45 protein-coding genes, 1 tRNA gene, 2 rRNA genes and 12 pseudogenes (2 of these 60 only partly in view) are annotated in these 56,261 nt (G+C 66.5%); 31 read left to right on the forward strand and 29 right to left on the reverse strand.

Going from position 1 to position 56,261, the window contains the following annotated elements:
• The 4 genes from ACWPKK_RS22235 to ACWPKK_RS22250 all read left to right on the forward strand — a co-directional run.
• Window positions 1–2,104: ribosomal RNA gene (locus ACWPKK_RS22235) — 23S ribosomal RNA — on the forward strand (it extends 643 nt beyond the left edge of the window).
• A 144-nt stretch (window positions 2,105–2,248) separates the two neighbouring features.
• A 5S ribosomal RNA gene (rrf, locus tag ACWPKK_RS22240) occupies window positions 2,249–2,364 on the forward strand.
• 79 nt (window positions 2,365–2,443) lie between these two features.
• Window positions 2,444–2,520, forward strand: a tRNA-Met gene (locus ACWPKK_RS22245).
• 352 nt (window positions 2,521–2,872) lie between these two features.
• On the forward strand, window positions 2,873–3,064 hold the full coding sequence (locus ACWPKK_RS22250; RefSeq protein WP_452008562.1) for a hypothetical protein: 192 nt from the start codon (window positions 2,873–2,875) through the stop codon (window positions 3,062–3,064).
• 54 nt (window positions 3,065–3,118) lie between these two features.
• On the opposite strand, the pseudogene ACWPKK_RS22255 reads toward ACWPKK_RS22250, so the two are convergent.
• From ACWPKK_RS22255 to ACWPKK_RS22290, 8 genes and pseudogenes are all read right to left on the reverse strand, one after another.
• Window positions 3,119–4,201: pseudogene (locus ACWPKK_RS22255) on the reverse strand (recombinase family protein); the annotation flags it as partial.
• A 30-nt stretch (window positions 4,202–4,231) separates the two neighbouring features.
• On the reverse strand, window positions 4,232–4,474 hold the full coding sequence (locus ACWPKK_RS22260) for a hypothetical protein (protein WP_452008565.1): 243 nt from the start codon (window positions 4,472–4,474) through the stop codon (window positions 4,232–4,234).
• A gap of 242 nt (window positions 4,475–4,716) precedes the next feature.
• On the reverse strand, window positions 4,717–5,175 hold the full coding sequence (locus tag ACWPKK_RS22265; RefSeq protein WP_452008568.1) for a hypothetical protein: 459 nt from the start codon (window positions 5,173–5,175) through the stop codon (window positions 4,717–4,719).
• A 181-nt stretch (window positions 5,176–5,356) separates the two neighbouring features.
• Window positions 5,357–5,851 (reverse strand): hypothetical protein, encoded by a 495-nt coding sequence (locus ACWPKK_RS22270; RefSeq protein WP_452008571.1) that lies wholly within the window; start codon window positions 5,849–5,851, stop codon window positions 5,357–5,359.
• A 216-nt stretch (window positions 5,852–6,067) separates the two neighbouring features.
• Entirely contained in the window at window positions 6,068–6,520 is a 453-nt protein-coding gene (locus tag ACWPKK_RS22275) for a hypothetical protein (protein WP_452008574.1), read from the reverse strand.
• Between the two features lie 293 nt (window positions 6,521–6,813).
• Complete coding sequence (locus tag ACWPKK_RS22280; RefSeq protein WP_452008577.1) at window positions 6,814–7,305, reverse strand: helix-turn-helix transcriptional regulator; 492 nt, start codon at window positions 7,303–7,305, stop codon at window positions 6,814–6,816.
• 305 nt (window positions 7,306–7,610) lie between these two features.
• On the reverse strand, window positions 7,611–7,898 hold the full coding sequence (locus ACWPKK_RS22285; RefSeq protein ID WP_452008580.1) for a hypothetical protein: 288 nt from the start codon (window positions 7,896–7,898) through the stop codon (window positions 7,611–7,613).
• A 405-nt stretch (window positions 7,899–8,303) separates the two neighbouring features.
• Complete coding sequence (locus ACWPKK_RS22290; RefSeq protein ID WP_452008583.1) at window positions 8,304–9,017, reverse strand: IS6 family transposase; 714 nt, start codon at window positions 9,015–9,017, stop codon at window positions 8,304–8,306.
• A 46-nt stretch (window positions 9,018–9,063) separates the two neighbouring features.
• Between ACWPKK_RS22290 and ACWPKK_RS22295 the strand changes: the two are divergent.
• From ACWPKK_RS22295 to ACWPKK_RS22310, 4 genes and pseudogenes are all read left to right on the forward strand, one after another.
• Window positions 9,064–9,678: pseudogene (locus tag ACWPKK_RS22295) on the forward strand (IS6 family transposase); the annotation flags it as partial.
• 80 nt (window positions 9,679–9,758) lie between these two features.
• A pseudogene (locus ACWPKK_RS22300) lies at window positions 9,759–9,986 on the forward strand ((2Fe-2S)-binding protein); the annotation flags it as partial.
• Window positions 9,983–12,262, forward strand: a complete 2,280-nt coding sequence (locus tag ACWPKK_RS22305) for a molybdopterin cofactor-binding domain-containing protein (RefSeq protein ID WP_452008586.1) — start codon at window positions 9,983–9,985, stop codon at window positions 12,260–12,262. The pseudogene ACWPKK_RS22300 and the gene ACWPKK_RS22305, both read left to right, overlap by 4 nt.
• Before the next feature lie 27 nt (window positions 12,263–12,289).
• Window positions 12,290–13,405: an FAD binding domain-containing protein gene (locus ACWPKK_RS22310; RefSeq protein WP_452008589.1), complete on the forward strand. Its 1,116-nt coding sequence runs from the start codon at window positions 12,290–12,292 to the stop codon at window positions 13,403–13,405.
• 195 nt (window positions 13,406–13,600) lie between these two features.
• Here the strand turns inward: ACWPKK_RS22310 and ACWPKK_RS22315 are convergent.
• Window positions 13,601–14,314 (reverse strand): annotated as a pseudogene (locus tag ACWPKK_RS22315) (IS6 family transposase).
• Between the two features lie 166 nt (window positions 14,315–14,480).
• On the reverse strand, window positions 14,481–15,152 hold the full coding sequence (locus ACWPKK_RS22320) for a hypothetical protein (RefSeq protein ID WP_452009620.1): 672 nt from the start codon (window positions 15,150–15,152) through the stop codon (window positions 14,481–14,483).
• Window positions 15,153–15,313: 161 nt separating this feature from the next.
• Between ACWPKK_RS22320 and ACWPKK_RS22325 the strand changes: the two are divergent.
• From ACWPKK_RS22325 to ACWPKK_RS22335, 3 genes and pseudogenes are all read left to right on the forward strand, one after another.
• Window positions 15,314–15,487, forward strand: a pseudogene (locus tag ACWPKK_RS22325) (IS5/IS1182 family transposase); the annotation flags it as partial.
• Window positions 15,488–15,753: 266 nt separating this feature from the next.
• A complete protein-coding gene (locus ACWPKK_RS22330; protein WP_452008592.1) occupies window positions 15,754–16,923 on the forward strand; it encodes a transporter substrate-binding domain-containing protein in 1,170 nt (389 codons plus the stop codon).
• A gap of 22 nt (window positions 16,924–16,945) precedes the next feature.
• A complete protein-coding gene (locus ACWPKK_RS22335) occupies window positions 16,946–17,551 on the forward strand; it encodes an ANTAR domain-containing response regulator (protein WP_452008595.1) in 606 nt (201 codons plus the stop codon).
• A 40-nt stretch (window positions 17,552–17,591) separates the two neighbouring features.
• Here the strand turns inward: ACWPKK_RS22335 and ACWPKK_RS22340 are convergent, their stop codons facing one another.
• On the reverse strand, window positions 17,592–18,086 hold the full coding sequence (locus ACWPKK_RS22340) for a hypothetical protein (protein ID WP_452008598.1): 495 nt from the start codon (window positions 18,084–18,086) through the stop codon (window positions 17,592–17,594).
• Between the two features lie 3 nt (window positions 18,087–18,089).
• Between ACWPKK_RS22340 and ACWPKK_RS22345 the strand changes: the two genes are divergently transcribed.
• The 11 genes and pseudogenes from ACWPKK_RS22345 (at window position 18,090) to ACWPKK_RS22395 (ending at window position 28,277) form a co-directional block, all read left to right on the forward strand.
• The gene (locus ACWPKK_RS22345; protein WP_452008601.1) at window positions 18,090–19,337 is read left to right on the forward strand and encodes a transporter substrate-binding protein; all 1,248 of its coding nucleotides are present in this window, start codon (window positions 18,090–18,092) and stop codon (window positions 19,335–19,337) included.
• 57 nt (window positions 19,338–19,394) lie between these two features.
• Window positions 19,395–20,264 carry an urea ABC transporter permease subunit UrtB gene (urtB, locus tag ACWPKK_RS22350; protein WP_452008604.1) on the forward strand — a complete coding sequence of 290 codons (870 nt, stop codon included), beginning with the start codon at window positions 19,395–19,397 and terminating at the stop codon, window positions 20,262–20,264.
• Window positions 20,265–20,382: 118 nt separating this feature from the next.
• On the forward strand, window positions 20,383–21,510 hold the full coding sequence (gene urtC / locus ACWPKK_RS22355) for an urea ABC transporter permease subunit UrtC (RefSeq protein WP_452008607.1): 1,128 nt from the start codon (window positions 20,383–20,385) through the stop codon (window positions 21,508–21,510).
• Window positions 21,511–21,524: 14 nt separating this feature from the next.
• The gene (urtD, locus tag ACWPKK_RS22360) at window positions 21,525–22,274 is read left to right on the forward strand and encodes an urea ABC transporter ATP-binding protein UrtD (protein WP_452008610.1); all 750 of its coding nucleotides are present in this window, start codon (window positions 21,525–21,527) and stop codon (window positions 22,272–22,274) included.
• Entirely contained in the window at window positions 22,267–22,962 is a 696-nt protein-coding gene (gene urtE / locus ACWPKK_RS22365; RefSeq protein ID WP_452008613.1) for an urea ABC transporter ATP-binding subunit UrtE, read from the forward strand. The genes urtD and urtE overlap by 8 nt, the downstream gene beginning before the upstream one ends.
• A gap of 131 nt (window positions 22,963–23,093) precedes the next feature.
• Window positions 23,094–24,134 carry an aliphatic amidase gene (locus tag ACWPKK_RS22370; RefSeq protein WP_452008616.1) on the forward strand — a complete coding sequence of 347 codons (1,041 nt, stop codon included), beginning with the start codon at window positions 23,094–23,096 and terminating at the stop codon, window positions 24,132–24,134.
• Window positions 24,135–24,262: 128 nt separating this feature from the next.
• On the forward strand, window positions 24,263–25,063 hold the full coding sequence (locus tag ACWPKK_RS22375; protein WP_452008619.1) for an AAA family ATPase: 801 nt from the start codon (window positions 24,263–24,265) through the stop codon (window positions 25,061–25,063).
• Between the two features lie 42 nt (window positions 25,064–25,105).
• Window positions 25,106–26,857: a hypothetical protein gene (locus tag ACWPKK_RS22380; RefSeq protein WP_452008622.1), complete on the forward strand. Its 1,752-nt coding sequence runs from the start codon at window positions 25,106–25,108 to the stop codon at window positions 26,855–26,857.
• 44 nt (window positions 26,858–26,901) lie between these two features.
• Window positions 26,902–27,116: pseudogene (locus tag ACWPKK_RS22385) on the forward strand (ISL3-like element ISAzs13 family transposase); the annotation flags it as partial.
• Between the two features lie 180 nt (window positions 27,117–27,296).
• Window positions 27,297–28,049, forward strand: coding sequence for an SDR family NAD(P)-dependent oxidoreductase (locus ACWPKK_RS22390; protein WP_452008625.1), 753 nt, complete (start codon window positions 27,297–27,299; stop codon window positions 28,047–28,049).
• 93 nt (window positions 28,050–28,142) lie between these two features.
• Window positions 28,143–28,277: a hypothetical protein gene (locus ACWPKK_RS22395; protein ID WP_452008628.1), complete on the forward strand. Its 135-nt coding sequence runs from the start codon at window positions 28,143–28,145 to the stop codon at window positions 28,275–28,277.
• A gap of 16 nt (window positions 28,278–28,293) precedes the next feature.
• Here the strand turns inward: ACWPKK_RS22395 and ACWPKK_RS22400 are convergent.
• Window positions 28,294–29,142: pseudogene (locus ACWPKK_RS22400) on the reverse strand (IS6 family transposase).
• Between the two features lie 95 nt (window positions 29,143–29,237).
• Between ACWPKK_RS22400 and ACWPKK_RS22405 the strand changes: the two are divergent.
• Window positions 29,238–29,591 (forward strand): annotated as a pseudogene (locus tag ACWPKK_RS22405) (DDE-type integrase/transposase/recombinase); the annotation flags it as partial.
• 343 nt (window positions 29,592–29,934) lie between these two features.
• Window positions 29,935–32,010, forward strand: a complete 2,076-nt coding sequence (locus ACWPKK_RS22410) for a recombinase family protein (RefSeq protein WP_452004842.1) — start codon at window positions 29,935–29,937, stop codon at window positions 32,008–32,010.
• A 245-nt stretch (window positions 32,011–32,255) separates the two neighbouring features.
• On the opposite strand, the gene ACWPKK_RS22415 is transcribed toward ACWPKK_RS22410, so the two are convergent.
• The 5 genes from ACWPKK_RS22415 to ACWPKK_RS22435 are packed head-to-tail and all read right to left on the reverse strand — an operon-like array spanning window position 32,256 to window position 38,575.
• A complete protein-coding gene (locus ACWPKK_RS22415) occupies window positions 32,256–33,221 on the reverse strand; it encodes a phosphatidate cytidylyltransferase (RefSeq protein ID WP_452008631.1) in 966 nt (321 codons plus the stop codon).
• An 8-nt stretch (window positions 33,222–33,229) separates the two neighbouring features.
• Entirely contained in the window at window positions 33,230–33,904 is a 675-nt protein-coding gene (locus ACWPKK_RS22420; protein ID WP_452008633.1) for a lysophospholipid acyltransferase family protein, read from the reverse strand.
• Window positions 33,901–34,593: a CDP-alcohol phosphatidyltransferase family protein gene (locus ACWPKK_RS22425; RefSeq protein ID WP_452008636.1), complete on the reverse strand. Its 693-nt coding sequence runs from the start codon at window positions 34,591–34,593 to the stop codon at window positions 33,901–33,903. Before ACWPKK_RS22425 ends, ACWPKK_RS22420 begins: the two co-directional genes overlap by 4 nt.
• Window positions 34,593–38,006 carry an acyl-[ACP]--phospholipid O-acyltransferase gene (locus tag ACWPKK_RS22430; RefSeq protein ID WP_452008639.1) on the reverse strand — a complete coding sequence of 1,138 codons (3,414 nt, stop codon included), beginning with the start codon at window positions 38,004–38,006 and terminating at the stop codon, window positions 34,593–34,595. The genes ACWPKK_RS22425 and ACWPKK_RS22430 overlap by 1 nt, the downstream gene beginning before the upstream one ends.
• Complete coding sequence (locus ACWPKK_RS22435) at window positions 38,003–38,575, reverse strand: TetR/AcrR family transcriptional regulator (RefSeq protein WP_452008641.1); 573 nt, start codon at window positions 38,573–38,575, stop codon at window positions 38,003–38,005. The genes ACWPKK_RS22430 and ACWPKK_RS22435 overlap by 4 nt, the downstream gene beginning before the upstream one ends.
• Window positions 38,576–38,792: 217 nt before the next feature.
• Here ACWPKK_RS22435 and ACWPKK_RS22440 point away from each other — a divergent pair, with 217 nt between their 5' ends.
• From ACWPKK_RS22440 to ACWPKK_RS22460, 5 genes and pseudogenes are all read left to right on the forward strand, one after another.
• On the forward strand, window positions 38,793–39,206 hold the full coding sequence (locus ACWPKK_RS22440; RefSeq protein ID WP_452008644.1) for a DUF350 domain-containing protein: 414 nt from the start codon (window positions 38,793–38,795) through the stop codon (window positions 39,204–39,206).
• Window positions 39,207–39,224: 18 nt separating this feature from the next.
• Window positions 39,225–39,824 (forward strand): DUF1190 domain-containing protein, encoded by a 600-nt coding sequence (locus tag ACWPKK_RS22445; protein WP_452008647.1) that lies wholly within the window; start codon window positions 39,225–39,227, stop codon window positions 39,822–39,824.
• Window positions 39,825–39,828: 4 nt separating this feature from the next.
• The gene (locus ACWPKK_RS22450; RefSeq protein WP_452008649.1) at window positions 39,829–41,037 is read left to right on the forward strand and encodes a glutathionylspermidine synthase family protein; all 1,209 of its coding nucleotides are present in this window, start codon (window positions 39,829–39,831) and stop codon (window positions 41,035–41,037) included.
• A 158-nt stretch (window positions 41,038–41,195) separates the two neighbouring features.
• Window positions 41,196–41,675, forward strand: coding sequence for a hypothetical protein (locus ACWPKK_RS22455; protein ID WP_452008652.1), 480 nt, complete (start codon window positions 41,196–41,198; stop codon window positions 41,673–41,675).
• Between the two features lie 28 nt (window positions 41,676–41,703).
• Window positions 41,704–42,521: pseudogene (locus tag ACWPKK_RS22460) on the forward strand (IS6 family transposase).
• Between the two features lie 240 nt (window positions 42,522–42,761).
• Here the strand turns inward: ACWPKK_RS22460 and ACWPKK_RS22465 are convergent.
• The 7 genes from ACWPKK_RS22465 to ACWPKK_RS22495 all read right to left on the reverse strand — a co-directional run bounded on the left by ACWPKK_RS22465 (window position 42,762) and on the right by ACWPKK_RS22495 (window position 50,411).
• Window positions 42,762–43,736 (reverse strand): PfkB family carbohydrate kinase, encoded by a 975-nt coding sequence (locus tag ACWPKK_RS22465; RefSeq protein WP_452008655.1) that lies wholly within the window; start codon window positions 43,734–43,736, stop codon window positions 42,762–42,764.
• 14 nt (window positions 43,737–43,750) lie between these two features.
• Window positions 43,751–45,226, reverse strand: a complete 1,476-nt coding sequence (locus ACWPKK_RS22470; protein ID WP_452008658.1) for a mannitol dehydrogenase family protein — start codon at window positions 45,224–45,226, stop codon at window positions 43,751–43,753.
• Between the two features lie 185 nt (window positions 45,227–45,411).
• Window positions 45,412–46,185 carry an L-iditol 2-dehydrogenase gene (locus ACWPKK_RS22475; RefSeq protein ID WP_452008661.1) on the reverse strand — a complete coding sequence of 258 codons (774 nt, stop codon included), beginning with the start codon at window positions 46,183–46,185 and terminating at the stop codon, window positions 45,412–45,414.
• A gap of 26 nt (window positions 46,186–46,211) precedes the next feature.
• Complete coding sequence (locus tag ACWPKK_RS22480; protein WP_452008664.1) at window positions 46,212–47,240, reverse strand: ABC transporter ATP-binding protein; 1,029 nt, start codon at window positions 47,238–47,240, stop codon at window positions 46,212–46,214.
• A 13-nt stretch (window positions 47,241–47,253) separates the two neighbouring features.
• A complete protein-coding gene (locus tag ACWPKK_RS22485) occupies window positions 47,254–48,084 on the reverse strand; it encodes a carbohydrate ABC transporter permease (RefSeq protein ID WP_452008667.1) in 831 nt (276 codons plus the stop codon).
• A gap of 2 nt (window positions 48,085–48,086) precedes the next feature.
• Window positions 48,087–48,959 (reverse strand): carbohydrate ABC transporter permease, encoded by an 873-nt coding sequence (locus tag ACWPKK_RS22490; RefSeq protein ID WP_452008669.1) that lies wholly within the window; start codon window positions 48,957–48,959, stop codon window positions 48,087–48,089.
• Between the two features lie 141 nt (window positions 48,960–49,100).
• Entirely contained in the window at window positions 49,101–50,411 is a 1,311-nt protein-coding gene (locus ACWPKK_RS22495) for an ABC transporter substrate-binding protein (RefSeq protein WP_452008671.1), read from the reverse strand.
• 295 nt (window positions 50,412–50,706) lie between these two features.
• Between ACWPKK_RS22495 and ACWPKK_RS22500 the strand changes: the two genes are divergently transcribed.
• Both ACWPKK_RS22500 and ACWPKK_RS22505 read left to right on the forward strand, forming a co-directional pair.
• Window positions 50,707–51,900, forward strand: a complete 1,194-nt coding sequence (locus ACWPKK_RS22500; protein WP_452008674.1) for a transposase — start codon at window positions 50,707–50,709, stop codon at window positions 51,898–51,900.
• Window positions 51,901–52,410: 510 nt separating this feature from the next.
• On the forward strand, window positions 52,411–53,616 hold the full coding sequence (locus tag ACWPKK_RS22505) for an ROK family transcriptional regulator (RefSeq protein ID WP_452008676.1): 1,206 nt from the start codon (window positions 52,411–52,413) through the stop codon (window positions 53,614–53,616).
• Window positions 53,617–53,660: 44 nt separating this feature from the next.
• Here ACWPKK_RS22505 and ACWPKK_RS22510 read toward each other — a convergent pair whose 3' ends face one another.
• The 5 genes and pseudogenes from ACWPKK_RS22510 to ACWPKK_RS22530 form a co-directional block, all read right to left on the reverse strand.
• Window positions 53,661–53,945, reverse strand: coding sequence for a PfkB family carbohydrate kinase (locus tag ACWPKK_RS22510; RefSeq protein WP_452008678.1), 285 nt, complete (start codon window positions 53,943–53,945; stop codon window positions 53,661–53,663).
• A gap of 109 nt (window positions 53,946–54,054) precedes the next feature.
• A pseudogene (locus ACWPKK_RS22515) lies at window positions 54,055–54,357 on the reverse strand (PfkB family carbohydrate kinase); the annotation flags it as partial.
• The gene (locus ACWPKK_RS22520) at window positions 54,354–55,139 is read right to left on the reverse strand and encodes a substrate-binding domain-containing protein (protein ID WP_452009623.1); all 786 of its coding nucleotides are present in this window, start codon (window positions 55,137–55,139) and stop codon (window positions 54,354–54,356) included. The gene ACWPKK_RS22520 and the pseudogene ACWPKK_RS22515, both read right to left, overlap by 4 nt.
• Before the next feature lie 52 nt (window positions 55,140–55,191).
• Window positions 55,192–55,443 (reverse strand): annotated as a pseudogene (locus tag ACWPKK_RS22525) (DDE-type integrase/transposase/recombinase); the annotation flags it as partial.
• 57 nt (window positions 55,444–55,500) lie between these two features.
• Window positions 55,501–56,261, reverse strand: a pseudogene (locus ACWPKK_RS22530) (ISL3 family transposase) (it continues 886 nt past the right edge of the window).

Raw genomic sequence — 56,261 nt, forward strand, 5'->3', positions numbered from 1 at the left:
TGCATGCTTTAGACCCGAAACCTGATGATCTAGCCATGGGCAGGTTGAAGGTGCGGTAACACGCACTGGAGGACCGAACTCACGCCTGTTGAAAAAGTCGGAGATGACCTGTGGCTAGGGGTGAAAGGCCAATCAAATCAGGAAATAGCTGGTTCTCCGCGAAAGCTATTTAGGTAGCGCGTCGGATATCACCTGCGGGGGTAGAGCACTGGATGGGCTAGGGGGGCGCGAGCCTTACCAAACCTAACCAAACTCCGAATACCGCAGAGTGCAGTCCGGCAGACAGACGGTGGGTGCTAAGGTCCATCGTCGAGAGGGAAACAGCCCAGACCGCCAGCTAAGGTCCCCAAATCACGGCTAAGTGGGAAAGGATGTGGGAAGGCCATGACAACCAGGAGGTTGGCTTAGAAGCAGCCATCCTTTAAAGAAAGCGTAATAGCTCACTGGTCTAGTTAAGCCGGCCTGCGCCGAAAATGTATCGGGGCTCAAGCCGTGTACCGAAGCTGCGGATGTGATCTCATGATCACGTGGTAGCGGAGCGTTCCGTAAGCCTGCGAAGGGTGTCCGTGAGGCCGCCTGGAGGTATCGGAAGTGAGAATGCTGACATGAGTAGCGACAAACAGTGTGAGAAACACTGTCGCCGAAAGTCCAAGGGTTCCTGCGCAAGGTTAATCCACGCAGGGTGAGCCGGCCCCTAAGGCGAGGCCGAAAGGCGTAGTCGATGGGAACCACGTTAATAATCGTGGGCCTGGCGGAGGTGACGGATGGGAAAGCGTGTATGTCCTTATCGGATTGGACATGCTGTGGACCCGTTCCAGGAAATAGCCCCGCCGTATAGACCGTACCCCAAACCGACACAGGTGGACTGGTAGAGTATACCCAGGCGCTTGAGAGAATGGTGTTGAAGGAACTCGGCAAATTGCCCTCGTAACTTCGGAAGAAGAGGGCCCCGTTGTGGCGCAAGCCATGGCGGGGGGCACAGACCAGGGGGTAGCGACTGTTTACTAAAAACACAGGGCTCTGCGAAGCCACACAAGGCGACGTATAGGGTCTGACGCCTGCCCGGTGCCGGAAGGTTAAGAGGAGAGGTGCAAGCCTTGAATTGAAGCCCCGGTAAACGGCGGCCGTAACTATAACGGTCCTAAGGTAGCGAAATTCCTTGTCGGGTAAGTTCCGACCTGCACGAATGGCGTAACGACTTCCCCGCTGTCTCCAACACCAACTCAGCGAAATTGAACTCTCCGTGAAGATGCGGAGTTCCCGCGGTCAGACGGAAAGACCCCGTGCACCTTTACTACAGCTTTGCAGTGGTGCTAGGGACTTCATGTGTAGGATAGGTGGGAGGCTTGGAAGCCTGGGCGCCAGCCCGGGTGGAGCCAACCTTGAAATACCACCCTTGAAGTCTCTGGCATCTAACCGTGGCCCGTGATCCGGGTCCGGGACCCTGCATGGCGGGTAGTTTGACTGGGGCGGTCGCCTCCCAAAGTGTAACGGAGGCGCGCGATGGTGGGCTCAGAGCGGTCGGAAATCGCTCGTCGAGTGCAATGGCATAAGCCCGCCTGACTGCAAGACTGACAAGTCGAGCAGAGACGAAAGTCGGCCATAGTGATCCGGTGGCTCCACGTGGACGGGCCATCGCTCAACGGATAAAAGGTACGCCGGGGATAACAGGCTGATGACTCCCAAGAGTCCATATCGACGGAGTCGTTTGGCACCTCGATGTCGGCTCATCACATCCTGGGGCTGGAGCAGGTCCCAAGGGTTCGGCTGTTCGCCGATTAAAGTGGTACGTGAGCTGGGTTTAGAACGTCGTGAGACAGTTCGGTCCCTATCTGCCGTGGGTGTCGGAGTTTTGCGAGGATCTGTCCCTAGTACGAGAGGACCGGGATGGACATACCTCTGGTGCACCGGTTGTCACGCCAGTGGCATGGCCGGGTAGCTAAGTATGGACGGGATAACCGCTGAAAGCATCTAAGCGGGAAACCCACCTCTAAACCAGAGCTCCCTTGAGAGCCGTGACAGACCATCACGTCGATAGGAGGCATGTGGACGGGCAGCAATGCCTGAAGCTAAGCCTTACTAATCGCTCGATCGGCTTGATCTCGACCCCACATTACCGCGCCATGCGCAGCAGCAAGCCTGCTTGTTAGGCCCTGCTTGACGCAACACCGCCAGTTCGATACATCCTCACCCTCACTTGCACTGAACAGCGATACGCTTCGGAAGCGTCGGTCTTGAGCCTTGGTGACCTGGTGGTCATGGCGAGGTGTCAAACACCCGATCCCATCCCGAACTCGGCCGTGAAAAGCCTCCGCGCCAATGGTACTGCGTCTTAAGACGTGGGAGAGTAGGTCGCCGCCAGGTCACTCAGGCTCAAGAGACGCCAAACCAAAGCAAACACGCTGGCATCGTCACGAAATCCATCACCCCATACCGAGACATCCGCGGGGTGGAGCAGCCCGGTAGCTCGTCAGGCTCATAACCTGAAGGCCGCAGGTTCAAATCCTGCCCCCGCAACCACCATTACCGAACGCACCTGTTCGCGAAGGCCGGCCGCTCCCGCAGCGCCGGCCTTCGGTGCGTTTGCGCCTAGGCCGAGACTGAGCAGCGCCACCAGATCACCCTCCAGCGTGATCTCGACCCCTCGGGCATTGGCTGTGCCGAAGCGCACCGCCACCCGTTCGATCAGCGGGCGCAGCCGGTCGCGTGCTTCGATCCGGTGCTCCGGGTTATCCAGCGTTGCCGCCAAATCGGCGATCCGCTCCCGGTACAGGGCAGCCAAGTTGTTGGGCAGTTCCACAAGCGGTGGGGGAGGGGAGGCCAGTGCCGCTTCCAGTGATTCGGCCTTCCCCTCCAACTCCACCATCAACCGGTGCAGGCGCTCGGTCAGCCGACCCTGGCGGGCGGTGGCATCCAGCCCATCCAGGTCCTGGCGCACCTTCCTCAATTCGGCTTCCATCCGCCTCTGTTCAGCGGTCTGATCCTGCCCATCCGTCCGAACCGCCTCGCGAAAGGCGGCGATGAAGGCCGCCACCATGTCCTCCTGCATCAGCCGATCGCGTAGGGCGTTCAGCACCGTGTCCTCCAGCACACTCCGTCGGACGCTGCCCTGATTGGCGCAGGAGGTGGGCGAGAGCTTGGCGGTGGTGCAGGCGAGATAATCACGGCCGGCGTTGCTGAGCGACGTGCCGCAGCCGGCGCAGACCGCGAGGCCGGTGAGCAGATGCTGGCGGCGGTGCTCCCACGGACGCACATCGCGGATCGCGCTGGATGCTGCGCCATTCCGGATAGTCAGCAGCCGCTGCCGCACTCGGTCCCATAGGTCCTGCGGTACGATGGCCAGTTCCGGCCAGGGGACGCGTACCCAATCGGACTCGTCGTTGAGGCTGGCGACGCGCTTGGCATCGTCGGCCGGGTTGCGGCTGAAGCTTTGACGATTGAACACCAGCACGCCGGTGTAGAGCGCGTTGCGCAGAATGCCGCTCGCCCGCTCACAATGGCCGCGGATGGTGGTGTCGCGCCAGATGCCGCCGCGCGGGCCGGGGACGCGACGCTCGTTCAGGTCGCGGGCGATCTGCTTGGGGCTGCGGCCACCGGCGAAAGCGATGAAGATGTCGCGGACCACCGCCGCCTGCTCTTCGACGATCTCCCAGTGCCGGTCGACCAAGGTTCCGTCGTCCGCATAAACCTTGACGACCCGGTAGCCGTAGGCGAGTCCGGCGATGATCTCGCCCCTGCGGACCTTATCGAGGATCGAGCGCCGGGTTTTGAATGAAACGGCCTCGAGGTAGAGGGCGTTGGAGATGCCGCTGACCGCGACGTGGATGTTGCTGACCTCACCCTCGGCCAAGGTGACGAGACGGACGCCCCGGTGCTTGAGCCGTTTGAAGAGGGCATAGCTCTCTTCCGGGTCACGGGTGAGGCGGTCGAGTGCCTCGGCGAAAACGATGTCCACCTCCCCAGCATCGACGACGCGCAGCATGGCCTGATAGCCATCCCGCGCTTTGGTGGCCCCGCTGATCATCGCGTCGGTGAATTCACCGGCTACCTCCCATCCCTTGGAGGCAGCGAAGTCGCGGCAGAGCGCCAATTGGGCGTAGATGGAGGAGGGGTCCTGCTTTTGGTCCGAGTAACGGGCGTAGATCACCACCCGGTCACCGATGGTGCCGTTGCACCGGCCGGAATTCGGCTTGCGTCTCATGAAGGCGTGTCCTTTCAGGGGCGAGGGAGGTCAGGAGGGTGTCGCGGCGAGGACGCCGATCATGATCGTCAGACAGACCAAGGCGATCAGCAGCAGCAGCCGGAGGTGGGTGACGCCGCGGGAGGAGCGGCGGAAGCGACGGGCTTCGGTCCGGGCGATCAACATCACCAGGTCCAGCAAGGTCTCCTCGACCTGCTGAAGGCGGTTGTCGGGTTCCGATCGCTTGGTGGAGGCGGGAGCGGCGGGGTCGGTCTTGCTGAGGGACACGGGCATGGAACGCTCCTGCGATGGCGGATCGGAAACCAATCCGATCCGGCTGCAGGACAGCGTGCCGCACCCGCCCTCCTCATGGTCTCCGCGTTCGCCTCGGAGGAACGTCCGAACGCAATAAAGATGTTGACGCCGCTGAAAAGGCCGGTCGTTGGCGTGTTCGTTCCCCCTCACCAGCCGGGATCGTGCGACAACAGCATCATGATGCCGGCCCAGCCGGACTGTCTGGTGCCGGACGCAGCCGTTCATGAGGTCCGGTCGAGCCAGTCCAACTGGCCGGCGACTGCTTCGTCGTTCAGTCCAGCGGCGGCAAGCAGGCCGGCCAATCGCATGCGTCCGTGAGCACTATGGGTCAGCTCAAGGATCCGCCTGGCCTGCCGCTCAGCGGCCAGCTGCGACAGGCTGATGTCCACCTCCCCGAACCCGGCGGCCGCGAGTGCTGTGCGAATGTCCTGGAATACAGCAGCGACACGGGGCGGATAGGTCAGAGGATCGGGGGCGGTGGTGCTGTAAGTGACGACGACCTTACCGAAGCGGATGATCCTCCATGGCAGAATGCAGGGAAAGGGCGCGTCATCGATCCGAACCCACAAGCGGCCATCCTCGACATGCGGGCTGATAGCGACGATGAAACCCTGCGGGACCACGGCCTGGACGACGCGGAGAGCCGCTTCCCGATCCGCGGCGGTGTAACAGCGGGCCATTCTGGCGCCTCCCTATTTGACTCTACGCCCCCGGCGCGGCCAGCGAGGTGGAAGCAGGGTCAAATTCGCGGCGGGGGCGAGAAATTGTCGCCGCCGTCGCAGGAAGGAGCTTGGGTCCTGGCAGCCCGCAGGATCGGGATGTGGCATGGTTGGGTGGTCCATCGTTTGGCTACCCCTTGTTCTATTCGTGTAGGCTGAGCGTGGCGGTCGATACCGTGACGGCTCGGCCCTCCTCGTCACGGCGGATCGCCTGCTGGACGTCGACCTTCATCGTCAGGCTGACGCTGCGGGCCACGGTCATCGCCCACTCGAGGAACTCCGCGGCATCCGCCAAGTGGCGGCGCATCTGCGTGTAACAGTCGCATTGGCTCCCCAGCGGCTGCCATGGCCGCGGCGCGTCTCGCCGGGCCGCGACGATCAGGAGGTGGGCGCTATCGAGCGCCTCGGCGATCACTCCGAGGGCGCAACGGTTATCGTCATCACCGACCTGATCACGCCAAACCGCCAGGTCGGCGGTCACGACGGGGACAAGGTCGCAAGTCTCAGTGACCAGTTTTGCCCGGCGTGTGGGGTTCGTTTTTAAGAGCTGCGCCTCCAAAGCATTAATGGTGCCAGGGAGGGGATCGGCGATCACCGCGGTTTTGCTCGGCGGGGTCGTGAGATCGGTCGATGTCATGAGAAACCTCTGGAGCTGGAATGGAATGGTATGGAAGGGGATAATGGGCCGGTGTTGGATGCCGGTGCCGACCAGCCGCAAGGTTCCGCCGACTGTGCGTCATGGCGGAGCAACATCGCGGTCCCGCACTTAGCCGTTGCAAGAACCGCCGAACTGGTCGCGTCGCGTGCGACGACCACCACATGGTTGGCTTCTATTGAGGGGTGCAGCCGCCGGTCATTGGGTTCGATCGAGCCAGTCAAGTTGTGCGGAGATAGCCTCTTCGTCCAACCCGGCTGCGCCAAGCAGCTTGGCCAGCGCCATCAGTCCGTGGGCGCTCTGGCTCAAAGCAAGGATTTGGGCAGCCTGCCGTTCCGCAGCGGCCTGAGACAGGCTGATGTCCGCCTCCCCGATCCCGGCGGCGGTGAGTGTCACGCGGATGCTCTGGATCACCGCGGCGACACGGGGCGGGTAAGTCAGAGTGTCGGGTCCGACGCTGTAGCTGAGGAAGGTTCCCCAGCGGATTATCCGCCGAGGCAAGAAGGCGGGGAAGGGCGCGTCATCGATCCTAATCCACAATTTGCCGCCCTCGACATGAGGGCCAATGCCGACAGTAAAGCCTTTCGGCACCTTGGCCAGTACGATGCGGAGGGCCATCTCCCTGTCGGCGGCGGTGTGGCTCCTGGCCATGGACCGGGCGCTCCCTCTTCTGTTGGTTTTGCATCGCCCCCGGTTCGGCCAGCGGGGAGGCAGCAGCGTCAGATACGTGTCCAGGTCGAGATAGTGTGGCCGTCGCCGCATAATTGTGATGTGGCAGCGGCGGCACAGTGTGTAGCTTTCGGGATCGCCGGGCGGCCCGACAAGGAGCCAGTTGTCCAGACCGCTACGGTCCTGATCGTGCCAGATGCCGCACCGAGCGCATCGACAAGAATCGGCGATCGATGGCACATGTTTCATCACGGATGGCTTCGTCCGGCGCGTCCTCATGGGCATTTTCCCCGCTCTTCGACGGCACAATCCATGCAAGTTGAAGAACCGAACTCTGGAAGCAAACGTGCGACCGCCATCGCCCTGTTGCTGACGCCGAGAGTCCGATAGACCGCGGTAAGATGTATCTTGACGGTTCCTTCGCTCATCCCAAGGGTGGCGGCGATGATCTTGTTGCTGTGGCCGCGTGCAAGTTCTGCGGCAACCTCCCGCTGTCTTGCCGTCAGAGTGAGAGCAGGGGCCGGTATGCTGTGAAATACCTTGTTTTTATCTGGATTGATTGCCGCTGCTGCTGGCCAACAGCTGCAGCCGGCAAGAGCCAGCTGGATCATGCTGGCGCACAGTTCCGTCGTTTCCGCCCCGGTCAGCAGCCCGTGGGCACCGGCGGCTCGCAACTCCGCCAGTCTGCTGGGTCCGCACACCCCGGCAGCAAGGAGAACTCTGGCCTGTCTTCGCTCGACCAGCGCCGCCACCGGCTCGATGGTCAAGCCAGGCGTGCCGGTATGCACCACAAGGAGATCCGTTCGCGGTCCGGACATCGCTGCGTCGATGCTACCGTGAGCTTCGATGGAGCCAATGGAATGGACTCGGCCGAGAAGGCTGACCAGGCCCCGCAGGGCAAACCGGTCGCCAGCGACAATGACCGCAGTCGTTCGCGTCGGCGATGCGCAATCCTGGGGAGCAAGTGGCGTTGTGTTGGCTGGGGTGGGGGGACTGAGATCTGTGTCGGGCATCGCTACCTCATTTCGAACGGGAATTGACTCAATGGCAGGTGTGGGAAGAGTGGAGCAGGTCAGTCGGCGCCGTGCGGCGCGTCATCCGTGCCGTCGATCCGGGCGATCAGGTCGTGGGCTTGGTGGATCAGCCAGACCGGCGCGTAGCCGGGGTCATCGTCGGCGCGGTCGATAAGGGCCGCCGCTTGTGCCCGCGCGATGTCGACGTCTCCGGCCGCATGGTGGTGGAGTGCCGCACGCAACAGCAGGTCGGGGCGGCCGGTCGCGGCGCAGTCGCGCTCAGCACGTTCGGCGATCCGACGCAGTCGGGCAATGCGGGCCGCGGCGGGTTCTACGGGCGGTTGCATGAATTTCATGGAATGGGTCCGGTATGATCGACGGGATGGCGTCCGGATGGACCGCGGCGCCGCATAGGGCGGCCGCGGTCCGGCCGGATGCCATCCACGCTCCTCGGTAGTGGTCATCATCTCCGGTTCAGGAGGTCGGATGGACATTGGCGCTGTTTCCCACCAGTCCGCCCGCGTACACGCGGGTGGGTGGTCGTGGGGGCCGGCTCCCGCCGGTCGTGCGGCGGTTCAGCCGCCGATGGCGGCGACCATCCCGCGCAGGCGCTTCACCGGTTTCGGAAAGCCGTCGGTTCACACCAGTGGATCGGTTGCCACACCTTACGATCGGCACCGTCAACTCGTTGGCACCTGCGAAGGTGGCGGGCGCGGTTTGGTTTGACCAGGAATATGCGACGGGTGGGGTGATTACGCGGCCAAGGGTGCGCCGGCCACCTCGGCCCAGGCGGCGAAGGCCTGAGCGCGGGCGGCGCGGTACTCGGAGGCGGTGAGGTGATCGCGGTGGAGGTGGACGAGGTTGTTGATCGGGTCGTGAATGGAGAGGAACCGCTGGACCTGCCGGGGTGATTTGAAGCGTTTCATCTGCCGCTCACGTCGTCGTGTCGGCTGATGGGAGTTCTCGGCCCGATTGTTGAGGCCCTTGTGCTGGCGGTGCTCGCAGCCCAGCTTCAGGTCCCTCTTGGCCCCGGCGTATGATTTCAGCTTGTCGGTGATCAGCACCCGCGGCGCCCGAGCTTGCTTCTTGAGCAGCTTGCGCAGCAGACGCTTGGCGGCCTTCTTGTCGCGCCGGCTCTGCACGAGCACGTCGAGGACGAAACCGTCCTGATCGACGGCGCGCCACAGGTAGTGCTTCTTGCCGGCAATGCTGATGACGACTTCATCCAAATGCCACTTGTCGCCACGGGCGAGGCGGCGCTGGCGGATGCGGGAGGCGATCTCCCGGCCGAACTTCAGGCCCCACTGGCGCACGGTTTCGTGGCTGACGGTGATGCCGCGCAGCGCCAGCATCTCCTCCACCATGCGCAAGCTCAGCGGAAAGCGGAAGTACAGGTACACCGCGTAGCTGATCACCTCACCAGGGAACCGATAGCCGGCGTACATCGGGTCGGGGCGCGTCGTCATCCCAGCCCTATACCGTCACCGCGCCCGCCCCGCCAAGCCAACTTGACGATGCCTGGAGGAGATGCTGGCGCTGCGCGGCATCACCGTCAGCCACGAAACCGTGCGCCAGTGGGGCCTGAAGTTCGGCCGGGAGATCGCCTCCCGCATCCGCCAGCGCCGCCTCGCCCGTGGCGACAAGTGGCATTTGGATGAAGTCGTCATCAGCATTGCCGGCAAGAAGCACTACCTGTGGCGCGCCGTCGATCAGGACGGTTTCGTCCTCGACGTGCTCGTGCAGAGCCGGCGCGACAAGAAGGCCGCCAAGCGTCTGCTGCGCAAGCTGCTCAAGAAGCAAGCTCGGGCGCCGCGGGTGCTGATCACCGACAAGCTGAAATCATACGCCGGGGCCAAGAGGGACCTGAAGCTGGGCTGCGAGCACCGCCAGCACAAGGGCCTCAACAATCGGGCCGAGAACTCCCATCAGCCGACACGACGACGTGAGCGGCAGATGAAACGCTTCAAATCACCCCGGCAGGTCCAGCGGTTCCTCTCCATTCACGACCCGATCAACAACCTCGTCCACCTCCACCGCGATCACCTCACCGCCTCCGAGTACCGCGCCGCCCGCGCTCAGGCCTTCGCCGCCTGGGCCGAGGTGGCCGGCGCACCCTTGGCCGCGTAATCACCCCACCCGTCGCATATTCCTGGTCAAACCAAACCGCGCCCGCCACCTTCGCAGGTGCCAACGAGTTGACGGTGCCGGCGTTCGAGAAGGAACAGGCGGCCCAGTGCGGCTACTGCATCGCCGGAATGCTGATGCGCGCCCAGGCCCTGCTGGACCGCAATCCCGATCCGGACGAGGCGCAGATCCGCGCCCACATGCAGACCAACCTCTGCCGCTGCGGCACCCACATGCGCATCCTGCGCGCCATCCGCCGCGCCGTCGCCATGCGCAAGGGCGTCCAGTCGGCGCAGGAGGTGCGGCCATGAGTCCCGTCCTACCGCCCCTCTCCCGCCGCGGCTTCCTGACCGGCGGCGCCCTGGTGGTGTCCTTCGCCGTCGCGCCCAAGGCCTTCGCCCAACTCGCCGGCGGCGGCGAGGGTGGCACCGGCCCGGCCATCGTGGCGCCCGACCTGAAGGGCAGCCTGAAATCCACCCCCTGGCTCGACGCCTGGATCCGCATCGACGCCGATGGCCGGATCACCGTCTTCACCGGCAAGGTGGAGTTGGGCCAGGGCATCCGCACCGCGCTGATCCAGGTCGCGGCGGAGGAACTGGACGTCCCGCCCGCCGCCGTCACCCTGGTCACCGCCGACACCGAACGCACGCCGGACGAGGGGCTGACCGCCGGCAGCCATTCGATGCAGGACAGCGGCACCGCGATCCAGAACGCCGCCGCCACTGTGCGTATGCTGCTGGCGGCCGAGGCGGCGCGGGGTTGGGGACTGCCGGCCGACCGGGTGGCCACCGGCGGCGACGGCAGGCTGCGCGCGCCGGACGGCCGGACCCTGCCCTATGGCGAAGTCGCGGCACGGCTGTCGCTGCATGTGCAGGCGGTGCCGGATGCACCGCTGCGCCAGCCGTCGGACTACCGCTCGCTGGGCCGGGCGCTGCCGCGGGTGGACATCCCGGCGAAGCTGACCGGCAGTGCCGCCTATCTGCACGACATGCGCCTGCCCGGCATGTTGCATGCCCGCGTCGTCCGCGGTCCCAGCGTCGGCACCAGCCTGCTATCGCCCGATCTGGACGCCGTCGTCCGCATGCCGGGCGTGGTGAAGATCGTCCGGCAGGGCGGCTTCCTGGCGGTGGTGGCGGAGCGGCAATGGACGGCGATCCAGGCTTTGCGCCACCTGCAGCGGGCGGCCTATGCCCGAACACAGTCGCCGCTGCCGACCCCATTGCCGACGGACGGCACCGGCGACGCAGTGGCGGCGACGCTGAAGGCGCTGCCGGCCCGCGACATCCCGATCATGGACACCAGCGACCCGGTGGGACCAGCCGCCCGCAGTGTGAAGGCGCGCTACACCCGCCCCTGGATCAGCCATGGCTCCATCGGTCCGTCCTGCGCCATCGCGCAGTATGTGGACGGCACGATGACGGTCTGGACCCACAGCCAGGGCACCTTCGACGTGCATCGCGTCGTCGCCGAACTGCTCGGCCTGCCGCCGGAGAAGGTCCATGCCATCCATGCGGAGGGTGCCGGCTGCTACGGCCAGAATGGCGCCGACGACGTGGCGGCGGATGCGGCGGTCATCGCCAAGACCCTGCCCGGCCGGCCGATCCGCCTGCAATGGATGCGCGAGCAGGAGTTCGGCTGGGAACCGCTCGGCCCCGGCATGATGACGGAGCTGGAGGCGTCGCTGGGCGTCGACAACCGCATCGTATCGTGGCGCCATGCGGTCTGGAGCAACCCGCACAACAACCGGCCGGTCGGAGTTGGCGGCGTGCTGGCCGGCGGGGAGGCCGACCCGCCCTTTCCCGCCCCGGAAGGCAAGCCGATCCCGATGCCGGAGGGCGACGGCAGCCGCAACTCCAACCCGCTCTACAGCTTCGCCAACACCCATGTCGTCTATCATTTCCTGAAGGACATGCCGGCGCGCGTCTCCGCCCTGCGGTCGCTGGGCGCGCATCTGAACGTCTTTTCCATCGAATGCATGCTGGACGAGCTGGCAGGCGGGGCCGGGATCGACCCGCTGGCGCTCCGCCTTGACCATATGAAGGACGAGCGGGCACGCGACGTGATGCAGGCGGCGGCCGACCGCTTCGGCTGGCGGGAAAGACCGAAGGGAGATGGCCGGCGCGGCTGTGGCATGGCCTTCGCCCGCTACAAGAATCTGGGCGCCTATTGCGCGGTGGCGATGGAGGTGGAGGTCGACCGCGAGACCGGCCGGACGCTGGTCCGCCGCGCCGTCGCCGCGGTCGATTGCGGCCAGCCCGCCAACCCCGACGGCGTGCGCAACCAGATCGAGGGCGGGCTGGGGCAGTCGCTGAGCTGGACCGGGCATGAGGCGGTGCGCTTCGCCGCCGACCGCCGCGCCAGCTTCGACTGGAGCAGCTACCCGATCCTGCGCTTCGACAGCGTGCCGGGCTCGGTCGAGGTGGTGGTGATGGACCGCCCCGGCGCTCCCTTCCTCGGCACTGCTGAAGCGGCGCAGGGGCCGTCCGCCGCCGCCCTGGCCAACGCCATCGCCGACGCCACCGGAGTGCGCCTGCGCGACATGCCGCTCAGCCCCGAACGGCTCAAGGCCGCGCTCGGTCCCGTTTGACCGGGCGCTATATTAAGGGAAAAAGCCATGAAGACTTTGCGTGTGAGGATCGTCGGCGGTTCCGTCGGCGGTCTGTTCGCCGCCGCCCTGCTGCGGCAGGAGGGGCACGACGTCCGCCTCTATGAACGCTCCAGCGGCGGGCTCGCTGGTCGCGGTGCCGGGCTGGTGGCGCAGCGCGAGCTGTTCGCCCTGCTGCGCGCCGTGGGGTGCGAGCATGTGGCCCATGTCGGCGTCGTCGCCCGCGAGCGCATCTTCCTCGACCGCGCCGGCGAAATCCGCCACCGGCAGGCGATGCCGCAGATGCAGATCTCCTGGGACCATCTGTACGCCACGATGCGCAGCAAGGTGCCGGACGAGTCCTACGCGCTCGGCCGCACCGTCCTAGGGGTGGAGCAGGATGACACGTCCGCCGGCCTGCGCTTCGACGACGGCAGCCGGGAGGAGGCCGATCTGGTTATCGGCGCCGACGGGCTGGGTTCCATCGTCCGTTGCGCCGTGGCGGGCAAGCGGTCCGCCAACACTTATGCCGGCTATGTCGCTTGGCGCGGGCTGGTGCCGGAACGCACCCTGCCGGCGGAATCCGCCATCCTGCTGGACCGCTTCGCCTTCTACGACATGCCGCGGTCCCATACGCTGGGCTATCTGGTGACCGGCCCGGCTGCGGAAACGGAGGTCGGAGCCCGACGCTACAACTGGGTCTGGTACAGACGGGTGGAGGCGGCCGATCTGCCGGCGGTGCTGACGGATGCGGATGGACGCCGCCATTCCTTCTCGCTGGCGCCGGGCCAAGTGCCGCAGGCGGCGGCCGATCGGCTGCGGCGGGACGCGGCCGACCTGCTGCCGCCCCCCTTATCGGCGGCGGTCGCGGCGGAGCCCCGGCCCTTCCTGCAGGCCATCTTCGATTACGAGGCGCCGGCCATGGCGAAGGGCCGGGTGGCGCTGCTGGGGGACGCCGCCTTCGTCGTGCGCCCGCACACCGCCATGGGCGTGGCCAAGGCGGCAGGCGACGCCATGGCGCTTGCCCGACAGCTGTCCGCCCACGGCGAGGTGGAGGCCGCCCTGCAGGCCTATCACGAGGAACGCCACCCCGCCGGCACCGCCATCGCCGCCTACGGGCGCCGCCTGGGCGCCATGCTGGAGTGAGCATCATACCAACGAATAGCGGCCGCAAGACCATGGCTGGGGTCGGGCGAAACGAGCGTCCGATTCAGCGGCGCCCCACCGGATTCAAATTCCTTGCATACCGTTCCATGCAGGGAGTCACCCGATGCTTCAGCCCGCCAGCCGGTCCCGTTGCAAAGTCTGGCCGGGGGTGATTGCACCCCGGGTTCGGCACCTTTAGGCAGCAACTCCGAACAGAGCGGCGACAAAGGCGGCTTGGGCCGGCATGTCATTGGCGGGAATGGCGGCGACCTGCCCTTTGCACACCATCACCATGATCTCGTAGCCCGCGATCGTCCAACGCGCGCTGTAGAAATTTTGGAACCCGAGCCCGGACCGGACCAGCCGTTTGATCCGTCGGTGACCCTGTTCAACAATATTATTGAGGTACTTGAATTGGCGCAGCTTGGTGAAGCGCCACAGCTCGCCTCCCTTCTTCATTATCTTGGACGCACTCGGGTAGGCAGCGTTCTTGTCCACCGTGAGGGTGCGCGGGTTCACGGTGTGCGCCTGCTACAGCGCCTTGCGGAAGAAGCGCCGGGCGGCCGCGGCATCGCGCTTGACGCTGAGCAGGAAGTCAATGGTGTGCCCGCGCGCATCGACGGCGCGGTACAGAGACATCCAGCGCCCCTTCACCTTGATGTAGGTCTCGTCTACCCGCCAGGAGCCGGTGGTCCGCCGCAGGTGTAGGCGCAGGCGCTTGTCCAGTTCAGGCGCGTAAGCCTGGATCCAGCGGTAGAGCGTGGTGTGCTCGACCGTCACGCCGCGGTCGGCCAGCATGCGTTCGAGGTCACGGTAGCTGATCGGAAATTGCAGGTACCAGCGCACCGCCCACAGGATCACCTCCGCTGTGAACTGCCGGCCCTTGAACAGGCTCTTCCCGCTGCGCATCACTGTCTCACCCCGGCCGCTGAAAGGGGCCGGGGTTTTACCCGATCTCCGCCCGCCGGCAAAGTTTGCAACAGAACCGATCCAAGGCCACCTCCTCTTTGGCAGCCTTGAATCAGATTTCAGAAGCCAGGGGAATCCCCTTTCGTTCCTCGAATGTCAACGGGCCCTAGTTCGCCGCAAAGCAGTAGAGCAGCCCAGCACCGCCAGTGCCTTTCAGCGCATCCTGGCTGCAGCCGCCGCGGGAGGCATGCGACGAGTTCCAAGACTTCGCCGGCGGCTCCTCATTCAGACCGATGCGGTCATGATGACCAACCATGGCAGCACCCTCGGCGCCGCTCCTGGTCCAGTTGCCGCAGGTCATGTCCTGCCCGGTGGGAAAGGCGGTGCCGTCCGGCTGCGACCCGGTCAGGATGTCGTGCGTGTTGGGCTGGTCGCCGCGGCCGTTGATCGTTTCACCCTTCTCGTTCAATGCAGTCTGCTTGTTCAGGCTGTTGGTTCCGTGCAACTCCTCAATCGTGCGGGCGATCACCTCCCCCTTGGCGTTCTGCCAGGGACCCCTTCCGATGCGGTCACGCGCGTTGACCGCCGGCTGGCTATCGGCGGCTTGGGTGCTGAGATAGGCGCGCCATATGCGGTTGCCGGCGCCGGCAGCCTGGGCGAGCCGCTGACAATGTTGGTCGGCGCCAACCAATCCGCCGAGATCGGCCCCCTTGCCGGCGCCGACGCTGGTGATGAAGAAGGTCATGGTAGAAGAGTGGGCCTGCTGCGCCGACGCGGCAGCGGGAACCGCCAACAGAAAAGTGGCCGCCGCCACGATCCGGAAGCTCGCACTGATCATGGGTTTCCTCCGTTGCTGTTGATTGTGTCGCCAGGATGCACTGTGCTGGCCGAGCCAATAGGAGGAAGACGCTTCGGCAGGGCGTTTCATTCCCATGACGTCGGTGTGAAAATCGCGTGGTCTGTGATCGAGGCGAACTGCATGTAAGGGATCGGCCTCTGATGGAGTCCTGGGTGGCTGACGACGCGGCACTGTGTAGGCGCGGTAACCTGACGATCTGGGTGAAGCCCGAGGAGATCACCGCCTGGACACCGTTCGCGCCTGGACTTCGGCCGACCATGGCGGCGCAGGCAGAAGGCCTGATGTGTTCCCTCATGCGCCTGCTCGGCCTTGAGTTCGGAACCCGCAGGCCCCCATAAAACAGGAGTCGCCAAACCATCCGTCCTTGTCATAGTATACATCCCATATCTGTCCTACGTCACGCTAGGGGCGCCGCTGGATTTCAGCAGGTGCTCGACGTGATGGAACGGGCCGGAGCAATGGCGCTCCAATCAGGGTCGGCCGCCCTGATTGGGGCTTTTTTGTTTGAGTTTCCACCGGAATGCCACCGGATAGCCAAGGCTAGGATTAGGGCGTTAGCGCGACGAAGAGGTGGATGCAGATGGATTGTACCCCCAAGACCGCTGAACCGTGGCGGGTCGGCGTATTGTTCTCGCAGACCGGGGTGACGGCCGGGATCGAACGCACCCAGCTCCAGGGCACCCTGATGGCAATCGAGGAGATCAATGCCGGTGGTGGGGTCAACGGTCGGGAGATCCTGCCGATCGTCTGCGATCCGCGGTCCGATCCGGCGCTGTTCGCCGCTCTTGCCGAGCGGCTGATGACCGAGGAGCGGGTCAGCGTCATTTTCGGCTGCTACATGTCGAGCACGCGCAAAGCGATCCTGCCGGTGGTGGAGCGGCGCAACGGGCTGCTGCTTTATTCGACCCTTTACGAGGGATTCGAGTGCTCACGCAACGTCGTCTATACCGGCGCCGCACCCAACCAGAACGGCCGGCAACTGGCCGATTATTTGACGCGGGAGTACGGCAGCCGCGTCTACATGGTGGGGTCGGACTACATCTATCCCTATGAATCCAGCCGGATCATGAGGGAACTGGTGCTCCAGCGTTCAGGCAAGATCCTCGCGGAGAAGTACCTGCCGCTGAATGCGACGCAGAAGGCGTTCGCCCCGGTCATCCGCGACATCCGGCGCAAAGAGCCAGACTTCATCTTCTCCACGGTGGTCGGCGCCGCCACCGCCCACCTCTACCACGCCTATGCCGAGGCAGGGTTCGATCCGGCACGGATGCCGATTGCCAGCCTGACCACCAGCGAGGCGGAAATCAGCGACATCGGCGTCGCCGCCTCGCGCGGGCACGTCACCGCCGCTCCCTATTTCGATTCCATCGATAGCGAGGCGAACCGCCGCTTCGTCGCGCGCTACCGCGATCGGTTCGGGGTGCATGAGCGGACCAATGCATCGTGCGAGGCCGCCTATTTCCAGGTCCACCTGTTCGCCCAGGCTTTGCGCATCGCCAACTGCATGGACACCGACCGGCTGCGCGACGCCATCTTCGGGCAGGAGTTCGATGCGCCCCAGGGGCGTGTGCGGATCGATCCCGACAACAACCACACCTACCTTTGGCCGCGCGTCGGCCGGGTCAATGCGGCCGGCCAGTTCGAGATCGTCGCGGAATCGCCGGTGGCGATGAAGCCCGATCCTTATCTGGTGGATCACAACGTTGCCGACGACGCGGACATCCGCTGGCGGCGGCAGGCCACGGTCTGACTGCAAACGGGGCAAGCGCTGCATGTCGATCAATCTGCTCCGCGACATCCGTTCCTTTCGCGTTGTGGTCATCCATCCGCAGGATGCTGAGGCGGAGGAACTGTTGCGCCAGCTCCAGCGGATCGGCTGCCAGGCCCGGGCCGAATGGCCGCCGCCCAAGGACCGTCCCAGCGGCGTCGATCTGATCTTTCTCGACATGACCCAGTTGTTGTCGGGACAGGGACGGCTGTCCTGGTCCACCGCCGACGAAGGACCGCCGATCGTCGCCGTGCTCGACTACGAGAGTCCGACCGTGCTGAAGGCCTTGGTCGATTACGGGGTGCGCGGCTTCGTCAGCAAGCCGATCCGCGCCTTCGGCCTGCTGACCACTATGTTCATGGTCCACCGTGCCGCGGAGGGGGAGCGTGGCATGCGCAAGCGCCTTCAGAAAGTCGAGCAGCGGCTGGACGGCATCAAGAAGGTGAGCAAGGCCAAGGCGATCCTGATCGAGCAGCGGCGGATCACCGAGGAGGAAGCCTACCGGTTCATCCGCGAGCGCGCCATGGCCCGGCGGACGACGATCGAGGCGGTCGCCGCCGCCATCATCGACGCCAGCGAAATGCTCATGGCAGAAAATTCGACTCGCTGATCATTTTTGATATTGACGGTAAGGCGACGGGATGTGCATCTTACTGAGCAAGTGAAGCAAATCGCTCGAGTCCGCCAATGATGTCGGATTGACGAGCAGGCGATGGTGCCCCGGAAGGTGTGAAAGCCTTGTTGGGGTTTTTTGTTTTTGAACCTAACGTACCGACGCGCACTCCGGCACCACAGATGCGAAGGAGGCCGATGGGCAGGTTTGTGCAGGGATAAATCTGATCGTTCAATCTATACGGATCGGTGCGACGCATTTCTTGTCGCGCAATACTGTTGCTTTGCTTGGCGCCTGATCCATTCGGGGCCAGGAAAAACAATACTGCATAATCAGCGCCGCCATTCGTTGAATATTTTAAAATTTGATCATTCAATTTGAGAACGCACCAGGCACACCCCGCCGATGACGCCGGGAGATGCGCCGAGGCAATGAAGCCCCAGCAGGCCGCCAGCCTGGGTGGGGCTTTTTTTGTGCGCTCTCCTGTCTGTGCCGAAGAACCAGCAAAAACAGGCAAACGAGGAGGAAACACGTCATGACCTTCACACGGCGTAATTTTCTGAAATCGACGGCCGTCGCCGGGGTGGCCGGATCGGTCGGTTTCCCGCACATCTGGATAAAGGACAGCGGTGTCGCCTGGGCGGCAAACGGCGAGATCAAGGTCGGCGTTCTCTTCTCGCTGACCGGCACCACCGCGGTCGTCGAGAAGTCGATGCACAACGCCACCCTGATGGCCATCGACGAGATCAACGCCGCCGGCGGCATCAACGGGATGAAGCTCACCGCTGTCGTCGAGGACCCGGCCTCCGACCCCGCCACTTTCGCCGACAAGGCCAACAAGTTGGTGCTGAACGACAAGTGCGTCAGCGTCTTCGGCTCTTACACCTCCGCCTCGCGCAAGGCGGTGCTGCCGGTCTTCGAGAAGCGCAAGAACCTTTACTGGTACCCGACGCTCTACGAAGGCCGCGAGTGCTCCAAGAACGTCATGTACACCGGGGCGGTGCCCAACCAGCAGCAGAAGGAGTTCATCCCCTGGCTGGTCAAGACCTTCGGCAAGAAGTTCTACCTGATCGGCTCCAACTACATCTACCCGAAAGAAGAGAACAACGTCTGCAAGATCCTGCTGAAGGAGCTGGGCGGCGAGGTGGTCGGCGAGGAATATGTGCCGCTCGGCCATTCGGAATTCGGCTCGGTGCTGAACAAGTTCCGCGAGACTAAGCCGGACGTGATCTTCTCCACCGTAGTCGGCGACAGCGTGATCGCGCTGCACAAGCAGTACAAGGCGGCGGGTTTCAATCCAGACAAAATGCCGATGGCCAGCCTGACCACGTCGGAGGTGGAGATCGCGGCGATGGGCGGCGAGTACGCCGCCGGCCACTTCACCTCCGCCCCGTACTTCATGGGCCACCAGTCCAAGGAGAACGCGGCCTTCGTCGAGAACTACCAGAAGCGCTTCGGCAAGGATTCGGTGACGCACTTCGTGTCGGAGGCGGCGTATTTCCAGATGCACCTGTTCCGCAAGGCGGCGGAGACGATCGGCAAGGGCGACATCACCCCCATCGCCATCCGCGACGCAACGGCGGGCCTCGAGATCTTGGCGCCGCAGGGCAAGGTGAAGGTCGATGGCGACAACCTGCACTGCTACCTGTGGCCGAAGATCGGCCAGGCCCAGGCCGATGGCCAGTTCAAGGTCATCCAGCAATCGGCGGATTGGGTGAAGCCGGAGCCCTATTGGGCCTATCCCGGCCAGAGCTGCACCAAGGATGGCCTGAAGGGTGCGTGAGCAATAGGAACGGGCAGGGGAGGGCGTCGCCCGACACCGTCCCCGTCGGAGGGGCTTATGGATATTTTCTTCGGTCAACTCTTCACCGGGCTCAGCATCGCCTCGATCCTGCTGCTGGTGGCACTCGGCCTTGCGATCATCTACGGTGCGATGGGGGTCATCAACCTCGCCCATGGCGAGTTCGTCATGCTGGGTGCCTACGGAACCTGGTTCCTCCAGTCCCAGTTCGGCCTTCCGCTGATCCCCTGCCTGCTGCTGGTGTTCTTCATGGTGGCGGCGGCCGGCTGGGTGGTCGAGAGCACGGTGGTCCGCTTCCTCTACCACCGGCCGCTCGACACCATCCTGGCGACATGGGGCATCGGCATCATGCTGCAACAGGCGGTGCGTCTGTCCGCCGGGGCTGAGCTGCGCTACGTCCAGACGCCGGAGTTCCTGTCCGGCAGCATCGACATCGCCGGAGTCGGCATCCCCAGCTACCGCCTGTTCATCCTGGCGCTGACCGCCGCCCTGCTGGCGCTGACCTGGTTCCTCATCCAACGGACGGAGTTCGGCATGAAGCTGCGCGCCGTCACCCAGAACCGCGAGATGGCCAGCTGCTACGGCATCAACAGCGCCAGGGTCTACAGCCTGACCTTCGCCTTCGGTTCCGGCCTTGCCGGGCTGGCCGGCGCGCTTGTGGCGCCAATCAAGAGCGTCGCGCCGGACATGGGCACCAACTTCGTGGTCGATGCCTTCATGGTGGTGGTGGTCGGTGGCGTCGGCAGCCTGATCGGCACGGTGGTCAGTTCCGGCCTGCTCGGCAGCGGCACCGCGGGCATCGCCTTCCTGCTGAACGACACGCTGGCCAAGGCGCTGGTCTTCCTGGCGGTTGTGGTCCTGGTGCGCTTCCGTCCGCAGGGCCTGTTCGTCGATCAGCGGCGCCGGTGAGGAGGGAGTGGCGATGACCAGTGTCCAGTTCCCCGATGACCAGCCTGCCAACCTTGGCCAACCAGATCTCCGCAACGGGGCAAGTCCCCCGGCCAGTCCCGTCGCCCGGAGTCCGCTTATGTCGAAATCGACCCTGTCGCGCAGCAAGCCCTACGCCCAGTTCGCAGCCTATCTCGTGTTCTGCGCCGTCATCCTGGCGGTTCCCAGCTTCGTCACCGACGCCTTCCTGCTGAACAAGTTCGCCCGCTATCTGGCGCTAGGCCTCGCGGCTGCCGCGCTGGCGCTCAGCTGGGGCTATGCCGGCATCCTCAATCTGGGGCAAGGGGTCAGCTTCGGCATCGGCGCCTATGCCATCGCCATGCATCTGAAGCTGAAGACCAGCCCAGTCCACACCGGGTCGGCCGGCCTGCCGGACTTCATGGTGTGGAACAACCTCGATCACCTGCCCTGGTTCTGGCAACCCTTCCATTCCAGCCTGTTCGCGGTGCTGGCCGGTGTCCTGGTTCCGGTGGTGGTGGCGCTGCTGCTCGGCTCCTTCATGTTCCGAGCCCGCATCGCCGGGGTCTATGTCGCCATCATCACGCTCGCCATGCTGGCGGTGGTCAATCTGCTGTTCATCGACCAGCAGGCCTACACCGGCGGCTTCAACGGCATCACCGATTTGGCGTGGCTGGAGGTCGGCAGCATCACCTTCGATCCCTACAGTCCCGCTTTCTATTATCTGTCCGCCGGGGCGTTGTCGCTGTGCCTGCTGCTCGGCCTCGCCTTCACCCGCAGCAAGGCCGGGCTGATCTTCCAGGCCATCCGCAATGACGCCGACCGCGTGCGCTTCTTCGGCTACGACGTCGCCGCTTATCAGTCGCTCGCCTTCGCGGTGTCGGCCGGCATGGCCGGGCTGGCCGGCATGCTCTACGCCATGGTGCTTGAATTCGCTTCGCCCACCTTCATGGGGGTGTCGCTCAGCCTGTCGATGGTGATCTGGGCGGCGGTCGGCGGGCGCGGCTCGCTCTTGGGGGCCGCCATCGGCGCCATCCTGGTCAACTTCATGCAGGGCAGCCTGTCCGAGAGCTTCCTCGACACTTGGCAGCTCATCCTCGGCGGCATGTTCATTCTGGTCGTGGTCTTCCTGCCCAACGGCTTGTCGAGCCTGATCGGCATCCTGTCAGACCGCCTGACCCGCCCGTCCCGTCCCAAGGCGGACGCCGCCCTTACCGATGCGCCGCATGCCCGCCACACGCTGAGCTGAAGGAGACGACCGACATGGCCTATCTCGAACTCCACGGCCTGGAAGTCAGCTTCGACGGCTTCAAGGCGGTCAACGGCCTGGATCTGACGGTCGAGCGCGGCGAGCTACGCTGCCTGCTGGGTGCCAACGGGGCCGGCAAGTCCACCACCCTGGACCTGATTTGCGGCCGCACTCAGCCGACCGGCGGGCGCATCCTGCTCAACGGCCAGGACATCACCCATGCGCCGGAATATCGGCGCGCCCGTCACGGGGTGGGCCGCAAGTTCCAGGTGCCCAGCGTGTTCAAGGAGTTGACGGTGCGCGAAAATCTGGAGGTGGCGCATTCCCGGCACCCCGGCCCGGCCCGGACCGTCCGCCTGTTCCCCGGCCTCCGCCCAAACCGGCGCATCGCCGAGGTGCTTGAGATCGTCGAATTGACGGACGAACTGGACACCAGGGCCGCCTTCCTGTCGCACGGTCAGACGCAATGGCTGGAGATCGCCATGCTGCTGGTCCAGGACAGCGCCCTGATCCTGATGGACGAGCCGACCGCCGGCATGACCATCCAGGAGACCGGCAAGACTTCGCGCATCTTCCAGCGGCTGCGCGGCAGGCACACGCTGATCGTGGTCGAGCACGACATGGGCTTCGTCCGCGAGATCGCCGAGACCATCACCGTGCTGCACCAGGGCAAGCGCCTTTCCGAAGGATCGATCCACCATGTGGAGAACGATCCCAAGGTGCGCGAGGCCTATCTCGGAAGCGGGGGCATCTCCCATGCTTGACATGACCGACGTTTATTCCTTCTACGGCAGCAGCCCGGTATTGCAGAACGTCAGCTTCGCGGTGCCCAAGGGCAGTCTGCTCAGCGTGCTGGGCCGCAACGGAGTGGGGAAGACCACGTTGATGCGGACCATCATGGGGCTGACCGACCGGGTCACCGGCTGGATCGGGTTGGGCGGCAGCGACATCCGGAGCGAGCCGACCTACCGCCGCGCCGGCCTCGGCATCGGCTACGTCCCGCAGGGGCGCGGCATCATAGGCAAATTCACCATTCGCGAGAACATTCTGATGGGCACCTTCGCCCGTCCGGATGGCAAGCGCGAGGTCCCGCCCCTGGTATTCGAGATGTTCCCCTATCTGCGGGACAACCTGAACCGGAAGGGCGGCGACCTGTCCGGCGGGCAACAGCAGCAGCTGGCGATCGCGCGGGCGTTGGCCGCAAATCCGCAGGTCCTGCTGCTGGATGAACCGACCGAGGGCATCCAGCCCAACATCGTAGAACAGATCCAGGGCGTGATCATGACCCTGAACCGCCAGTACGGCATCACCGTCGTGCTGGTCGAACAGAATGTGACGTTCGCCCGGCAGGCCTCCGACATCTTCCTGATGCTCGACAAGGGGCGGGTAGCCGCCCACGGGCCGACGGAGAGCCTGACCGACGAGCTGGTGCACCGGCACATGGCCGTCTAGGCCACAGTTCCGGTCCCATTCCTCTCAACCCCGAAACACGGGTTCGCCGTCCCGCCACGCAGCGGGACGGAACGCCCTCTCCTTGTCCATCCACAGACCAAGTCATCCACTGACCAGGAAGGAAACACACCATGTTGCACGGCGATATTTCCAGCAGCAAGGACACCGTCGGCGTCGCGGTCGTGAACTACAAGATGCCGCGCCTGCACACCAAGGCCGAGGTCCTCGACAATGCCCGCAAGATCGCGGAGATGGTCCAGGGCATGAAGGTCGGCCTGCCGGGCATGGATTTGGTGATCTTCCCGGAATACTCGACCCACGGGATCATGTACGATTCCAAGGAGATGTACGAGACCGCCTCGTCGATCCCCGGCGACGAGACGGAGATTTTTGCGGACGCCTGCCGTAAGGCGAAGGTCTGGGGCGTCTTCTCCCTGACCGGCGAGCGGCATGAGGAGCATCCGCACAAGGCGCCCTACAACACGTTGATCCTGATGAACGACAAGGGCGAGATCGTTCAGAAATACCGCAAGATCATGCCGTGGGTCCCGATCGAAGGCTGGTATCCCGGCAACTGCACCTTCGTCACCGACGGGCCGAAGGGGCTGAAGATCAGCCTGATCATCTGCGACGACGGCAACTATCCGGAGATCTGGCGCGACTGCGCCATGAAGGGCGCCGAACTGATCATCCGCTGCCAGGGTTACATGTATCCGGCCAAGGAGCAGCAGGTCATCATGTCCAAGGCAATGGCCTGGGCCAACAACACCTACGTCGCGGTGGCGAACGCCGCGGGCTTCGACGGGGTCTATTCCTACTTCGGCCATTCCGCCATCATCGGTTTCGACGGCCGGACGCTGGGCGAGTGCGGTACCGAGGAGAACGGCATCCAGTATGCCCAGCTCTCCACCTCGCTGATCCGCGACGCGCGCAAGAACATGCAGTCGCAAAACCACCTCTTCAAGCTGGTCCACCGTGGCTATACCGGCAAGATCAACTCCGGCGAGGATTCGAAGGGCGAGGCGGCCTGCGCCTACAGCTTCTACCATGACTGGATCAACGATCCGGAAGGAACCCGCGCACGTGTCGAGGCGATGACCCGCGGCACCGTCGGCACGGAGGAATGCCCGATCGACGGCATCCCCAACCCGGAAACTGCACTGCATCGCTGAACGACCGGGGTCCGTCCGTCTGATTTCCCGGAGGATCCGGTGGACGGCGCGGCGGGCGAAGGGGGACGCCCGCCGCCTCTCTCCGAAGCGAGACCATTCACCGCGACAACTCATAAGGAGACGCGCCGATGGCGCTGGACGCACACCGGATTTCGGAGGAGCCCTATTACCGGCCGGTCGCCGGGGAGGTGGCGCTGTTCGAGGCCGCCTATGCGGCGCGCATGCCGATGATGCTGAAGGGCCCCACCGGCTGCGGCAAGACCCGCTTCATCGAGCACATGGCATGGCGGCTCCGCCGGCCGCTGGTGACGGTGGCCTGCCACGAAGACATGACCGCGTCGGATCTGGTCGGGCGCTTCCTGCTCGATCCCGGCGGCACCGTCTGGCACGACGGGCCGCTGACCCAGGCGGTGCGGCACGGCGCCATCTGCTATCTCGACGAGATCGTCGAAGCCCGCCAGGACACCACCGTCGTCATCCACCCGCTGACCGACGCCCGCCGCATCCTGCCGCTGGAGAAGCGCAACGAACTGGTCCAGGCACATCCGGACTTCCAACTGGTGATCTCCTACAACCCCGGCTACCAGAGCGTCCTTAAGGACTTGAAGGAATCGACCAAGCAGCGCTTCGCCGCCATTGAGTTCGGCTACCCCGGCGCCGCGGTGGAGGCGGAGATCGTCGCCCATGAGTCCGGCGTCGATGCCGACACCGCGGCATTGCTGGTCCGCATCGCCGCAAGTTCGCGCAACCTCAAGGGCCACGGGCTGCAGGAGGGGGTTTCCACCCGCATGCTGATCCATGCAGGCCGGCTGGTGGCGCAGGGGATCACCCTGGAGACCGCCTGCCGGATCGCGCTGGTCCTGCCGATCACCGACGACGCCGATGTGCGGGATGCCTTCTCCGCCGCCGTGTCGGCGGCAATCGCCTAATCCATCCCTCTTTTGGGGAGAGCGAACTAGACCGGAGGCCAAATGCCCGACGACCAGTCGCGCCAATTTCCCGCCGAAGCTGCCTTCTACTCCGTCGAGCGCCGGTTGGTCGCCTATCTGGTCGCCCTGTGGCGGTTGCGGGTGCCGATCCGCCATGCCAAGCCGGATGCCGCCGGCAACCCGCCGCGGCGGGTCAGCCTCTCGGACGGGCTGATCTGGATGCCCGGGACCTTCCGCGGCGTCGATGGTCGCCGTTCCGGCGCGCTGTTCCGCGCGGCCTTGGTCCACGCGGGGGCGCATCTGCGCTTCACCGGCCCGCGTTTTCCAGCCGCCGGGCTGAAGCCGCTGCAACTGGCGCTGGTCTCGCTGATCGAGGATTCCCGGGTCGAGCATCTGGCGATGCGCGAGCATCCTGGCCTGCTGCGGATCTGGCGGCCATTTCACGTCGCCGAACCGAATGGCGCCGGCACCGCACCCGCCCTGATGGCGCGGCTGGCCCGTGCGCTGATCGACCCTGACCATTGCGACGACGACGCTTGGGTGGCCAAGGGCAGGCGCCTGTTCTTCGAGGCGGAGTCCGAGTGGCACAGCCCGGCGCTCAGCCGCCGGATCGGCGGGCTGCTGGGCAACGACCTCGGCCAGATGCGGGTGCAGTTCAATTCCAAGGATTATATCGTCGAGCCGGCCTACCGCGACGACAATCTCGGCCTGTGGGACCATGGTGAGGCGCCGCCAATCCCGCCCAGCGACGCCGAAACCGTGTTCGAGGCCTTCCGCACCGAGCAGGAGGAACGCGACCAAGGCCGCCCCGACGATCAGGTGGGGGAGGGAGCCACTCCGGCCAGGCTGTCCGCCACTGACGTCCCCGCCCGCGCGGTGGGGGAGGAGGAGATTACCGCCCCGCCGCTGCGCTACCCGGAATGGGACTACCGCGTCGGCATCGACCGTCCCGATTGGGTGGTGCTGAACGAACGCCGGACCGAGCCCGGCGACCCCGCCGTTATCGCCCGCATCGTCGAGCGTCATCAGGCGACCGCTGACCGGCTGACCGCGCTGGTCCGCTCGGCCAAGGTCAGCCGACCGGTGCGGCTGCGCCGGCAGCCGGAGGGCGACCGCATGGATCTGGACGCCTGCATCGACGCGATGGTCAGCCACCGCCGCGGCGAGGCTCCCGATCCGCGGGTGCATGAGGTGCTGGTCCGCCGCAACCGCGACCTGTCGGTCCTGCTGCTGCTCGACGTCTCCGCCTCGACCGACGATCCTATCGCCGGGGGCGGACGCAGCGTTCTGTCCGTCGAGCGGGAGGCCGCGACCCTGTTCGCCCAGGCACTGGACGAGTTGGGCGATCCCTTCGCCATCCATGCCTTCCGGTCCAACGGGCGGCAGGATGTCAGCTATTACCGGATCAAGGCATTCCGCCAGCCTTACGATGCCCCTGCCAAGGGGCGGATGGCCGGATTGAAGGCCGGCCTGTCCACCCGGCTCGGCACCGCGTTGCGCCATGCCGGACGTCTGCTGGAACAGCAAACGACCCATCGCCGCCTGCTGTTGGTGGTGACCGACGGAGAGCCATCGGACATCGACGTCGCCGACCGGCGCTACCTGCTGGACGACGCCCGCCGCGCCGTGCTGGGGCTGGCGTCGCGGGGGATCGACTGCTTCGTGATCGGGCTTGATCCTCAGGGCCGCGATTACCTGACCCGGATGTTCGGGGCACGCAACGTCATGGTGATCGACCGCGCCGAAAAGCTGCCGGAGGTGCTGCCGACCTTCTATCTGCGGCTGTCGACATGAGAAGCGGTGTCCAGTACTCTTCTGCTGATGCCTCTGCGGGAAACCGTCTGGTGCGGGTGTGGCTGCGATCCGCGCAACCGCCGGCATGGCGTCGGCCAGCCAAGGGGAGCCGGCTTGATCCGTTCCTCGGTCACCTGCGACAGCGTTGGGATGACGGCCGCCACAGCGCCGCTCAGCTCTGGCGGGAGATCGAGGCCCTAACTTCCCCGGTCAGCGGACACTGGCTCGGATCCGGGTACGGCCTCCGCGACAGGCCGTATGAAGCGCAACGTCAGCGGTCTGCCGCCACGCCCTGAGCAACCAGGGCTTTTTCAACCGGCAGGGGCGCCCACGCCCACTTGGTTGACCACGGTCAAGACTCACGGACCTGATTTCTCCGATGCTTCCGACGTCGGGATCCACACGGCTCCCGGTCTCAATCTCGAACAGGAAGACCCTCATGGCGAAGCTTCTGGACGGCAAGGTCGCCGTCGTTACCGGCGGTAGCAGCGGCATCGGCGCATCCATTGTCGAACGCTATCTGGCCGAGGGCGCCAAGGTCGCCGTCTTCGCCCGCAGCGCCGGGGCGCTTCAGGATCTCGCCGCACGGAATCCGGACCAGGTGCTGGCCGTGCCTGGCGACGTCACCGTGCGCGCCGACCTCGAGCGTCTGGTCAAGGAGACGATTGAGCGCTTCGGCGAGGTGGACGTGGTGGTGCCAAACGCCGGCATCGCCAAGGTGGTCTCCTTCGCCGACAGCGACGAACAGGCCATCGACGAGCAATTCTCGGTCAATTTCGTCGGGGCGCTGCAGACCGCGCGACTGTTCCTGCCGCACGTGCGCCGGGGCGGCTCGATCGTCTTCGTCACCACATTCCTGGTGCAGGTTGGCTTCCCCGGTCTTGCGATTTACAGCGCCAGCAAGGCGGCGCTGACCTCGGCGACCAAGACACTGGCGGCTGAGCTGGCACCGCAGGGCATCCGGGTGAATGCCGTCGCCCCCGGCCCGATCGCCACACCGATCTGGAGCAAGGTTGGCCTGCCCGAGGACGCGCTGGGCCAGGTCGCCGCCACCGTCACGGCCCGGTTGTTCCCCGGCGCGTTCGGCGCCCCGGAGAGCATCGCCGACGCGGCGCTGTTCCTCGCCTCCGATCAGGCAAAGAACATCTACGGCCAGGAGCTAGTGGTCGACGGCGGCTATACGGTCGGATGAGAAGCGCTTCAGCCAGGGCCGTCGCCGGTCGGCGGCGCTGGGCACAGCGCCAGCTTGTAGCACGGAGGTGGCGCAGTTTGAAGAGGCCCGGCTTTGGCACACAAATCGACGCGTGGGCGGAGTTCACCGGCGGCCAGTGGTGATCAGGCGACGTTGCGGGTGGTCGGCATGCCCAAGCTGGACATGATGTTCATGACCTGGTTCCGTCAGGTGTCGCGCCAAGCCTGAGCTGACGGCCCGATGGTCAGCAGGAGGACGCCATGAAATTCGCGGCGGCGATCATGTCGCGCAGGGCGGCGACCTGCTGGACATGGATTGCCCGTCGCTGGGCCTCTGGGATGTGTTGGTTGTGCCGGGTTGCCGGGCACAGGAAGTTGCGGACCTCGTCGTGGGCTCGGCAGAACCGGTGTGCACTGGTGGAGAACTTGAATCCGCGCGTCGGCCGGGTACGGCCTTTCACCCCGCGTTAAGCTTGTTCCATATGGTTGTTATTTCATCCGTTGAACTTCGACGTGCGGTGCTCGACGTCGTCCTCGAAGACCTCGGGGAAGGCCGGCGGGTAGCTGGCGGACTTGTCGGTGGTGATGGTCTCCGGCATGATGCCGGTCACCTCAATGGCCGAGCGGAAGAACGCTTCGGCGGCAGCCTGGTCGCGGTTGGCGCTGAGATGGACATCGACCAAGTGAGCATCGCTGTCGATGGGGCGGTACAGCCACTGCCATCGCCCGCCGACCTTCAGGGACGTCTCATCAACGAGCCAACTACGGCCGATCTTGCCCCCGCGTCGCTGGCGCAGGGCACCGGTGAGCAACGGGCCCAGTTTGGTTTCCCCGTCACGCACCGCCTCGTGCGAGAAGACCAAGCCACGCAGGAGCAGGATTTCGGTCAGATCGCGCAGGCTCAGCTTGAACCGGAGGCGCCACAGCACGATCAGGAAGACGACGTCGGAAGACACCTGCAGGCGGTTCAGCACCGAGCCGGTGCGCTCGTTGAAACCACGCCCACCCTCCTGGCAGCGGAAGCGGCGGTAGCCGTGGGCCGTCCGGTCCGAACTCTCCGGCGTCGCGGTCGAAGAGCAGCGTAGGCAATGCATCGGTCGCCTCCGGAATGAATGTGATCCTCTACGTCAGACCTGCGCCGTCAAACAAGCTGGCGCGAAGGCTCAGAACCTGTTCATAGACGTCATGCTTCCGCAAGGCGCCGAGGCAGGCCCATGCGGTCAACCCACGCACCATTACCGTCGACAAGAAAGCCGCCTACCCCAGCGCGACTAAAGCGATGAAGAAAGACAATGAGCTGTGGCGCTTTGCCAAGATGCGGCAAGTCAAATATTTCAATAATATCGTTGAACAGGATCACCGCCAGGTCAAGCGGTTGGTCCGGCCGGGGCTTGGGTTCAAGAGCTTCCACACCGCGCGCCGGACGACCGCGGGCTACGAGAGCCTGGCGATGGGTCGCAAAGGGCAGATCGCCGCCATGCCCGCCAACGACATCTCGGCCCAGGCCGCTTTCGTCGCCAACCTGTTCGGGGTTGCCGCCTAAAGTTGCTGAGCCGGGGCGCGATCACCCTCGGCCAGCCTTTGCAACGAAACCGCTGGTCGTGCCAGACAACATCACGCTGGTACCGCTGCCGCCCTACAGTCCCGAGCTGAACCCGGTCGAAAACACACCGGCAGGGAACCTCTGAAACGACGGTTCTGTTGACACCACGGCTGGGGCATGAGGCTCTTCATGCTCTGGCCGTCTGGATGGCGCGACATCATGAGCAGTTCAAGGCAGGAAGCGATCCAGTGGCTGGAACTGCCGCCCGACCGGCGGCGGCGACTGATCGTGCTGGTGGCCAGCCTGATCCGAAGCCGCCTGGTTGCGGCCCAGGAGGCCAGTGATGAACCAAGATTCGCCTCTAACCGAGCCGCCGTTCCCCGACAAGGTCCGATCCCGCCATCGTGATCGGCAGGCGGTGGTCTATGTCCGCCAGTCAACCATGCGGCAGGTCGAGCGGAACCAGGAATCGACCCGCCTGCAATATGCGCTCGCGGAGCGGGCTTGCCGGCTCGGATGGCGCCGCGAGCAGGTGATGGTCATCGACGATGATCTCGGGCGCTCCGCCGTCTCCACCTTGGACAGACCCGGCTTCCAGCGCCTTGTTGCCGAAGTTGGCCTCAACCATGTCGGCCTCGTGCTCGGCATTGAGGTGTCCCGACTGGCGCGCTCGTGCCGCGACTGGCACCAACTGCTGGAAATGTGCGCGCTCTTCGACACCCTGATCGGCGACGCCGATGGGATCTACGACCCGTCCATTTACAACGATCGTCTGCTGCTGGGGCTGAAGGGCACGATGAGCGAGGCGGAGTTGCACATCCTGAAGGCCCGCATGCTCGAGGGTCGGCGTGCCAAAGCCGCGCGTGGCGCCTTGGTCGTGGGCTTGCCGCGTGGTTTCGTCATCCGACCGTCCGGCGAGGTTGCCCTCGATCCGGATGAGCAGGTCCAGGCCGCCGTCCGGCTGGTTTTCGCTGTGTTCGAGCGTCGGCGCTCGGTGAACGGGGTGCTGCGCTATCTGGTCGAGCATGATCTCAGGCTCCCCGACCGCATCCGAACGGGACCGCGCAAGGGTGAGGTGCGCTGGAGCCGTCCCAACCGGGCCACCATCGGCGACATGCTCCATCATCCCGCCTATGCCGGCGCCTACGTGTATGGCCGGCGGCGACAAGATGCCCGACTGCGGCAACCGGGCAAACCCCACAGCGGCCGGCGCCTCGTGCACGATCCCGCCGCGTGGACGGTACTGCGCCGGGACTGCTGGCCGGCCTATATTGACTGGAACACCTTCGAGCGGAATCAGGAGCAGATGGCTGCGAACCGCTCCCGACAGAATGGCGTTCCCCGCGGTGGACCGGCTCTCCTCGCGGGGCTGGTGCGGTGCGGCCGATGCGGGCGGCGCATGTCCATGAGCTACCGCGACGGGGGAACCGAGGCGCGCTATCTGTGCTGCCAACTCCAGACGACGTTCGGTGGACCGCGCTGCCAATCGGTCAGCGCCCGACCGGTGGACGCGCTGGTCGCCGCTCTGATGCTCGAGGCGCTTGCCCCCTCGGCGATCGAATTGAGCCTCCAGGCCGCCGAGGACCTCGAACTCGAACGCGAGCAACGGCACCGGCAATGGCGGCTTCGGCTCGAGCGCGCCGATTATGAGATGACATCGGCGCGACGGCGCTACGAGGCCGTGGACCCGGAAAACCGTCTGGTTGCCCGCACCCTGGAACGGGACTGGGAGGCGGCCATCGCCGCCAGAGATGCCGCGCAAGCCGAGCATGACCGAGCCTTGGCGCGGGAACCTTTGCGCCTGAGCGAAGCCGAAAAGCAGGCGGTGCATCAGTTGGCCGCGGACGTCCCGGCGCTGTGGAGAGAGGCCACGACCACAGCAGCGGATCGGCAGGCGATCGCACGGGCCATGCTGGACCGGGTGGTCATCCGCGTCGAGGAGGACACCGAATGGGTCCGGGTCGAATGCCACTGGGCCGGCGGCGTCCAGACTCACCATGAGGTCACGCGCCCAATCCGCCGTTTCAAGCAGTTGAAGAATTATGAGCGGCTGATCGCCCGCTTGAGCGAACTGCGCGGTGAAGGGCGAACGGCGGAGGTGATCGCCGAGGTTCTGAACACGGAGGGCTGGCGGCCAGCGAAACGGGCGATGTTCAACGCGCCCATGGTCCGCCGTCTGCTTCAGCGGCACGGGATCGCAGCCCTACGACCAATCTGGTCACAGGACGTGCCGCGAGGCGCGGAGGACGAGTTGACCCTTCAAGAGGTTGCCGAACACCTGGGAGTGCATCGCCAAACGGTCTACGGCTGGCTCCGACGCGGACGCATCAAGGGCCATCTGGCACAGGTCGGCGGCCAACGGATTTGGCTTGTCCGCTTGCGGGATCTCCCAACTCAGGACGCCTCCGTTACCGGCTGAGCCCTTCAGCAGGAACCCAACAGAGAGAGGTCCCATGGCAAAACTATCGAGCGCGTCTGGCTGTGCCTGCGCGAGCGTTTTCTGTCCCACCGGCTCCTGGACGACTACGAGGCCGTCGTTCAGGCCTGCTGTAACGCCTGGAACGCCCTCACCGCCAGACCAGAGCGCCTCCGCTCCCTCATAAGCTATCTGTGGTTCCCATGTGTCAATACCTAGGCGCGGCGGTATGTAGTTCCGTCCTCTGCTCAGGTGAACCAGTAGCGCGTGAGGTGGAAGAACAGCGGCGCCGAGAACACGATGGAATCGAGGCGATCGAGGACGCCGCCATGACCTTCGATCATCGTGCCCCAGTCCTTGACCCCGAGATCGCGCTTCATCGCCGACAGAACGAAGCCGCCGAAGAAGCCGGCGATCACGATGAGCAGCGACATGCCCGCCGCCTGGAGCGGCGAGAAGGGCGTGATGACATGCAGCCCGGTGCCGACGGCGACGGCGCTCAGCCCTCCGCCGACCAGCCCCTCCACCGTCTTAGACGGGCTGATGCCGGGCGACAGCCGGGTCTTGCCCCACAGCTTGCCGAAGACGTACTGGAAGACGTCGCTCAACTGCGCCACCGTCATCAGGTACAGCAGCAGCAGAGCGCTGGGCAGCTGGTATCCGGGGATGTCGAGCCACAGCAGAGCCGGCGCATGGCTGGTGCAGTAGACGGCCAGCATCAGCCCCCATTGAGCCTTGGCGGTGCGGGTCAGAAAGTCAGTGGGGTCGGCGCCCAGCACCGACAGCGACGGCAGCGCCATGAACACGTAGACGGGAATGAAGATCGAGAACAGCCCGTACCAGCCGATCCCGATCAGCCAGTATTGCAGCGGCACGACCACGAAGAAGGACAGGAACAGCCCGGCATGGTCGCCGCGCTTGGTCGGCGTCAGCGTGATGAACTCGCGCAGGGCCAGATAGGAGAGAAGGGCGAACAGCACCAGCGTCACCACGTTGCCCAGCAGCATCGCCGCGGCGAACAGCGCCACCATCACCCACCAGGAGCGGATTCGGGCGTTCAGGTTACGCACGGTGTCGTGCCCGGCCGGCGTCCGCACGCGATGGGTGAGGACGGCGCCGATCAGGGTGGCGACGACCAGCAGGCCCAGGGCGGCGCCCGACAGCCAGAGGAACAGCGGTTCGGTGGTCGTTAAGAAGCTCGTCACTGCGGACATCACGCTGCTCATTGGACGGTCCCCTGGCCGGAAGGCGATGACTTGGAACGGGGGTCGGGCTGCGGTTTGGGCTGGGACAGCGACACCAGCGCCTCGCGCGCCCGCTTCAGGAATTCCGCCTTATCCTCCCCCGCGACACGCTCCAGCGGCAGGCCGAAGCGCATGGTGCAGATCAGCGGCACCAGCAGCGGCATGCCCTTCGGCATCACGCGGTGCAGATTCCCGATGAAGACGGGCACCAGTTCGGCGGCCGGCACTCGTTGGGAGAGATGGTAGAGGCCGCTCTTGAACGGAGCCACGGTGCCGTCGCCGCGCGTACCCTCGGGGAAGAGGATCAGCGACTGTCCGCTTTCGAGCACCGCCGCCATGGCGTCCATCACCTCCGCAGTCGCCTTTCCGGTGCGGTCGACCAGCAATGCATTCAGGCAGCCCACCGCCACCGCACGACGCAGGGCCGAGCCGCCCCAATAGTCGAGCGCCGCCACCGGATGCGTGCGCGCCCGCAATCTTTCCGGCAATGCCGCCATGACGGCGAGCGTGTCGAGATGGCTGGTGTGGTTGGCGAAATAGATGCGCGGAGCGTCCGTAGGCGCACTGCCTTCCCAGCTCGCGTGGGCGCCGACCAGCAGGCGGGTCAATCCCAGCAGGCCGTGGCGGAGCGCCGGTTGGAGAAGAGGGATCATGACCGGGCCTCCGGATGACAAGCTTCCAGATGTTGGGCGTTCAGATGCTGTGCTTTCAGGCGGCGGGCGATGCCGAGCGTGCGCGTCGCGACGGTGAGCAGGCTGCCGCCCATGATGATCCAGGCCGCCGCCAGCAGGCTGACCCTCGTCCCCCACAGCGCATGCTCGACCGCCTGGGCGAGCAGGGCGACGGTGAGGGCGGCCATCCGTCGCTGCTTGGCCATCACGCCGCCGAAATCCTGCGCCAGCCCCAGGGCGCCGCCGAAGGTGCGGACATAGGCGGTCATCATGGCGGCCAGCGCCGCCGCCCAGCCGAGCCAGGGCAGGCCGGCGGCGTAGCCCAGCGGCACTAGAAAGGCGGTGTCGGCGACGCGGTCGGGGATCTCGTTGTAGAGCGCACCGACCGCCGATCCTTTGCCGCCCTCCACCGCGACCATGCCGTCCAGCAGGTTGCACAGCAGGCGCAGCTGGACGCAGAACGCGGCGCCGATCCAGGCCAGGACGCCGCTATGCAGCAACAGCGCGCCGCCGCTCCCGGCCCACACCGCAGACAGCAGCGAGATCTGGTTGGGTGTCACCGGTGTCGTGGTCAGCCACGCCGCCAGCCTCTGCGCCCAGCGGGCGGAGCGGGTCGCGATCGGGCGCCGGTCCCCGGCGGGATTGGTATTCGTGGTGGTGTTGGTCTCCATCACACGGGCTCCTTGGCGATGGCTTCGGCGGCGAACTGGGTCACGGCCGGATAGTCGGTCTTGCCGGTGCCCAGCAGCGGGACGGCGTCGATGTGCAGGATGTCGCGCGGGATGGCGATCTCGGGCGCTCCCCGGGTCCGCGCCGCCGCGACCAGAGCATCCCGGGACAGCATGGCGCTGGTCGTCACCAGCACGATCCGCTCGCCGCGCCTGGCGTCGGTCAGGGTGACGGCGGCATGGGCGGCATCCGGATCGGCGAGGCTCGCCACCTCCTCCACGAGGCCGAGCGGGATCATCTCGCCGGCAACCTTGGCGAAGCGCTTGACCCGGCCGACGATGCGGATGAATCCGTCGGCATCAATCTCGACGATGTCGCCGGTGTCGTGCCAACCGTCGGCCGGCGGCTGGATCACGCCGGGGCGGTCGGCGTGCAGATAGCCCTTCATCACGTTCGGCCCGCGCACGCGCAGCCGTCCGCCGCCATCGACGCCCGGCACCGGCACCAGTTCGGTCTCGATGCCGGGCAAGGCCTGTCCGACGCTGCCGGAACGGAAGCGGGCCGGGGTGTTGACGGCGATCACCGGTGCGGTTTCGGTGGTGCCGTAGCCCTCCAGCAGATGGACGCGCAGCCGTTCGGTGTAGACGCGCCGCGTCTCGTCCTGCAGCCGCTCGGCCCCGGCGAAGACGAGGCGCAAGGAGCGGTAGTCGTACGGGTCGGCGGACCGCGCCCAGGCGTTCAGGAAGAAATCGGTGCCGAACAGGACCGTGGCGTTGGTCTGGTAGACCAGTTCCGGGATCAGGCGGACATGGCGCGGGTTGGGGTAGAGCACCGTCTTCACGCCGTTCAGGATCGGCAGCAGCATGCCGCCGGTCAGGCCGAAGGAGTGGAAGGTGGGCAGGCAGTTGAACACCACGTCCTGCCGGTTGAAATCTACCACCGACGCCACCTGCGCCATGTTGGCGAGCAGATTGCCGTGGCTGAGCGCCACGCCCTTCGGCGGCCCCTCCGACCCGGAGGTGAAGAGGATGGCGGCGATGTCGTCGCCGCTTCCCTGCGGCGGCAGCAGGCGCTCCGGCGCCACCAGCGCCGCCAGGGCGCACAGCTTGTCGCCCAGCCGCAGCCCGCGCTTGACGTCTTCCAGATGGATGATGGCGTGGTCCACGGCCAACGCCTCGACCAGGGCGCCGAGACGGGCCTTCTCGATGAACTGGGCGGAGGTGACGATCCGGCGCACCCCGGCGGCGCGGCAGGCGGCCTTCACCGCCTCCGGGCCGGCGGTGAAGTTCAGCATGGCCGCCGGCCGGCCATGGGCGGCGAGGCCAAAGAACACCGCCGCGGTCGGCGATGCCGTCGGCAGCAGCACGCCCACCGGCTCGTCCGCCGCCGTGTCCTTGGTCAGGATGCGGCCGAGCACCAGGGCGCGGGCCGCAAGCGCGCGGTAGGACAGGGTGGAGAAGTCGCCGTCCTGGACGGCATCCTCCCGCGCGCCGGTCTTGGCCCGGGCGTCGAGCAGGGCCAGCATCAGCGTCTCGGGTCGCGGGCGCGCGGCGAAGACGCTCTCCGTCATCACCCGCGACAGCCAGGACTTCAGGGCGGCGCGCCGCTTCTTGCCGACCAGACCGACGACGTCGGGGGTCGACACCGGCGGCAGCACGGTGATGGTGATGCGCGGGAACAGGCCGAGCCGCAGCCGGCCATGCATGCGCGACAGGACCGAACGCTGGGCGCCCTCGATGGAGACCGGCACCACCGGGCAGCGCGCCTTGTCGGCCAGCATGCCGGGGCCGCCGTTGATCTTCATCAGCGACCCGGTGACGGTGATCCTCCCCTCCGGGAAGACGCAGACCTTGTCGCCGTCGGCGAGTGCACGGGCGAGGACGCGGGTGCCCAGCGGGTTGGTCGGGTCTATGGTGACATGGTCGGCGATCGCCAGGAACGGCTTGACCAGGGGGTGCTTGGCAATGTGGGTGTCGACCGCGAAGCGCATGCCCGGCAGGAAGGCAGCGAGCAGCGCCCCATCGAGGAAGGACTGGTGGTTCGGCGTCACCACGGCGGCACCGTCGAGCCCGGCCAGATGCTCCGCCCCGCGCAGCTCGACGCGGAAGCACAACCGGAACAGGCCGCGCAGGACGGCGCGCATCAGCGCCTGCGCATCGACGGCGAGCGCCATCACCATGGCGGCCAGCATGCTCGCACCGCCCAAGGAGGCGACCGCCAGCGGGGAGGAGCCCAGCGCCAGCATCGCGGCGGCGACGGCCGAGCCGGCCACCATGTAGAGCGCATTGACCACATAGGCGGCGGCGATGACGCGGGCGCGTGACCCAGCCGCCGCCCGGTGCTGGATCAGGGCATAGAGGGGAACGGCGAAGGCTCCGCCGGCCGCGGCGATGACGAAGAGGTCGGCCAGCAGCGGCAGCGCCCAAGGTTGGGCCAGCAGCGCCAGCGCCGACAGCGGCTCCGCCGCGGGGGCGGCCGGCGTCAGCAGGGGCAGGAGGGCGCCCGCCAGCGCGGCGACCAGACCGGCCAGGGCGGCGCGGCCGGCGTCGGCGGTTGACGGTGTGCGGCGGCTGAGCCCGGCGAGCACCGAGCCGACGGCCACGCCGATGGCGAACACCGCCAGCAGCAGGGTGGCGCCGCCGCTGTCGGTTCCCAGCGTCTCGCGGGCGATCGAGGGGAACTGCGCCATCACCACCGCGCCGACGCCCCAGAACACTGAAATGCCGTGGATTGCCCGCATCGATGGCCTGTCGCCGGCGACCGAGCGCAGCACCCGCATCGTCACCGACAGCGGATTCAGCCCGACGCGCACCGCCGGGTCTGCGTTGCCGGCGCGCGGGATGAACAGCGACGCGGCCAGACCCAGCACCGCAGAGGCGCCGAGCAGCCCCGGCACCGCCCAGGGGTGGAGCAGGGCGAGCGAACCCCCGGCGATGGTCCCCAGCAGGATGGCGACGAAGGTCCCGGCCTCGACCAGACCGTTGGCGGCGGTCAGCTCGGACGGGGCAAGCAGGTCGGGCAGCAGGCCGTATTTGACCGGTCCGAACAGCGTTGAATGGGCGCCCATGCCGACTAGCGCGATGATCAGGACGGGCAGGTCGGCGGCGACGATGCCCCAGGAGGCCACGGCCATGAGACCGATCTCCGCCAGCTTGACGGCACGGGCGATCACCGTGCGGTCGTAGCGGTCGGCCAGCTGGCCGGCCGTGGCCGAAAGCAGCAGGAAGGGCAGAGTGAAGGCGCCCGCCGCCAGCGTCGAGATCATCGCACCGCTGAGCGCGCCGGCGCCGGAGACGCCATACACCGCCAGCACCGCGATAGCGCCGCGCAGGACGTTGTCTCCGAAGGCGCCGAGGAACTGTGCGAGGAACAGCGGCAGGAAGCGCCGCGAGGCGAGAAGGGCGGAGGCGCTCATCGGGCTGCTCCGGTTGTGGAGATCCCGCTGAGGATCGCGTCGGCGATGGTCCCGGCGAGGCTGGAGAGCGGCGCCGTCTGCCGGCCGTAGACCTGCGACTGCACGTTTAGGACGATGGCGCCGATGACGATGTGGGACAGCGCGTCCCGGTCGGCCGGCACGATGCTGCCCTCGGCGATCCCGTCGGCGACGATACCGCAGATCACGTCGACCGGCGTCTCCTGGCCGCTTGGAACCAGGGGCAGCGATTCATGCTGTGACAGCAGAAGGAAGCGGGTGCGGTCGGGAGCCGCCTCGGCCAGATGGAAGGCGTGGTGGATGATTCGCCGCAGCCGCTCCGGCGCGGTGCCCTGGCCGGCCGCATCGCGCAGGCTCTGCGACATGGCCGTGTATTCCGCCGCGAACAGATCGGCCGCAAGTTCCTCCTTGCTCGGCCAGTGGCGGTAGAGCGCCCCCTCCGACACCCCGGCGGAGCGGGCGATGTCGCGGACCGTCGTCGCCTTCACCCCCTTCTGGGCGAACAGCGCGATGGCGGCATCGCGGACCTTGTGGCGAACATCGGTGGACATGGTGCCTCTGTGTGAATGAATGTTCACTCACAAGGTGACGAGGCCATATTCCCGGTGCAACAGCAAAAAAGGATGGGTCGCTGCCCTCGCATCTCTGCGCAAAAGCTTACCACTTTTGATCCGGCTTGGTTTGCCCCCTGCCATCTCGATCCGGCCTTGTCGGACGCCTACAAACGATGCAACGCTGAGGGGTGATGATGCAGCTTCGGATGAAGGCATGACGCCGATTTTTCAATCTCTGACAACTCTTCCGTCATATTTGCTATTCGCAGTGGTGATGCTGGGATTCCTGTTGCTGTTCATCCTGGCCTACACCGCCGTCACCCCTTATCGCGATCTGGCTCTTGTCCGTCAGGGGAACACGACCGCGGCGCTCACCCTGGGCGGCGCCATGATCGGTTTCGCCTTGCCGTTGATGAGTGTCGCTTCCCACACCACCAGCATCATCGATCTCGCGGTCTGGGGAGTGATCGCGCTGGTGTCGCAGCTCCTGGCCTACGTCATCGGATCGCGCGTGCTGTTGCCGGATTTCCGTGCCGGTGTCGAAGCCGACCGAACCGCTTACGGCATCCTGCTCGCCAGCCTGTCGATCGCGGTCGGGCTGTTGAACTATGGCTCGCTGACTTATTGATGGAAGGAGGGCTTTCCAATGAAGCGCTCGCACACCGTAGCGGCCCTGCTGCTGGGCGGAATCAGCCCGATCCTGGTCGCTTGCGGCGAGGATGGCCCCAGCGAGGCGACCGTCTATCCTTCCGTCGAAGCCTGCACGGCCGAGATGCCGGCGAACGACTGTGCGGCGGCCTTCGCCGCCGCGCGCAATGAGCATCAGGCGGGTGCCCCCCGCTTCGCCAGCCGGGAGGCCTGCGAGGCGGAGATGGGGGACGGTGCCTGCACCCCAGCGAATGAAGGCGGGGCGAGCCAAAGCGGGGGAACCGGCATGGGCAACGTCTTCGTTCCGGCATTGGTCGGCTTCATGATCGGCCGCAGCCTGACAGGCGGTTACGCCCAGCCGGTCTATTTCGACCGCCAGGGCTACGCCCGCAGCGGCAACACCCGGATCGCAACGACGCCGCTGCCTCCGCAACGGCGGGACGAGATCCGACAGGGCAGCGGAGGCGCGGCCTCAAGCTCCGGCTCCTACTACCGGCCGGGCTCGGCCAACGCGGGCAAGTCCTTCACGGTAACCACGACCGGACGCAGTGCCGGGTTCGGCTCGACCGGTTCCTCGCGCGGCTTTTCGGGGAGCTGAAGCCATGGAGCGCGTCCGGACGGCTCCCCGCCCGCAGTGGCAGGCCAAGCTCGACGAGATCGGCTTTCCGTTCCATACCGATGCCGACGGCACGGCCTATTGGGACGAAAGCGCCCATTGGCACTTCTCCCTCGCCGAGGTCGAGACGCTGGAGGCCGCGGCCGAGGAGGTCTACAGCCTGTGCGAGCAGGCGGTCGGCCATGTCGTGACGCGAGGCCTGTACGAGACGGTCGGCCTCCCCCGCTGGGCGGCTCCGGCCATCGAGGCGAGTTGGGCCGAGCGCGGTGAGCGGGACATGGCGCTCTACGCCCGCTTCGACTTCGCCTGGGACGGCAAGGGCGGGCCGCCGAAGGCGCTGGAGCTGAACGCGGAAACGCCGACCTCGCTCTACGAGACTGCCGTCGCCCAATGGTGCTGGCTTCAGGACACACATCCGGAGGCCGACCAGTTCAACAGCCTGGAAGAGGCTCTGGTCGAGCGCTGGCAGATGCGGATGGGGGCCTTCCCCGCTCTGGCGTTACAGGCCGAAGCCGTTCATTTCGCCTGTCTGATGCCGCACCCGGAGGACGAGGCGACCATCGCCTATCTCCAGACCCTGGCCCTGCGAGCGGGCATGACGACCAAGGCGATGCCGATCCAGGCGATCCGCTACGACGACGCCTCCGGATGTTTCCTGGACGATGCCGGCCTGCCGATCCGGCACCTGATGAAGCTGTATCCCTGGGATTGGATGATTCGCGAGGAGACCGGCCGCGAACTGGTGACCGCCGCCGCGAAGGGGCGGATCCGAATGATCGAGCCGGCCTGGAAGATGGTGATGGCGTCTAAGGGCCTGTTCGCCCTGCTGTGGGAGCTGAATCCCGGCCATCCCAATCTGCTGCCGACGGCACTCGACCGCACCGGCTTTCCGGCCGGCAGCACGGTGGTGGCGAAGCCGCTGCTCGGCCGCGAGGGAAGCAACGTCAGCATCGCCACCCTCGACGCCGCCGGCTTCCCAGTCGGGCTGGCCATCGCCCAGACCGGGGGGCCTTATGTCGACGAGGGCTGGGTCTATCAGGCTTACACCGCGCTGGCGGAGGCAGACGGCAACCACGCCGTCTTCGGCGTTTGGATGGTCGGCGACAAGGCCTGCGGCCTAGGGATTCGCGAGGACCGCGCGCTCATCACCGGCAACACCAGCCGCTTCGTCCCGCATCTGATCGCGTCTGCCTGATGACGCAACCGGTTACGAGGTCTGAGAGTATGTTCGTAGCGGGTATGTCCCAGTCGGCGCTGACCGGCATGCTACTTTAAGCTGAAGAGAGGTGTTGCGCTGGAGGCGCGGTCTGGTAGGGCTTTGGCCGTCACCAACAGCCATCAGGCCAGCATTCTATGGGCATTGCCGTTCGTCCCGCAAGCACTACGCCGGCGTCCTGGGACGCCTTCTCGGACCTCGATGCCTTTGTCGAGGAGGTGCTGGTCGAACTGACGGCGATGGCGACCGACGGCACACGTTCAACTCGCCCTGGACCCAAAGCGTCTCTCACCGGAACCGCGCTGCGCAAGGCGATTATGGCCATCTGGTGCGTGTGCTTCTGTGGCATGCAATGGCGCGCCATCGGCCAGTTCTCCGGCATCCCGTTCGGCACGCTATACACTCTGTTTGCCCGTTGGACCCAGCTCGGGTTGTGGCGCCGCCTTCTCGACTGGTTGCGCCGCACGTGGCGGCTGGCCTGCGGCGACACGGCTGAACCGAGCACGGTGGTGATCGACAGCCGGACCTGCCCCTCGGCCCCGAGTTGCTTCGCGCGGGGCGTGGACGGTTCCGTCAGCTCTCGCGCCATCTTGCTCGTAACCGTGGGGCTGACGTAGAGGATCACCTCCACTCTGGAGGTGAGGAATGCGCTGCCCGCACTGCCAGTCGACCGCAATCTCTGAGCGTTCGGACCGAACGGCGCATGGCTATCGCCGCTTCCGTTGCCGCAAATGCCGGCGCGGCTTCAACGAGCGCACCGGCTCGGTGCTGAACCGGCTGCAGCTGCCCACGGACGTGGTCCTCTTGATCTTACTGTGGCGGCTTCGGCTCAAGCTCAGCCTGCGCGATCTCGCCGAGATCCTGCTCTTGCGCGGCTTGGTCTTCTCCCATGAGGCGGTGCGCGACTGGGAAGCCACGTTGGCGCCGCGGCTCCCCGAGACGCTGCGCCAGCGCCGTCGGGGAAAAATTGGCCGGAGTTGGTACGTGGACGAGACGTACCTCAAGGTCGCCGGTCAGTGGCAGTACCTGTACCGTGCCATCGACAGCGACGGCAACCTGATCGACGTCTATCTCAGCGCCACCCGCAACCAAGCCGCCGCCGAGGCCTTCTTCCGCTCCGCCGTGGAGGTGACAGGCATCGTCCCGGGGACCATCACGACGGACAAGCATGCCGGCTACCCTCCGGCCCCGGAAGAGGTATTCGGAGACGACGTCGAACACCGCACGTCAAAGTTCAAGAATAATCATCTGGAACAGGACCATCGTGGGGTCAAAGGTCGCACCCGGCTGATGTCGGCTTCAAGTCCCCACTCGGTGCGGCCCGCTTCTGTCGGGCTCACGATGAGGTGCGTAACTTCTTGCGCCCAGCGACCCGGCGCAACCAGCACATTCCAGCCGCCCGCCGACGAGCGGTCCATGTCCAGAGAGTCGCTGCTCTGCGCGACAGGCTCGCCGTCGCCTAACCAACCGTGCGGTAGCCGGCTGCTCCGCGCCGAATCGCCAGTCCTGGCGCGAGAGCTGACAGAACCATCCTGGAGGCGATCCGCAGCCGTGGCGCCGGAACGGCCAGACAGGTGATGCGCAGGCATATCCGGAACGCGCAGAAGCACCTGTTCGATGGTCGTGGGAAGGGCGCCTTCCGCCCCGCGTCCCGCGGGTGACGTCGACGCGGGACGCTCTGCCTTTGCGGAATCCGCCTTGCCTCAGCGGCCCAGCAGGCGGTTGACCGCGGCGCGGCCGGGCAGGGAGGGGATGGCGCCGGGGGCGGTGGTGGTCAGCGCGCCGGCGGCGTTGGCGAAGCGGCAGAGTCCGTGCAGCCGGTCCGGCGCGAAGGCGGTGTTAACGTCATCGAGAATGCCGGCCAGCAGGGCGGCGACGAAGGCATCGCCGGCGCCGGTGGTGTCGACCGTGGTGACGGCCATCCCCGGCACATGGCCGGACGCATCGGCGGTCAGGAAGGTGCAGCCGTTGCGGCCATGCGTCACCACCAGCAGGCGCAGCTCGTCATGCCACAGGCTGCGGCCGGCGGAATCCGGGTCGGTGCCGCCGGTCAGGAATTCCAATTCCTCGTCGCTGAGCTTGACGATGGAGGCGGCGGCGATGCCCCGGCGGATCAGCCCTTCCGCCGTGTCGCGGTCGGGCCAGAGGGCGAGGCGCAGGTTGGCGTCGAAGGACACCAGCCGGCTGTTGCGGCGCGCCGTCTCCACCGCCAGCAGGCTCGCTTCGCGCGCCGCCGGGTCGATCAGGCCGATGGAGCCGGAATGGAGGAGGCGGGCCGCCGCGACGGCGCCGAGGTCGAGGTCGGCGGGGGACAAGCCGGCCATCGGCTCGCCATAGAACAGGAACTCCCGCTCCCCCTCCTCGTCGAGGGAGACGAAGGCGACGGGGGTCCTGGCATCGGGGACGAGGCGCAGGCCGGACACGTCGACGCCGGCATCGCTCAGCGCGCGTGCCAGGAAACGGCCGAAACCGTCCGCCGCCGTCCGGCCCATGAAGGCGCTGCGCACCCCCAGCCGGGCCAGACCGACCGCGACATTGGCCGGCGCGCCGCCCGGCGCCGGGTCGAAGGCGCCGATCACCCCGGGCTGCGCCGGGCCGGCGGGCATGAAGTCGATCAGCACCTCTCCCAGGCACAGGACGTCGGGGGGGTGCAATGCCGGGGGTGGGGCATCGGTCATGGCGGGCATGTCCTTCAGTTGGTTCCGCCGGCATAGCGGGCGAGCACGGCGCTGGTGCCGTCCGTCCACAGGGCGCGCAGGGCGGTCGCGAAGGCGTCGCGGAAGGGCTGCGCCTGGCCGACCTCGCCGTAGATGTCGTCCTGGTTGAGCCATGCGGTCGGCTCGTCGCGGGCATCCCTGGCGACTTGGGTCAGGCGGTCCCAGTTGGGGTCGTTCGGCTCGATCGGCTGGCCGTCGTCGGTGGTGCCGAAGCAGTAGCGGCACCACAGCGCCGATTCCAGAGCCAGACCTTCGATGCCGACGCCGGCCTTCAGGCGGTCGGCGATGGACGGCACGATGAATTTCGGCTGGCGGTTGGAGCCGTCCAAGCAGAGCCGGCGGATGGTGTCCTTGATCTTGGGGTTGACGAAGCGGCGCTCGATGATGCCGAAATAGGATTGCAGGTCGGTGCCCGGCACCGGCGGCACGGTGGGGATGATCTCCTCCCGCTCTACCTTCCGCAGGAAGGCACGGATCAGCGGAGTCTCCATCGCCTCGTGCGCGTAGGTGATGCCGAGCAGCCCGGCCGGATAGGCGATCACCGCATGGCCGCCGTTCAGGATGCGGATCTTCATCGTCTCGAAGGGCGTCACGTCCGGGACGAACTGCACGCCCACCGCCTCCAGCGCCGGGCGGCCGGCGGAGAAGCGGTCCTCCAGCACCCACTGGGTGAAGTCCTCGCAGAAGACTGGCCAGTTGTCGGCGATGCCGAAATCGCGGTCGAGCGTCTCGCGCTCCTGCACGCCGGTGGCAGGCGTGATGCGGTCGACCATGCTGTTGGGGAAGGCGACTTCGGCTTCGATCCAGGCGGCGAGATCGGCGTCGATCTCCTTGGCGATGCCCAGCACGGCATTGCGGGTGACGACGCCGTTGTGGGGGATGTTGTCGCAGGACATGACGGTGAAGGGCACCGTGCCGGCGGCGCGGCGGCGGGCTAGACCGGCGACGATCAGGCCGAAGACTGTGGTCGGCCGGGACGGCACGGCGATGTCGGCGCGGATCGCCGGATGGCCGGCGTCGAACCTGCCGGCGGCGTCGATGTAATAGCCGCCCTCCGTCACCGTCAGCGACACGATGCGGATGGCGGGGTCGGTCAGCCTGGCGACGATGGCGTCGCCGTCGCCGACCGGCAGCATGCCGATCATGGCGCCGGTGATGCGGGCGAGGCTCTGCGCACCCGACTGCTCGACCACGGTGGTCAGCCAGTCCTGGCCCTCCAGCGCGTCGCGCATGCGCTGGTCGGACGGCATCACGCCGGCGCCGAGGACCGCCCAGTCATGGTCGCGGGCCTGGGCAAACAAGCTGTCGAGATAGACCGCCTGATGGGCACGGTGGAAGTTGCCGACGCCAAAATGCAGGATTCCGGCGGACAGGGCGGACCGGTCATAGGCCGGCACCGACGCCCGCGCGGCGATGTCCGGAAGGGTGGCGGCGGAAAGGGCGATGGTCATGGTGGTGTCCTGCGGGGGGGATCCTCCCTCTCCCCCCCGTGGAGAGGGGCGGGGTGACGGGGATGCATGGCGTGGATCTGAAGGAGTACGAGGAGTGTTCAATTTTTGAAGATGCTCGCTCTGCGTCCCCCTCACCCTAACCCTCTCCCCGTCGGGGGGATGGGATGGTTTCCGGGGGAAGAATCTCAACTCATCCAATTGCCGCCGTCGACGTTGTAGGTCTGGGCGACGATGTAGTCGGCCTCCCGGCTCGCCAGGAAGATCGCCATGCCGGTCAGATCCTCGGCCCGGCCCATGCGGCCGAAGGGGACCGCTTCGCCGACCATCCGCTTCTTCTCGCCGGGCCGGAGTCCCTCATGCTTGGCGAACAGGGCGTCGACGCCGTCCCAATGTTCGCCGTCGACCACGCCGGGGGCGATGGCGTTGACGTTGATGCCATGGCGGATCAGGTCCAGGCCGGCCGACTGGGTCAGGCTGATGACCGCCGCCTTGGTGGCGCAATAGACGGCGACCAGGGATTCGCCGCGCCGCCCGGCCTGCGAGGCCATGTTGATGATCTTGCCGCCGCGGCCCTGCGCGATCATCCGCTTCGCCACCGCCTGCAAGGTGAACAGGGTGCCGCCGACGTTGATCGAGAACAGGCGGTCGTAGCTGTCGCGGGTGATCTCGACGATGGGGGCGAGGTCGAACAGGGCGGCGTTGTTGATCAGGATGTCGATGCCGCCGGCCCGCTCCACCACCGTGGCGACCGCGGCGTCGATGGACGACTGGCTGGTCACGTCGAGCGCCACGGCATAGGCGCCGGGGCCGATCTCCGCCGCCGCCTTCTCCGCCGCCGCGAAGTTGATGTCGGCAATGGCGACGGTGGCGCCCTCCGCGACATAGCCCGAGGCGAAGGCGCGGCCGATGCCGCGCGCGGCGCCGGTGACGATGGCCGATTTGCCATCGAGGCGTTTCACGGGGCTGATCATCGGAATGGACCCTTTCATGCCACTTTCGCACCGGCGGCGACGGAGGACAGGGCATTGCCCTGGGCGTCGAAGCGGTGGAGTTTTTCGGTTTGCGGCGTCAGCCAGACGCGGTCGCCGTGATGGACCGGGAACTCGCCGCCGGCCCGCGCCACCAGCGTGCCGATGCCCTCCATCTGCACATAGACGAAGGTGTCGGAGCCCAGATGTTCTGACACGGTGACGGTGCCGGCCCAGCGGCCGGATTCGGTCGAGAGCGTCAGATGTTCCGGGCGGATGCCGATGCAATCGGCGCCGTCGCCGCGCGCGGCCTCCCCCTCGACGAAGTTCATGCGCGGGGAGCCGATGAAGCCGGCGACGAAGCGGTTGAGCGGACGGCTGTAGAGGTCGATGGGGGAGCCCACCTGCTCGATCCGGCCGGCGTTCAGCACCACGATCTTGTCGGCCATGGTCATGGCCTCCACCTGATCGTGGGTCACATAGATCATGGTGGTGCCGAGGCTGGCGTGCAGCTCGGAGATTTCCAGGCGCATGTTGACGCGAAGTGCCGCGTCGAGGTTGGACAGCGGCTCGTCGAAAAGGAAGGCGGTCGGCTCGCGCACGATGGCGCGGCCGATGGCGACGCGCTGGCGCTGGCCGCCGGAGAGCTGGCCGGGGCGGCGGTCGAGATAGTTAGTGAGGTTCAGCACTTTTGCCGCGGCCTCCACCTTGCGGTCGATAGCGACCTTGTCCAGCCGGGCCATCTTCAGCGGGAAGGCGATGTTGTTGCGCACGGTCATGTGCGGATAGAGCGCGTAGGACTGGAACACCATCGCCAGCCCGCGCTGGGCGGGGGGCAGGGCGGTGGCATCCTTGCCGTCGATGCGGATGGTGCCGGACGACACGTCCTCCAGCCCGGCGATCAGGCGCAGCAGCGTGGACTTGCCGCAGCCGGACGGGCCGACGAACACCACGAACTCGCCATTGCCGATGGAGAGATCCAGCGGCGGGATGACGGCGATGTCGCCGAAGCTCTTGGTGACGCGGTCGAGCGTGATCTGACCCATAGCGGGTTCCCCCCTACTTTACGGCCCCGAAGGTCAGGCCGCGCACCAGCTGCTTCTGGCTGAACCAGCCAAGAACCAAGATCGGCGCGACCGCCATGGTCGAGGCGGCCGACAGTTTCGCGTAGAACAGCCCCTCGGGGCTGGAGTAGCTGGCAATGAAGGCGGTCAGCGGCGCCGATTGCGAGGCGGACAGGTTCAGCGTCCAGAACGCCTCGTTCCACGCCAGGATGATGTTCAGCAGCAGGGTGGAGGCGATGCCGGGCACCGCCATCGGCAGCAGGACGAACAGGATCTCGTCGCGCAGGCCGGCGCCGTCCATCCTTGCGGCTTCCAGGATCTCGCCCGGGATTTCGCGGAAATAGGTGAACAGCATCCAGACGATGATCGGCAGGTTGATCAGCGTCAGGACGATGATCAGTCCGATGCGGCTGTCGAGCAGCCCGAAATCGCGGAACAGCAGGTAGATCGGGATCAGCACGCCGACCGGCGGCAGCATCTTGGTCGACAGCATCCACATCAGCACGTCGCGGGTGCGCTTGCCGGGAACGAAGGCCATCGACCAGGCGGCAGGAACGGCGACCAGCAGGCCGAGCAGCGTCGAGCCGACCGAGATGACGACCGAATTCCAGAAATGGAGGAAATAGTCGGACCGTTGCCGGACCTCGGTGTAGTTCTCCAGCGTCCAGTCGAAGGCGAGGAAGCTGGGCGGGGTTGCCACCGCCTCCGCTTCCGTCTTGAAGCTGGTAAGGACAGTCCACAGGATGGGGAAGAAGATCACGATCCCGACGGTCCAGGCGATCAGGGTCACGACCAGCTTGCGGCGGTTGGTTGCGGCGCGCGCCATGGTCAGATGTCCAGGTTGCGGCCGATCATCCTCATCAGGAAGACGGCGACGATGTTGGCGAGGACGACGGCGACGATGCCGCCCGCGGAGCCGCCGCCGACATCGAACTGAAGCAGCGACTGGGCATAGACGAGATAAGTGATGTTGGTGGTGGCGGTGCCGGGGCCGCCGTTGGTCGTCACCAGGATCTCGGCGAAGACCGACAGCAGGAAGATGGTCTGGATCAGCGTCACCACCGTCATCGCGCGGGCCAGATGGGGCAGGATGATGTGGATGAAGCGGTCGCGCGCACCGGCCCCGTCCATCTCCGCCGCCTCCAGCCTTTCACGATCGAGCGACTGCAGCGCGGTCAGAAGGATCAGCGTGGCGAAGGGCAGCCACTGCCATGTCACGATCAGGATGATCGAGGACAGCGGCGCCTCGGCCAGGAAGTCGAAGGGCTGGAGGCCCAGCCCCTTGGCGATGGCGGCGAACAGGCCGTTCACCGGGTTCATCAGCATGTTCTTCCACACCAGCGCCGAGACGGTGGGCATGACGAAGAAGGGGGCGATGACCAGAAGGCGGACGATGCCCCGCCCCCAGAAGGGCTGGTCGAGCAGCAGGGCCAGCCCGATCCCGCCGGCGATGGTCAGCACCAGCACCCCGCCGACGAGCGCCAGCGTGTTGCCGAGTGCGGCGAAGAAGGCCGGATCGGTCAGGAAATACTGGTAGTTCAGCGTACCGATCCACTCCTCCGTCCCCGGCATCAGCAGGTTGTAGCGGAGGAAGGAGAAGTAGAGCGTCATCGCGAGCGGGATCAGCATCCAGCCGAGCAGCAGGACGACGGCCGGAGACATCGTCAGGCGCGCGGCTGCACGCGAATGGGCGGTGGCCATGGCTCGACTCTTGGGTAACGGCGTTGGGGGACGCGCAGTCAGGCGTGACTGTGAAAGAAACAATGCGGGAATAATCCCCTCTTCCCGGGGGGAGAGGGGGAATTTCCCATGCGGTGATCCGATACACGGACCCTTGACCGGTCACTTGATGTAGCCGGCCTTGGTCATCTCGCGGGTGGCGAGCGTCTGGGCGGTCTGCAGGGCCTGATCGGCGGTCGTCTGGCCGGCGAGCGCCGCGGAGAAGGCCTGACCGACCGCCGTGCCGATGCCCTGGAACTCGGGGATGGCGACGAACTGCACGCCGGTGTAGGGAACCGGCTGAACCGTCGGGTGTTGCGGGTCGGCGGCCTGGATCGACTTCAGCGTCAGGTCGGCGAAGGGAGCGGCCTTGCGGTACTCGGCATTGGTGTAGAGCGAGCTGCGGGTGCCCGGCGGCACGTTGGCCCAGCCCTCCTCCTTGGCGACGAGGTCGAGATACTCCTTGGACGTCGCCCAGGAGATGAAGGTCTGCGCCGCGTCGCCCTTTTTGCTGCTGGCGGGGACCGCGAGGCTCCAGGCCCACAGCCAGTTGGACCGCTTGCCCAGCCCGGTGTCGGGGGCCAGGGCGTAGCCGACCTTGTCCGCCACCTTGCTCTGCGCCGGGTTGGAGACGAAGGAGGCGGCGACGGTGGCGTCGATCCACATGGCGCATTTGCCGGACTGGAACAGCGCCAGATTCTCGTTGAAGCCGTTGGAGGAGGCGCCCGGCGGGCCTGCGTCCTTCATCAGGCCGAGATATGTCGTCAGCGTCTGCTTCCACGGGTCGGTGTTGAACTGCGGCTTCCAGTTCATGTCGAACCAGCTGGCGCCGAAGGAGTTCGCCATGGCGCTGAGGAAGGCCATGTTCTCGCCCCAGCCGGCCTTGCCGCGCAGGCAGATGCCGTAGACCTCGCTCTTCTTGTCGGTCAGCTTGCGCGCGGCGTCGGCAACGAAGGCCCAGGTCGGCGCCTCCGGCATGGTCAGGCCGGCCTTCTCGAACAGGTCCTTGCGGTACATTACCATCGAGCTTTCGCCGTAGAAGGGCGCGGCATAGAGCGTGCCGTCGGTGGTCAGGCCGCTGCGGATGGAGGGCAGCAGATCATCGGCGTCATAGTTGGAGCCGAGCTTGGTCAGCGGCATCAGCCACTTCTGCTTGGTCCAGATCGGAACCTCGTAGGTGCCGATGGTGAGGATGTCGTACTGGCCGCCCTTGGTGGCGATGTCGGTGGTGACGCGCTGGCGCAGCACGTTCTCTTCCAGCGTCACCCAGTTCAGCGTGATGTCGGGATGGGCCTTGGTGAAGTGCTCCGCCAGCTTCTGCATGCGGATCATGTCGCCGTTGTTCACCGTGGCGATGGACAGAGTCTCCGCCTGGGCGGAGTTGCCGAGAAACGCGGCGACGGCCGCGCCGATCAACGAAAGCGCACGCTTCATTCCTGTTTTCCTCCCCAATGTCCCCGTCCGGCCGCGCCCTGGCTTTCTTCCCGCCGGCCCTTGCGACTGGTCGCCCGACGCCTGGATGCATCTGTGGCATTCGGTTTGTATGGCGCACGAACACTATGACGCAGGCGACGGAGGAGGGCAATAGATAAATCACACTGATTTTAATATTCGGCGATGTCTCCCTCCCCCACCCAGCGGGGGAGGGTTGGGGCATAGGCGCTAACATGAGACTGTTGCGATAGAGGGTTTGGGGGTGAGGAATTGCCCCGGGCTTTGTTTTTCCGGGATGTTTGCGACCGATCCCACCGATGCCCCCTGGCGTGCGGTTGAGACGCTGGTCCGCTCGGTCATCGACCTTGAGGCGAGCGCAGCCGAGACGGGGGCCTTCCGCCAAGCCCGCGGCGTGCCGAGCGCCGCGGTGCTTCTTCGCCTCTGTCTGGCCTCTGAGGTGTGCCGGCTGTCCTTGCGCCAGACTTGCGCCTGGGCGGCGGAGATCGGTGTGGCCCGGCTTTCCAACCCAGCCTGGGAGAAGCGCTTCCAGAACGCCGGCGGGTGGCTGGGTGAGATCGCCGGGGCGCTGTTGGCGGCGCGTGCCGCGGTGCCGCCGCGTTGGCCCGGGTACCAACTGCGCTTGGTCGATGCCACCGCGCTCAGCGTCCCTGGCGCCTCCGGCACCTCCTGGCGGCTGCACCTGAGCTACGACCTCGGGCGCGGGTGCATGTGCCAAGCCAGCCTCACCGATGGGCACGGCGGCGAACGGCTGGGCCGATTTGCCCCGCCGCTGCCCGGCACCGTCGTGCTGGCCGACGCCGGCTACCCGCATCCACGCGAACTGCGCGGCCATCTGGCGGCGGGCGGCGACCTCATCGGGCGGACGAGTTGGGCGGCGGCGCGCCTGCTGACCCCGGCGGGCGGGCGCTTTGATCTGTTCGACGCCTTACGGCGGCTCGACGGCCCGGCGGGAGCCTGGGATGTGGTCGTCGACGACCACCAGCCGGCGTTGCCGCCGCTGCACCTGCGCCTGGTCGCCGGGCGCAAGCCGGCGGCGGCGTGCGAACAAGCGCGCCGCCGGGTGCGTGAGACCGCCAAACGCAAGGGCAAGACGCCCGACGCGCGCTCGCTGGAGGCGGCCGACTGGGTGTTGCTGCTGACCTCGCTGCCGGCCGCCGCGTTCGATGCGGCGGCGGTGCTGGCCGCCTATCGCTTGCGCTGGCAGGTGGAACTGGCGATCAAACGCTGGAAAACCTTGCTCGGCTTGGGCGAGGTGCCGGTACGCACCCCGGCAACCGCGACTGCCTGGATCTACGCCATGCTGATCGCGGCGCTGCTCATCGAGGATAAAGTTGCCAGGGCGGCGACGCAATTCCCCCCTGGGCAGCCCGCGCATGCCGCAGGGGTTCTCCCTGTGGCGCATGTTCGCGCTCTTGGCCCACAGCCTGTGCTTGGCAGTGTTCGGGCCATTCCATTGGCCGTCGCTTGATCCACTGGCACCGTGGCTCACCCGACACATCGCCGACCCGCCCAGACGACGAAAACGCCAGACCGAAACTATACCGCATCCTTTCATAAGCGGGCCAGCATGTTAGCGCCTATGGGAGGGTTGGGGTGGGGGCACGGGAAAGAGAGTTTTGGGATGGTCACGCTGCACGCCTCCCTTTCACCCCAGCCCTCTCCTCAAAGGGGGAGGGTATTTCGGTGGCTTCCGAAGGGCATGGGATAAGAAATGATGCGTTGAGCCATGCGGTTCTGTATTCTTGCGCTACCCTTCACCCTCCACGCCTTCGGCGGGTCCAAGATCGCTCGCAAGTCTCGCGACCGCGCTCCGCCTACGATCACCTTCGGTGCTCGTCCGGCCTGCGGCCGTCGGCTCTACGTCCTCTCCCGGGGCGGGAGAGGCGTTGGTTGGCCGAGTTAATAAATCACTTTGATTTTGTTACAACTGGTTGTTATACAAACTATTGGTCGTAATCGAGGCGGGGGCGGCAGGAGAATGCGGGGCGGCGATACCACCGGGCTGCGCGCCTACAACGAGCGGCTGGTCATGCATGCGCTGTTGCAGACCGGCATGCTGTCGAAGGCGGAGATCGCGCGGGAGACCGGGCTGAGCGGGCAGGCGGCGTCGGTGATCGTCAACCGGCTGTTGGAGGACGGGCTGCTGGTCAAGCTGGACAAGGTGCGCGGGCAGGTCGGCCAGCCGTCCACGCCCATCGCGCCGAATCCGGACGGGGCCTATTCGCTGGGGGTGAAGATCGGCCGCCGCAGCGTCGAGGCGATCCTGATCAACCTGCTGGGCGAGGAGCTGGGGGCGAGCCGCGTGCGCTACGACGCGCCGCTGCCGGAGCCGACGATCTCCACCGCGATCGCCCAGGCGGTCGGGCTGCTGGCGCATCTGTCGCCGGCGGCGCGGTCGCGGGTGGTCGGGCTGGGCGTGGCGATGCCGGACGAGATCCACGCGTGGTCGGCGGAGCTGGGGCTGGCGCCGGGGGCGCTGGACGGCTGGCGCGACGCCGACATCGGCGGTGCCTTCGCCCGCGAGACCGGGTTGCCAGTGACGCTCTACAACGACGCGGCGGCGGCCTGCGCGGCGGAGATGATCGCCGGCCATGCCATCACCAGCCGTAGCGCGCTCTACATCTATCTCGGCACCTTCATCGGCGGCGGGGTGGTGATCGACGGGCGACTCTATCGGGGGGAGCAGGGGAATGCGGGGGCCATCGGCTCGATGCCCACGGGTCCGGCCGGGCCGGGTAATCCGCCGGGGCAGCTGATCCACAGCGCCTCCATCTTTCTGCTGGAACGGGACCTGGAGGCTGCAGGGATCGACCCGTCGGCGGCGTTGTCGGCCGTGCTGCCCGGTGGCGGCGGCGAGCGAGCGGACGCCATCTTCGACGCCTGGGCCGGAACGGCTTGCGCCGAGCTGTCGCGCGCCGTCGTCTCCGCGCTCAGCGTCATCGACTTCCAGGAGGTGGTGGTCGATGGCTTCCTTCCGCCGCCCTGGCGCGACCGTTTTACGCAACGCCTGTCGGCTGCGGTGGAGCGCTTCAACCGGTCGGGGCTGAAGGCCGCGCCGGTGACGGCGGGATCGATCGGCCCGATGGCGCGCGTACTAGGGGCGGCGATGCTGCCGCTGAAGGCGCGATTCTCGCCCGACACCGATCTGCTGATCCGGTCGGGCATGGCACGGGAATTGGCCTGACGGCTCGGAACACGATGGCGGCCGGTTCGGGCGACCGGGTCGGCCTAGCCGAGCAGGGCCGCCGCTTCCGCCAGCGTCGGAGCCGAGTCCGCCGCACCGGCGCGGGTGGTGACGAGCGCGCCGCAGGCGACGGCGAAGCGCACTGCGCCGGCCAGATCGTCTCTGCGCGCCAGGGCGAAGGCCAGACCGCCATTGAAGCGGTCCCCGGCCGCGACGGTGTCGATTGCCGTCACCGGGAAGGGCGGAACGAAGCCCTGCTGGCCCAATCCCCGGTAATAGACGCCCTTGGCGCCCATCTTGACGATGGCGAAGGCCAGACCGCGTTCCAACAGCCGGTCCGCGGCGGCGGCGTCCTCCGGCCCGGGCCACGTCGTCCGTGCCGACCGCCATGTTGGCGCCGCCGACCACGGAGATGCAGTTCTCGCCCGAGGACTCGACGCCGACCACCGCGATGCCGGTGGGATGGTCCGGGTCCGCCGACAGATTGCCGGTCCGAACGCCGAAGCCGGCCAGCCGGCTGTGCGCCATCTCGCCGAAGGCGTCGCTCCCGGTGCGGCCGACCATCTCGACCTGTCCGCCCAGCCGGGCGGCAGCCGCGACCTGGTTGGCGCCCTTGCCGCCCAGCCCCATGGCATAGCCGCTGCCGTGCACGGTCTCGCCCGGACGGGGAAGCCGGTCGGGATAGGCGCAGACGTCGATGTTGACGCTGCCGAGAACGGTAATCGGACGGGTCAGGGTCATGAAAGCCTCTCGCAGGGACGGCCGACCGAGGCGCGCAGCACGAGGTCGGGCGGCAGGGACAACAGGTCGGGCAGGGGCCGGCCGTCTTCCAGATGATCGATCAGAAGCTCCGCCGCGCGGGCGCCGAGCAGGCCCGCCGACTGGCGGATGGTGGAAAGCGGCGGAGTGAGGTAGGCGGCCAGTTCGATGTCGTCATAGCCCAGCACCGACAGCTGGTCCGGAACCGTCAGCCTGCGTTCCGCCGCGGCGCGCAGCACGCCGGCCGCCATCAGGTCGTTGAAGGCGAAGATCGCGTCGGGCGCATCCCCGCCGTCGGGCAGGCCGGGATCGAGCGGGCTGGCATCGAGCAGGTCGGCCGCCGCGGCATAGCCGCCGGCGATGGTCAGGTCGGCCTCGCGCATCCGGGCGGGGTCGAGCGTCAGGTCGGCCTTGCCCAACTCCTCGACGAAGCCGGCCAGCCGGGCGCGGGAGCGCGGATGCCGCCCCGGACCGGTGATGCAGGCGATGCGGCGGAAGCCGCGCTCCGCAAGCAGCCGGGCGGCCAGCCGCCCGCCCATCACCGAATCGTCGGTCACCGTGCAGGCGCCCGGACGCGGGTCGGGGTCGAGCAGCAGCAGCGGCAGGTCTGGGGCGCGCGCCTGGACGTCGTCGAGGAAACCGGGATCGGCATTGCTGGTCATCACCGTGAGCCCGTCGATCCGGCGGTTGTGCAGCGCCTCGAAGGCGCGGATCTGCTTGCCCGGCTCGTCGGTGTTGCAGATGGGTATCGTTAACTCGTTGATCCTGGCGGTTCGGGAGGGCGTGGGCTACCCACGGACGCCCGACGCCGGGCGATCACGCGGCCAACGGCGCGCCGGCGACCTCAGTCCAGGTGGCGAATGCCTGGGCGCGGGCGGCGCGGTAGTCGGAAGCGGGGCGGTGGTCTCGGCGAAGGTGGAAAAGATTGGCGATCGGGTCGTGGACGGAGAGGAAGCGCTGAACCTGCCGGGCTGACTTGAAGCGTTTCATCTGCCGCTCCCGCCGTCGGGTTGGCTGGTGGGAGTTCTCGGCTCGGTTGTTGATCCCCTTGTGCTGGCGATCCTCCACTCCGGGCATGACATCCTGATCTTGCCCCGGTTGGGGTTCTTGCGCAGTTTGCGTGGATCACGCCGCCAGGAGGGTTCGTCTCTGGAGCAGATCCAGGCTGGCTCTGCCGTACATCTGACGCTTGAGCAGTTTGATGCGGTTGATCTGCCCCTCAGCCTGCCCACTGCTCCACGGCAATGTGAGTGCCGCCCGAACTGCAGCGCCATCCTGCTGCAAACCGGCAGCAAACGTCTGAACCGCCGTGATACCGCAGGAACCTGCCTCGGTGAGCCAAGCCTCTAGTCCGGCGGCGGCATGGTTGCTTTCTGCAGTTCGGCCGGCCGCGCGCACGAGTGCCGTGAAGCGGCGCGCGAGGCCGGCCACTGTTTGTGTTTCGGCATCTTGCTCGGCCTGGGCAACAGCCGCAGCCTCCTCATCATTGCGCGCTTCGGCCGGCTTTACCAGAGCCCAGGCCAAGCACTTGGGCGACAGGAGGGCTGGTGGGCCTCCTGATCGGGTTGGCGTCTCCTTGCGCCAGCGGTGGGGCGTCGTCTTCGCCGGGACGCTTCGGTGCTGTTGCAGCCTGAGATGCACCGCTTTTGCCCGGCCGAGGTAACCCAGCGCACGAACCTCACGCCACAGTTCTATGCCATTCTCGCAGCCTGCGGCCACACGCGCCGCCAAATGCGGGATAAAGGGATCCAACGCGCTCGCCCCCGGAGCCCGCAATGCGCGTTCCGGAAAGCTCTGCGCTTGCACGTACTTACGGACCGTTCCCCGCGCCAGGCCCATCGACCTGGCAATGCCCAGCAGCGTCTCGCCGGCGGCATGGCGGCGCC

The organism is Azospirillum largimobile (genome assembly GCF_977007025.2).

What these genes read in the sequence shown, in the direction of transcription:
- ACWPKK_RS22260 (WP_452008565.1), bottom strand. Translation starts at nt 4,474, where the DNA reads ATGCCCGTGTCCCTCAGCAAGACCGACCCCGCCGCTCCCGCCTCCACC.
- ACWPKK_RS22265 (WP_452008568.1), bottom strand. Translation starts at nt 5,175, where the DNA reads ATGGCCCGCTGTTACACCGCCGCGGATCGGGAAGCGGCTCTCCGCGTC.
- ACWPKK_RS22270 (WP_452008571.1), bottom strand. Translation starts at nt 5,851, where the DNA reads ATGACATCGACCGATCTCACGACCCCGCCGAGCAAAACCGCGGTGATC.
- ACWPKK_RS22275 (WP_452008574.1), bottom strand. Translation starts at nt 6,520, where the DNA reads ATGGCCAGGAGCCACACCGCCGCCGACAGGGAGATGGCCCTCCGCATC.
- ACWPKK_RS22285 (WP_452008580.1), bottom strand. Translation starts at nt 7,898, where the DNA reads ATGCAACCGCCCGTAGAACCCGCCGCGGCCCGCATTGCCCGACTGCGT.
- ACWPKK_RS22290 (WP_452008583.1), bottom strand. Translation starts at nt 9,017, where the DNA reads ATGACGACGCGCCCCGACCCGATGTACGCCGGCTATCGGTTCCCTGGT.
- ACWPKK_RS22305 (WP_452008586.1), top strand. Translation starts at nt 9,983, where the DNA reads ATGAGTCCCGTCCTACCGCCCCTCTCCCGCCGCGGCTTCCTGACCGGC.
- ACWPKK_RS22310 (WP_452008589.1), top strand. Translation starts at nt 12,290, where the DNA reads ATGAAGACTTTGCGTGTGAGGATCGTCGGCGGTTCCGTCGGCGGTCTG.
- ACWPKK_RS22320 (WP_452009620.1), bottom strand. Translation starts at nt 15,152, where the DNA reads ATGATCAGTGCGAGCTTCCGGATCGTGGCGGCGGCCACTTTTCTGTTG.
- ACWPKK_RS22330 (WP_452008592.1), top strand. Translation starts at nt 15,754, where the DNA reads ATGGATTGTACCCCCAAGACCGCTGAACCGTGGCGGGTCGGCGTATTG.
- ACWPKK_RS22335 (WP_452008595.1), top strand. Translation starts at nt 16,946, where the DNA reads ATGTCGATCAATCTGCTCCGCGACATCCGTTCCTTTCGCGTTGTGGTC.
- ACWPKK_RS22345 (WP_452008601.1), top strand. Translation starts at nt 18,090, where the DNA reads ATGACCTTCACACGGCGTAATTTTCTGAAATCGACGGCCGTCGCCGGG.
- urtB (WP_452008604.1), top strand. Translation starts at nt 19,395, where the DNA reads ATGGATATTTTCTTCGGTCAACTCTTCACCGGGCTCAGCATCGCCTCG.
- urtC (WP_452008607.1), top strand. Translation starts at nt 20,383, where the DNA reads ATGTCGAAATCGACCCTGTCGCGCAGCAAGCCCTACGCCCAGTTCGCA.
- urtD (WP_452008610.1), top strand. Translation starts at nt 21,525, where the DNA reads ATGGCCTATCTCGAACTCCACGGCCTGGAAGTCAGCTTCGACGGCTTC.
- urtE (WP_452008613.1), top strand. Translation starts at nt 22,267, where the DNA reads ATGCTTGACATGACCGACGTTTATTCCTTCTACGGCAGCAGCCCGGTA.
- ACWPKK_RS22370 (WP_452008616.1), top strand. Translation starts at nt 23,094, where the DNA reads ATGTTGCACGGCGATATTTCCAGCAGCAAGGACACCGTCGGCGTCGCG.
- ACWPKK_RS22375 (WP_452008619.1), top strand. Translation starts at nt 24,263, where the DNA reads ATGGCGCTGGACGCACACCGGATTTCGGAGGAGCCCTATTACCGGCCG.
- ACWPKK_RS22380 (WP_452008622.1), top strand. Translation starts at nt 25,106, where the DNA reads ATGCCCGACGACCAGTCGCGCCAATTTCCCGCCGAAGCTGCCTTCTAC.
- ACWPKK_RS22390 (WP_452008625.1), top strand. Translation starts at nt 27,297, where the DNA reads ATGGCGAAGCTTCTGGACGGCAAGGTCGCCGTCGTTACCGGCGGTAGC.
- ACWPKK_RS22410 (WP_452004842.1), top strand. Translation starts at nt 29,935, where the DNA reads ATGAACCAAGATTCGCCTCTAACCGAGCCGCCGTTCCCCGACAAGGTC.
- ACWPKK_RS22415 (WP_452008631.1), bottom strand. Translation starts at nt 33,221, where the DNA reads ATGTCCGCAGTGACGAGCTTCTTAACGACCACCGAACCGCTGTTCCTC.
- ACWPKK_RS22420 (WP_452008633.1), bottom strand. Translation starts at nt 33,904, where the DNA reads ATGATCCCTCTTCTCCAACCGGCGCTCCGCCACGGCCTGCTGGGATTG.
- ACWPKK_RS22425 (WP_452008636.1), bottom strand. Translation starts at nt 34,593, where the DNA reads ATGGAGACCAACACCACCACGAATACCAATCCCGCCGGGGACCGGCGC.
- ACWPKK_RS22430 (WP_452008639.1), bottom strand. Translation starts at nt 38,006, where the DNA reads ATGAGCGCCTCCGCCCTTCTCGCCTCGCGGCGCTTCCTGCCGCTGTTC.
- ACWPKK_RS22435 (WP_452008641.1), bottom strand. Translation starts at nt 38,575, where the DNA reads ATGTCCACCGATGTTCGCCACAAGGTCCGCGATGCCGCCATCGCGCTG.
- ACWPKK_RS22440 (WP_452008644.1), top strand. Translation starts at nt 38,793, where the DNA reads ATGACGCCGATTTTTCAATCTCTGACAACTCTTCCGTCATATTTGCTA.
- ACWPKK_RS22445 (WP_452008647.1), top strand. Translation starts at nt 39,225, where the DNA reads ATGAAGCGCTCGCACACCGTAGCGGCCCTGCTGCTGGGCGGAATCAGC.
- ACWPKK_RS22450 (WP_452008649.1), top strand. Translation starts at nt 39,829, where the DNA reads ATGGAGCGCGTCCGGACGGCTCCCCGCCCGCAGTGGCAGGCCAAGCTC.
- ACWPKK_RS22455 (WP_452008652.1), top strand. Translation starts at nt 41,196, where the DNA reads ATGGGCATTGCCGTTCGTCCCGCAAGCACTACGCCGGCGTCCTGGGAC.
- ACWPKK_RS22465 (WP_452008655.1), bottom strand. Translation starts at nt 43,736, where the DNA reads ATGACCGATGCCCCACCCCCGGCATTGCACCCCCCCGACGTCCTGTGC.
- ACWPKK_RS22470 (WP_452008658.1), bottom strand. Translation starts at nt 45,226, where the DNA reads ATGACCATCGCCCTTTCCGCCGCCACCCTTCCGGACATCGCCGCGCGG.
- ACWPKK_RS22480 (WP_452008664.1), bottom strand. Translation starts at nt 47,240, where the DNA reads ATGGGTCAGATCACGCTCGACCGCGTCACCAAGAGCTTCGGCGACATC.
- ACWPKK_RS22485 (WP_452008667.1), bottom strand. Translation starts at nt 48,084, where the DNA reads ATGGCGCGCGCCGCAACCAACCGCCGCAAGCTGGTCGTGACCCTGATC.
- ACWPKK_RS22490 (WP_452008669.1), bottom strand. Translation starts at nt 48,959, where the DNA reads ATGGCCACCGCCCATTCGCGTGCAGCCGCGCGCCTGACGATGTCTCCG.
- ACWPKK_RS22495 (WP_452008671.1), bottom strand. Translation starts at nt 50,411, where the DNA reads ATGAAGCGTGCGCTTTCGTTGATCGGCGCGGCCGTCGCCGCGTTTCTC.
- ACWPKK_RS22500 (WP_452008674.1), top strand. Translation starts at nt 50,707, where the DNA reads ATGTTTGCGACCGATCCCACCGATGCCCCCTGGCGTGCGGTTGAGACG.
- ACWPKK_RS22505 (WP_452008676.1), top strand. Translation starts at nt 52,411, where the DNA reads ATGCGGGGCGGCGATACCACCGGGCTGCGCGCCTACAACGAGCGGCTG.